Genomic DNA, 54,033 nt, shown 5'->3' on the forward strand with positions numbered 1-54,033 from the left:
TACGCCACCGATACCGCCGGTTGCAAATACTTTAATTCCGGCCAGTGCGGCAATAATCATGGTGGATGCGACCGTCGTTGCGCCATTTTTTCCAGCGGCAACCACAAACGGTAAGTCACGACGACTGACTTTTGTAACGTTATGTCCTTCACGACCTAATAATTCAATTTCTTCTTTATTCAGGCCCACTTTCATTACACCGCCAATAATGGCAATGGTTGCGGGCACGGCGCCATGTTTACGAATAGTTTCTTCAACTTCAATTGCCGTTTGCGCATTTTGCGGAAAAGGCATACCGTGGGAAATAATGGTTGATTCCAGCGCAACAATGGGTTTATTACTCTTTAATGCGTCCTGTACTTCTGGCGAAATTTGTAATAATTCAGAGGAAAGAGTTAATTCAGACATTCTGTGTTCTCCACTAACGATGTAACATTCGCGACAGATAAATCAGGGTTATTGGTATATTCACAGGCAAGCGCCATTGATGAACAACCCTGTGCAAATCGAACCGAATCTATAAAGGGCAAGCCGTCCATCCAGCAGGCGGCGAGTCCCGCCATCATGGCGTCGCCAGCGCCGGTCACATTGACGACGTTGGTTTTAATGGGGAGCGACCAGCCGTTTTCGCCGTTGATATCGCTGTAATAAACGCCGTCGCCACCCATACTGAGCACCAGACGGTTCAGGCCATGTTCATGAAACCATGCCGCAACGCTCCCGACATCTTCCCGCCCGGAGAGGGGAATGCCGCTGAGGGTTTCAGCTTCAAGCCGGTTGGGTTTCAGCGTGTGAATTTTGCCAAGTCGCTCGCGAATTTTGACACACTTCCAGGCAGAAACCGGATCAACAAATACCGGCACATCGCCTGCATTTTCCAGCACCCAGTTCAGTGCCTCTTCGCTGATATTACAATCGGCGACAATCACTTTTGCCCCACGAATAAAATCAGCATGCTGTGATAAAAATTCAGCCGAAATAAAGTCGGTAATGCTCATGTCATTTATGGCGACCAGCATTTCTCCGGTATTGTCGAGCAGGGATAAGTAACTTGACGTATTTTCTCCCGGCACAATCAGACATTTATCAACGTGCACACCGGATTGATTCGTTTGCGCCATTAATGACTGCCCATAGAAATCACTCCCGACTGCCGTCAGTAGCCATGAGTTTTTTCCCAGCAGCGCCAGATTATGCGCAATATTGCGCCCCACGCCGCCGGGGGTAAATTTTATTTTCCCCGGATTGGAGTCCGCATAATTTAAAGAAGCATGCGAATACCCGGCAACATCCATATTGGCTGAGCCAATCGTCACTATGTATTCCGTTTCACGCATAGAACGTCCTCTGGCATTAAGCTGCCATAACAATGAGTTCGTTAAGAATAACCACCGCCACAATCGAGATTATTAGAGCACATGTTCATATTAAAACATGTGTTCATGATATGCGTGTTTTTGATAAAGTAAATCCATCCGCAAGCCCTAAAGCGAATAGATATGAACAGAGTCACAATTTTTTATAGATACAGTTTGCAAGGGAGGAAAAAGTTGCGAGCCAGGACACAAAATGGGAGGGATAAAAAAGGCAGAAAAATACCGGATGGCGACGCTAATGCGTTTTATCCGGCCTACAGGATCGGTATCCGTAGGCCGGATAAGGCGCTCACGCCGCCATCCGGCACAAGGTTTTACATTATGCCGCTTTCGCGATAACTTCAGCTTCCGGGCGTTTCAGGAACGCATAGGCCAGACCAGCAACCAGCGTACCCGCAACAATCGCCAGCAGATAGCCCAGCACCGGTGTAATCGCGCCAGGAATCAGCAGCACAAACAGACCGCCGTGCGGCGCCATCAGTTTCGCGCCAACCCACATTGAGATTGCGCCTGTCAGCGCGCCGCCGACGATACAGCATGGCAGGACACGCATCGGGTCACGCGCCGCAAACGGGATCGCGCCTTCGGTAATGAAGCACAGCCCCAGCACCAGCGCGGCTTTGCCCCCTTCCTGCTGCGCCTTGTCGAACTTACGACGCGCAACCAGAGTTGCCAGCCCAAGAGCCAGCGGAGGAACCATGCCTGCCGCCATAATCGCCGCCATCGGCGCATAGGTTTGCGTACTCAGCAGACCAACACCGAACGCATACGCCGCTTTGTTAACCGGGCCGCCCATATCAGTACACATCATACCGCCGAGGATCGCGCCCAGCAGTACCGCATTCGCCGTCCCCATCGTTTGCAGCCAGTGAGTCAGCCCTTCCAGAATGCCGGCAACCGGTTTACCGATAAGGTAAATCATCGCCAGACCGACAATCAGACTGGAAATCAGTGGAATGATCAGGATCGGTTTCAGCGCTTCCATACTCTGCGGAAGTTTCAGTTTAGTGCTGATAAGTTTCGCGACATAACCGGCCAGGAAGCCCGCGATAATACCGCCGATAAAGCCAGATCCGGTGCTCACCGCCAGCATACCGCCGATAAGACCTGGCGTCAGGCCTGGACGATCCGCAATGGAAAACGCGATATATCCCGCCAGCACTGGCACCATTAACGCGAAGGCGGAACCGCCGCCAATCTGCATCAGCGCCGCAGCCAGCGTACCTTCTTCTTTAAACGCCTCAATACCAAACGCAAAGGAGAGCGCGATACACAACCCACCCGCAACCACCATTGGCAGCATGTAGGAAACGCCCGTCAGCAGATGGCGATATGCGCCAGCGCTCTCTTTTTTCCCTTCTGTCGCGGCGGCCTGCGCTTTGCCCGTAGGCGCATACGGCGTTGCTTCCGCTACGGCTTTGTCCAGTTCCTGCGCGGTTTTCTTCAGCGCCAGGCCGGTTGACGTACGGTACATCGGTTTTCCGGCAAACTTCGCCAGATCCACTTCGATATCAGCCGCCACGATCACCAGATCCGCTTCCGCAACCTCTTCCGGCGTGATGGCATTGCCTGCGCCCACGGAGCCGCGGGTTTCGACCTTCACCCACCAGCCACGTTTTTTCGCTTCGGTTTCAATCGCTTCAGCCGCCATAAAGGTATGCGCGACGCCTGTCGGACACGCCGTCACCGCCACGACGCGTTTCGGGCCGCTGGCCGCTGCCGGGGCGGCAACCGCTATCGGCGCGCTGTATGGCGTCGCGTGTCCTTTCGCTTCATTGAGGAACAGTTCCGGGTGCGCCACGGCACGGGCAATATCGCCCAGCCAGACTTTTTTACCGTTCAGCGCGCTGTCGTTCGGCACAGCGTCAGCCAACACAATGGCCAACTCTGCGTCATTCGGATTGTCGATAATTTCCAGATTTGCTTTATGTGCCGCCGCGCCGAGCAGGGTCTTCGCCATGTAAGCGCGAGCCTGGCCGAGATTGGCGTCAATAATCAGCAGCGTTTTCATTATGCCTCTCCTGCTGTCAGTTAAACGGTTTTAAGTCGACGCGCGCCATCATTGCGGCCAACTGAGGACGATCGGTAATGCCCACATTGCTCTGGCTTACCGCAAGCGCGGCAACGGCTGTCGCCAGACGCAACGTATGTTCACTGGATTCACGCATCAGCAGGCCGTAAATCAGACCGCCAACCATAGAATCCCCTGCACCTACGGTACTCACCACATCAACGGACGGTGGCTTCGCAATCCATTCGCCGGATGCGTTCACCCACAGCGCCCCTTCCGCACCGAGAGAGATCACCACATGCGCAATACCTTGCTCACGCAGGGCGTGCGCCGCGTCGATCACATCTTTCATTTCCGGCAGCTTACGGCCTGCCCAGATTTCTAATTCACGACGGTTCGGTTTCACCAGCCACGGCGCCGCTTTCAGACCCGCCACCAACGCTTCACGACTACTATCAAAGATAATGCATGGGCACTGGCTACGCAGACGCGTCATCCAGTCGGTAAACGCTTCCGGGCTGACGCCTGTCGGCAAGCTGCCGCTGACGCAGACCATATCGAACTGACCCAGCCAGCTCAGCGAATCGTTCACAAAACGTTCCCAGTCAGCCGGAGTCACGTCAAAACCGGAGAAGTTAAAGTCGGTCACTTCACCGTCTTTTTCCGTCAGCTTAACGTTGATGCGGGTGCGCCCCTGCACCACCTGAAAACGGTTGGCAATGCCCAGCTCGCTGAACAACTGCTGGAAACCGTCCTGGTTGTCTTTACCCAGGAAACCGCCAACCGTGACATCAATACCTAAATCTTTCAGAACCCTGGCAACGTTGATGCCTTTACCCGCCGCATGCAGACCCGTGGTTTTCACCAGGTTCACTTCGCCGCGTTCAATCTCCGGGCAGAAACCGACCAGGTCGTATGCCGGATTAAGGGTGATAGTAGCAACACGTCTGCTCATTACGCGCCCTCCCCAAGACCAGCGGCAATGGCGTCGCCAATCGCTTTCAGCGCCTGTTCAGCATCTTCGCCCTGCGCCGTAAAGCGCAGGCGATGGCCTTTCTTCACGCCCAACGCCACCACTTTCATCAAACTGCGTCCATTTGCCGGTTTTCCGGTTCCATCAAGGTTTGCCACGGTAATTTCGCTATTAAATTGTTTAATGGTATTCACCAGCATGGTGCCCGGACGGGCGTGTAAGCCATGCTCATTGCGCACGACAAATTCGGCGCTCAGCACGTCGTCAGTCAATGCTTCATCACTGGTCAGCAGCGCCAGCACGGTGGCGGCATCCGCTTTCAGCAAACGGTCAGCTTTATTGTTCAGCAGCAGATCGCCAAGGCGCTTCAGCACGGCGACGGGCTGATCGTCATTCATCGCGACGGTCACCAGCAGCGCAGCCGCTTCGCCCTCTACGTCAAACGCCGTAGCCGCACGGCTCACAGCGATAGCGCTGCGCAGGTTGCCGTCCGCGCTGTCGTTCAGCCAGATGCCCTGGCCGAGATTCATCGGCTGTTCATTGATGGTTCTGGCGACAAACGCGGCATCCACAGCGCCTGCTTCTTTCAGGCGCGCGGCGTTCAGCGCCTGTAGCGTCACCAGGTCGCTGGCCGTCACATCCAGCGTCAGGGTGTCGTTATCCAGCTTCAGCTGTTCGCTCTGCTTTTCACCCATCAGCAACGCGCGCAGTTCTTCTGCCGTCGTGGCGGATTTCAGCTGTTCAGCCACAGCGTCATCGCTTAATACGTGCGTCAGCTGACGCAGCAACCCGAGATGCTCATCGGAGCTGGCGGCAATACCAATCACCACATAGGCCACTTGCCCTTCGCCCCAGGTTACGCCCTGCGGAAACTGGAACACCTGCACGCCGGTTTTCAACACCTGATCGCGCGTGTCGGTCGTTCCGTGCGGAATGGCGATACCGTTGCCAAGGAAAGTGGATGTCTGTTGCTCACGCGCCAGCATGCCGTCGACGTAGCCGTCTGCGACGTTGCCCGCCTGCACTAACGCAGCGGCAACCTGGCGAATGGCCTCTTCTTTGTTTCCGGCCTGTTCGCCCGGATGAATGTCCTGAACCGATAACTGGAACATAGTTCTCCTCTCCTGCTGAACTTGAAACGATTCAGCTAACATGAGAAAAAAGGCGCTAATCTGACTTGTAATCAAAAACAAAATAGCGCTGAAACGTTTCAAGAAGTCTTGCGCTTTCTGCTTCAGCACGCAAGTAAAGTCGTAAAATTGATGACAGAATTTAGAGATAAAGCACACTTTTCATTCAGGAAGGTAATAAATGCTGAAATGAATTGCCCGTAAAACGATCTGTTTCAGCACCGTCAGCATCTTCCCTTCATAGACTGAAATGCTATTTTGATTTTTTGTGGCGATTTTGATTTGGGCACCTGTTTATTTCCTGACGAGCGGCGTAAACTCCGCGTCTCTTCACACCACTGATACAGAAACATGCATAACACCCCCGTTGCCGCCACACCAAAAACGTTTGATTTGACGTCTTCGGCATTCCTGCTCGTCGCATTTCTGACGGGTATCGCCGGTGCGTTACAGACGCCGACGCTCAGTCTTTTTCTGACGGATGAAGTACACGCCCGTCCGGGCATGGTTGGCTTCTTTTTTACCGGCAGCGCCGTTATCGGCATTCTGGTGAGCCAGTTTCTGGCCGGGCGCTCCGACAAAAAAGGCGATCGCAAAAGCCTGATCGTTTTTTGCTGTGTGCTGGGCATGTTGGCCTGCGTGCTGTTTGCCTGGAACCGCAACTATTTTATTTTGCTGTTCGTCGGCGTTTTCCTGAGTAGTTTTGGTTCGACCGCGAACCCGCAAATGTTCGCCCTTGCCCGCGAACATGCCGATCGCACCGGTCGCGAAGCCGTGATGTTCAGCTCGATATTGCGCGCCCAGGTTTCGCTGGCGTGGGTGATCGGGCCGCCGCTGGCCTATGCGCTGGCGATGGGGTTCAGCTTTACCGTGATGTACCTGAGCGCGGCGGCGGCGTTTGTCGTCTGTGGCGTAATGGTCTGGCTGTTTTTACCGTCAATGCGTAAAGATGCGCCGCTTGCTGCCGGAACCCTTGAAGCGCCGCGCCGTAATCGCCGCGATACGCTGCTGCTCTTTGTTATCTGCACATTAATGTGGGGAACCAACAGCCTCTATATCATTAATATGCCGCTGTTTATCATTAACGAACTGCATCTGCCGGAAAAACTTGCCGGCGTCATGATGGGGACTGCCGCCGGGCTGGAAATTCCCACCATGTTGATTGCAGGCTATTTTGCTAAACGTCTGGGGAAACGCCTGCTGATGCGGATCGCCATCGTGGCGGGGTTCTGCTTTTACGCGGGTATGCTGCTGGCGCACTCGCCTGTCGTTCTGCTCGGCTTGCAGTTGCTGAACGCAATTTACATCGGCATTCTCGGCGGCATCGGGATGCTCTATTTTCAGGATCTGATGCCCGGCCAGGCGGGTTCAGCAACCACGCTGTATACCAATACCATCCGCGTAGGCTGGATTATCGCCGGATCGCTGGCGGGGATTGCGGCGGAAATCTGGAATTACCACGCCGTATTCTGGTTTGCGCTGGTGATGGCCCTCGCGACGATGGTTTGTCTGGCACGCATTAAAGACGTTTAAGGCGCAGTAAGCGTTTCCAGTTCAATGAGGTAGATCATTGCCTGCGCCCTTGTCTGACCGCACATATCGGCGCTGGGTTGCAGGCCTGCGCAGACCTTTGGACGCAGCGGCGAACCGAAGATCTTACAGCGTTGATGTTCATCAAGCTGGACACACGGCGTGTTTGCGGGTTTACCGTCAGGCATACCCGGAATGGGGCTGGAGATTGAAGGCGCGGTGCAACATGCTCCGCAATCCGGGCGGCATTCCATACAGTATTCTCTATTCGTAAGCCACCGGACTGAAAGTGGGCGAACAGTATACACAAAATCATCCGGGATATGTGAATTCCACTTGCCTGAATCGCCCGGCGCGAGTAGTTTGACGCGATATTTTAGACATTCTCTACAACAGGATTTTTTCGATGCCAAGAGCGAACGAAATTAAAAAAGGTATGGTACTGAACTACAACGGCAAGCTGCTGATTGTAAAAGATATTGATATTCAGTCACCGACCGCCCGCGGTGCCGCGACGCTGTACAAAATGCGTTTTTCCGACGTCCGTACGGGTCTGAAAGTCGAAGAGCGTTTCAAAGGCGACGACATCGTTGATACCGTCACCCTGAGCCGCCGTGGCGTCGATTTCTCTTATATCGACGGCAACGAATATGTGTTCATGGATAAAGAAGACTATACCCCGTATACCTTCACCAAAGATCAGATTGAAGAAGAGCTGCTGTTTATTCCTGAAGGCGGAATGCCGGATATGCAGGTGCTGACCTGGGACGGTCAGTTGCTGGCGCTCGAACTGCCGCAGACGGTTGATCTGGAAATCGTGGAAACCGCACCGGGCATTAAAGGCGCGTCAGCCAGCGCCCGCAACAAACCCGCAACGCTGAGCACCGGTCTGGTGATTCAGGTGCCGGAATACCTGAGCGCCGGTGAAAAAATCCGTATTCACATTGAAGAACGTCGCTACATGGGCCGCGCGGACTAAGCGCCCGTTGCCGACGCACCAACAAAAAAGGACAGCCCTGGCTGTCCTTTTTTATGACCAACAGGTGTTACAGCAAATCGCGGAACTGGGTCTTTTTCAGCGCCAGTTCAACGCCACGAATTTCCGCCAGCCCTTTCAGACGACCAATAGCGGAGTAGCCGGGGTTGGTTTTCTTATGCAGATCGTCAAGCATCTGATGACCGTGATCCGGGCGCATTGGGATCGGACGCAGATCGCCTGCCAGCTTACGACGCTGTTCTTCCGTAAGAATTGCGGTAATCACCGCGACCATATCGACATCCCCTTGCAAATGCGCGCCTTCGTGGAAGGTTTTCGGGTTATCTTCACGGCAGGTTGAGCGTAAATGGGTAAAGTGAATGCGGTCGCCAAACGTCTCGATCATTTTCACCAGGTCGTTATCCGCGCGTACGCCGTACGAACCGGTACACATGGTGAACCCGTTGTTAATGCTGTCTACGGTTTCTTTCAGCCACTGCATATCTTCAATGGTGGAGACGATGCGCGGCAGGCCGAGGATGGGACGCGGCGGATCGTCAGGATGCACCGCCAGGCGCACGCCGACTTCTTCTGCCACCGGCACAATCGCACGCAGGAATACCGCCATATTTTCGCGTAAATCCTCTTTGCTGATACCGTTATATTCCGCCAGACGCGCACGGAACTGATCCAGCGTATAACCCTCTTCAGCGCCAGGCAGCCCGGCGATAATATTCCGGGTCAGTTTTTCGATATCCGCAGCGCTCATGGCGTTGAAGTAGTCCAGCGCCTGGCGCTGCTCTTCTTCGCTGTAGTCCGCTTGCGCGCCGTCACGCTTCAGGATGTGCAGTTCGAAAGCCGCAAAGGCAATCTGATCGAAACGCAGCGCTCTGGAACCATCGGGCAACGGATATTCAAGGTCGGTACGCGTCCAGTCGAGAATCGGCATAAAGTTGTAGCACACGGTATCAATACCGCAGGCGGCCAGATTACGGATGCTTTGCTGATAGTTTGCAATCCAGGTCTGGTACTGCCCGGAGCGGGTTTTAATCTCTTCATGCACCGGAATACTTTCGACAACAGACCAGGTCAGCCCTTTCTCAGCCAGAATGGCCTGGCGCTTTTTAATCTCTTCAACCGGCCACACATCACCGTTCGGAATGTGGTGCAATGCCGTCACAACCCCCGTTGCGCCAGCCTGACGCACATCATCAAGCGATACCGGATCGTTAGGCCCGTACCAACGCCAGGTTTGTTCCATTGCTTCACCTCACAAGTTGTTATACCAAATTAGTTTACCTGAGTGATGACTACCATACAGGTATCGCGTAAATGGTCAACGCAGGGCGCATGATTGATTGATCCAGCTCACAATCCCCGGATAAATGCGGCATACCAATTCAATTTGGTGTCATATAACTTTACACTGCTATTGTTAATTAATGGTTAATCAGGTGTGTTCTTAATGAAGACTATTGCCTCTGCCCCACTCCCGGAAGGCGTACAGACGCCCCGCTACGATCGACAACAACTACAAACCCGGATTGTGCACTTCGGTTTTGGCGCGTTTCACCGCGCCCATCAGGCATTATTGACCGACAGAGTGCTGAATGCGCAAGGCGGAGACTGGGGGCTCTGCGAGATCAGCCTGTTCAGCGGCGATCGCCTGATGAGCCAGCTTCGCGAGCAGAATCACTTGTACACCGTGCTGGAAAAAGGCGCGAACGGCAATCAGGCGATTATCGTCGGCGCGGTCAAGGAGTGTCTGAACGCAAAGCTGGATTCGCTTGCCGCTATTATCGAAAAGTTTTGCGAGCCGCAGGTGGCGATAGTGTCACTCACTATCACCGAAAAAGGATATTGCATCGATCCGGCAACCGGTTCGCTCGACGTGTCAAACCCGCGCATTATTCACGATATGCAACACCCCACGGAGCCGCACTCGGCGCCGGGGATTCTTGTGGAGGCCCTGCATCGTCGGCGTGAGCGCGGGTTGTCGCCTTTCACGGTTCTCTCCTGCGATAACATCCCGGATAACGGCCATGTGGTTAAAAACGCCGTTCTGGGCATGGCGGAAAAACGCGCGGCGGAGCTGGCGGCGTGGATTCAGCAGCACGTCAGCTTCCCGGGAACGATGGTAGACAGAATCGTGCCTGCCGCCACAGAGGAGTCGCTGGACGAAATTACCCGCGAGCTGGGCGTCGCCGATCCCTGCGCCATCAGTTGTGAACCGTTTATACAGTGGGTCATTGAAGATAACTTTGTGGCAGGCCGCCCGCAGTGGGAAGTCGCTGGCGTGCAGATGGTTGATGACGTGCTGCCCTGGGAGCAAATGAAACTACGCATGCTCAACGGCAGCCATTCGTTCCTTGCGTATCTCGGCTATCTGGCCGGGTTCCAGCACATCAGCGATTGTATGCAGGACAGCGCGTTTCGCGAGGCCGCTTACCGCCTGATGATGAATGAACAGGCACCGACATTGCGCATCACCAACGTCGATTTATCCCGCTATGCCGCCAGCCTGATTGAACGCTTCGCCAATCCGGCGCTGAAGCACCGGACCTGGCAAATCGCGATGGACGGCAGCCAGAAATTACCGCAGCGGATGCTGGAAGGCATTCGCGAACATCTGACGCGTGGGAGTGACTGGCCGCTGCTGGCGCTGGGCGTCGCAGGCTGGATGCGCTACGTCAGCGGCGTGGACGACGCTGGTGCAACGATTGATATTCGGGACCCGCTCAGCGAAAAAATTCGCCTGCTTGTTGAAAGCAGCAGTGACGCGGAGCGGGTTAGCGCGCTGCTGTCGTTGCAGGAGGTTTTCGGCACGGATCTCGTGAAAAATCCCCTGTTTGTGCAGGCCATTGAGCAAGCCTGGCGGCGCATTGCGCAACATGGCGCGCATCAGGCGGTCATTGATACGTTAAAAAGTTAACAATTTCTGTCTTTCCAGCGGACGAAAAAATTCTTCGTCCGCTCTGCCCTTCTCTTTTTCGTTTTTTTTCGCCAGGATTAGCACGAGCCGTTACGGCATATCATTATTCTGGAGCAGACGTGACCAAAACCAACCTCATTACCGGCTTTCTCGGCAGTGGAAAAACAACCTCTATTCTTCATCTGTTAGCCAACAAAGATCCTGCGGAAAAATGGGCCGTGCTGGTCAACGAATTTGGCGAAGTGGGCATTGACGGCGCACTGCTTGCGGACAGCGGCGCATTGCTGAAAGAGATCCCCGGTGGTTGCATGTGTTGCGTGAACGGATTACCAATGCAGGTGGGGCTAAATACCCTGCTGCGCCAGGGCAAGCCGGATCGCTTGCTGATCGAACCGACAGGACTTGGCCATCCGAAACAGATCCTCGATTTGTTAACCGCGCCGGTTTACGAGCCGTGGATCGACCTGCGCGCCACGCTGTGCATCCTTGATCCGCGTTTACTGCTGGATGAAAAGAGCGTCGCCAACGAAAACTTCCGCGACCAGCTGGCTGCCGCCGATGTCATCGTCGCGAATAAAACCGATCGCGCTACGCCGGAAAGCGAAAGCGCCCTGCAAACCTGGTGGCAACAGTACGGCGACAATCGTCAACTGGTTCATGCCGACCACGGGCAAATCAACGGACAGCTGCTGGATTTACCGCGCCAGAATCTGGCGGAACTGCCCGCCAGCGCCGCCCACACGCACCAGCATGCCGAAAGAAAAGGGCTCGCCGCGCTTAGCCTGCCGGCGCAACAGCGCTGGCGTCGCAGCCTGAACAGCGGCCAGGGGCATCAGGCCTGCGGCTGGATTTTTGATGCGGATACCGTGTTCGACACCATCGGCCTGCTCGAATGGGCGCGCCTCGCGCCGGTTGGACGAGTGAAAGGCGTTATGCGCATTAAGGAAGGTCTGGTGCGTATTAATCGTCAGGGTGACGATCTTCATATTGAGACCCAAAACGTCGCGCCGCCGGACAGCCGCATCGAACTCATCTCAGACCGTGAAACAGACTGGAACACATTACAGACCGCATTGTTGAAGCTTCGTTTAGCCGAGGACGCGTAAGGTTGCCTCCGTTTTACTGAATGGCGAGATGATAATGAAAACCCGGTATCCCCTCATACTGCTGATTAACGCTGCGGGTCTGGCGTTGTTTTTGTCGTGGTATATTCCAGTCAATCACGGATTCTGGTCTCCTCTCGACGCGAACATTTTCCACTTCTTTAACCAGAAGCTGGTTGAAAGCCGCGCATTTCTCTGGCTGGTGGCGATCACCAATAACCGGGCGTTTGATGGTTGCGCGCTGCTGGCGATGGGCTGCCTGATGCTGAGTTTCTGGTTAAAAGAGACCCCGGCGGGCCGTCGGCGTATTATCATCATCGGCCTGGTGATGCTTTTATCTGCGGTTGTGGTGAATCAGTTAGGCCAGGCGTTTATTCCGGTCAAACGCGCCAGTCCTACGCTGACGCTTGAAAATATTCACCGCGTCAGCGATCTCCTGCATATTCCAACCAAAGATGCGTCAAAAGACAGTTTCCCTGGCGATCACGGAATGATGCTGCTTATTTTTTCCGCATTTATGCTGCGTTATTTCGGAAAAGTCGCAGGTTTCATCGCCCTTATTATATTTGTGGTTTTTGCCTTTCCGCGCGTAATGATCGGCGCCCACTGGTTCACGGATATTGCGGTCGGTTCGCTGACAACGGTGCTGATTGGATTGCCCTGGCTGTTAATGACGTCGTTCAGCGATCGCGTGATACGGTTTTTCGATAATTATCTGCCCGGTAAAAACAAACAAAATTTAAACAAATAAATCACATCAATTAACATCGTCATCAGAGAGCGTTCTCACTCCTGATGGCGATCGTCGATTATTTCCCGCCCCGCCGTCATCTTCCTGTCATCTTCTTCCCGTTGAAAATGAACGTATTGCCTGTTATTCGCCTCATTTGCGTTTAATTTAGCCAATGCCACTAATTCACTTTCAGTATCATAATTTCTTATAAAAAATCCCGCCAAACTGCTCGCAATGGCAGCAACGATCGGGTAATCTTGAACTCGTTTTGCCTCGCTGGATAATTATTCTCTTTGCGAATAAATTTGTGCGTTCCGCCACAGATTTGACCTTAAAGAATTGTCTCATTGTGCGCAGGTAATTAGTCTCGTCACGTTTGGCATTTTTATAACGATATTTGTCGTTAAGGACTTCAAGGGAAAACAAACAACATGGTCAGGTCTCAACCGATTTTGAGATATATCCTGCGGGGAATTCCCGCGATTGCAGTGGCGGTTCTGCTTTCTGCATGTAGCACTACAAATACCGCAAAGAACGTGCATTCTGAGACGCATGCTGTGGGCAATGGAGATAACTCTTCACTGCAAGCCTCTCAGGATGAATTTGAAAATATGGTGCGTAACCTCGATGTTAAATCGCGGATTATGGATCAGTATGCTGACTGGAAAGGCGTGCGTTACCGCCTTGGCGGCAGCACCAAAAAAGGTGTCGATTGTTCCAGCTTTGTACAGCGTACATTCCGTGAACAATTTGGTTTAGAACTGCCTCGCTCAACCTATGAGCAGCAGGAAATGGGCAAATCCGTTTCGCGCAATAACCTGCGCACGGGCGATCTGGTTCTGTTCCGCGCCGGTTCGACGGGCCGTCATGTAGGCATCTACATCGGCAACAACCAGTTTGTTCATGCGTCTACCAGTAGCGGCGTTATTATTTCCAGCATGAACGAGCCTTACTGGAAAAAACGTTACAACGAAGGGCGCCGGGTTCTGAGCCGCAGTTAATTTTTCGTCTGACCGCTATCCCTTGGCAATCCTGACGAGACACATAAAAAGCACTGCTTCGGCGGTGCTTTTTTTGCGTTCTATCGCATCCCTGTAGAAAAGTATGACGATGCGGTTTAATCCAGGTTATAGTCTTTTAAATCAAGCATTTTAATCGCATTCGGTTACCTCAGGTAGAACCAGTAACTATGTTCACACGCGCCTCCTCGTCCTCGCGAAAAATCCTGCTCACCTGCATTCTCACAGGGGTCATCGTCGCGTTACTTATCAGTAGCCTGCAATTTTTAATGTCATGGCATAAACGTGAAGTCAAATACGACACGCTGATATCCGACGTACAACATTATCTGGTGAGCTACTTCGCCGACCTTAAAGCCACGACGGATGTGTTACAGCCCCTGACGCTTAATGACTGCCAGCAAGTCTCTTCCGAGCTGACCTCCCGCGCCGCTTTTAGCCTGAATGTGCGCGCCTTTTTGCTCGTCAAAGACAAAATCGCCTTCTGCTCGTCGGCAACCGGATCGATGGACACGCCGCTTACCGACCTGGTATCCAATATCGACATCCGCAAAGAGATTGATATGGCGATACTTCCCGGCACGCCGATGATGCCGGATAAACCGGCGATGGCGATTTGGTATCGCAACCCGTTATTAAAAGAGAGCGGCGTATTTACCTCACTGAATATCAACCTGACGCCCTACCTTATTTACACCGCCCGACAGGAAGATTTTGATGGCATCGCATTAATTATTGGCGATACCGTGCTCTCGACGTTTTCTTCGCATTTAATGACCGTGAAAGAGCTGTCGGGCACGCCTTCGCGCCAGGCGACAATAAAAGGGCTGCCGCTGAAGATACAGCTATACGCCGACAGCTGGACCTATAACGACGTGGGCTATGCCCTGCTGCTGGGCAGTATGAGCGGTATCATCGCCGCCCTGCTCTGCTACTACATCAGCTCTATCCGCCTGAAGCCGGGACGAGAGATCCTGGTGGCTATCAAGCGCGAACAATTTTATGTGGTCTATCAACCGGTCGTTGATACCCAAACGCTCAGGGTCACGGGTCTGGAAGTGCTGTTACGCTGGCGTCACCCTACGGCAGGCGAAATCCCGCCTGACGCGTTTATTCATTACGCAGAAGCCCAGCAGCTTATTGTGCCGCTCACCCAGCATCTGTTTAAACTCGTGGCGCGCGACGCCCCCGCGTTGCAGAAGGTACTGCCTGTCGGGGCAAAGTTTGGCATCAATATCGCGCCTGACCACCTGCACAGCAACAGCTTTAAAGAGGACATCCGTCTCCTGGCGGAATCCTTACCGCCGCATCATTTTCAGATCGTACTGGAAATTACCGAACGCGATATGCTCAATCAACATGAAGCGGCTAAATTATTTGAGTGGCTGCACTGCGCTGGATTCGAAATCGCAATTGATGATTTTGGCACCGGCCATAGCGCCCTCATCTATCTGGAACGCTTTACGCTGGACTACCTGAAAATCGACCGTGGCTTTATTAATGCGATTGGTACGGAAACCGTGACCTCTCCAGTTCTGGATGCGGTTTTGATGCTCTCTAAGCGCCTGCATATGCTGACCGTTGCGGAAGGAGTGGAAACCCCGGAGCAGGCCCGATGGCTACGCGATCATGGCGTCAATTTCCTCCAGGGGTACTGGATTAGCCGCCCTTTAGCGCTTGAGGACTTCGTTCACTGGATGAATACCCGGCCCGCGCCGAAATGGTGACGGCACTCTTCTGCCCGAATGGATTCACAACAGAGGCTGCGTCACTTATTATTCAGGATTGACGCTTGCCTGACGGTGGCAGGTGATAAGAAAAGGAAACCATTTTCCGATGATTGCTCGCGTAATGCTTCTGTTTGTCGCCCTGGCCAGCTTTGGCGTACAGGCTCAGGCCATCAAAGAAAGTTACGCCTTTTCCGTGCTTGGCGAACCCAAATACGCCTTCAATTTTAATCATTTCGATTATGTCAATCCGGCGGCGCCAAAAGGGGGGCGGATAACGCTTTCCGCGACCGGGACATTCGATAATTTCAACCGCTATTCCATGCGCGGTAATCCTGGCGCACGTACCGAGCAGCTTTACGACACGCTTTTTACCACCTCTGACGACGAACCCGGCAGCTACTACCCGCTCATTGCCGACAACGCGCGATATGCGGAGGATTACTCCTGGGTGGAAGTGACCATCAACCCACGCGCCCGTTTTCATGATGGTTCGCCCATCACTGCCCGCGACGTCGCCTTCACCTTCCATAAATTTATGACTGAGGGCGTGCCGCAATTTCGTCTGGTGTACAAAGGCACGACCGTCAAAGCCATCGCTCCGCTTACCGTCCGCATTGAATTAGCCAAACCCGGTAAAGAGGATATGCTCAGCCTGTTTTCTTTACCGGTCATGCCGGAAAAATTCTGGAAGGATCATAAGCTCAGCGACCCGCTCTCTAAGCCTCCTCTTGCCAGCGGCCCGTACCGCATAACCCAGTGGAAAATGGGCCAGTACATTGTCTATTCCCGGGTAAAAAACTATTGGGCTGCTAATCTGCCGGTAAACCGGGGGCGCTGGAACTTTGATACCATCCGCTACGACTACTACCTTGATGACAACGTCGCGTTTGAAGCCTTTAAGGCCGGGGCGTTTGATCTGCGTCTGGAGAATGACGCGAAAAACTGGGCGACGCGCTACACCGGTAAAAACTTTGATAACCATTACATCGTTAAAGACGAACAGAAAAATGAATCCGCACAGGATACGCGCTGGCTGGCCTTTAATATTCAGCGTCCGGTATTTAACGATCGTCGCGTGCGTGAAGCGATAACCCTGGCATTTGATTTCGAATGGATGAACAAGGCATTGTTTTATAATGCCTGGAGCCGGGCAAATAGCTATTTCCAGAATACCGAGTATGCCGCCAGAAACTACCCCAGTGCAGACGAACTGGTCTTACTCGCGCCCATGAAAAAGGATCTGCCGCCGGAGGTCTTTACCCGGATTTATCAGCCGCCAGTCTCAAACGGCGATGGCTACGATCGGGAAAACCTGCTGAAGGCCGATAAATTACTCACAGAGGCGGGATGGGTACTGAAAGGCCAGCGACGCGTTAACAGCGCGACCGGCAAAACGCTGAGCTTTGAACTGCTGCTTCCGGCAGGCGGCAACAGCCAGTGGGTTCTTCCCTTCCAGCATAATTTGCAGCGTCTTGGCATCACGATGAACATCCGCCAGGTTGATAACTCGCAAATCACCAACCGTATGCGCAGTCGCGACTACGACATGATGCCGCGGCTGTGGCGCGCCATGCCGTGGCCCAGCTCCGATCTACAAATATCCTGGGCGTCTGAATACATTGACTCCAGCTATAACGCGCCAGGCGTGCAAAGCCCGGTCATTGATAAACTGATTACCCAAATCATTGCCGCCCAGGGCGATAAAACGAAGCTGATTCCCCTCGGGCGGGCGCTGGATCGGGTATTGACCTGGAATTACTACATGCTGCCAATGTGGTATATGGCGGAAGACAGGCTCGCCTGGTGGGATAAATTTTCCCATCCGGCCATTCGGCCGATCTACACCATTGGACTGGATACCTGGTGGTATGACGTCAACAAAGCGGCAAAACTTCCCGCCGCCAGACGACAGGGAGAATAAATGGGCGCCTACCTGATTCGACGTCTGTTACTGGTGATCCCGACGCTGTGGGCCATCATTACAATCAACTTTTTTATTGTCCAGATCGCACCGGGCGGCCCGGTTGACCAGGCGATCGCGGCCATTGAATTCGGCCAGTCTGGCGCCCTGCCCGGCGCCGGTAGCGAAGGCGTTCGCGCCAGCCACGCCCAGACCGGCGTAGGGAATATTAGCGACAGCCACTATCGCGGCGGACGTGGGTTAGATCCCGAGGTGATCGCGGAGATCACGCATCGCTACGGCTTTGATAAGCCTGTTCATGAGCGCTACTTTAAAATGCTCTGGGACTATGTTCGTTTCGATTTCGGCGACAGCCTGTTTCGCAGCGCATCCGTACTGACGTTAATCAAAGACAGTCTGCCCGTGTCCATTACGCTCGGATTGTGGAGTACGCTCATCATTTATCTGGTGTCGATCCCGCTGGGCATCCGCAAAGCGGTATATAACGGCAGCCGTTTCGACATCTGGAGCAGCGCTTTTATCATCGTTGGCTACGCTATCCCCGCCTTCCTGTTCGCCATCTTATTGATCGTTTTCTTTGCTGGCGGTAGCTATTACGACCTCTTCCCGCTGCGCGGCCTGGTATCCGCCAATTTTGATTCCCTGCCCTGGTATCAGAAAATTACCGACTACCTCTGGCATATCACGTTACCGGTACTGGCGACGGTGATCGGCGGGTTCGCCGCGCTGACCATGTTGACCAAAAACTCTTTTCTGGATGAAGTCCGCAAACAGTACGTTGTCACCGCGCGCGCAAAAGGGGTGAGCGAAAAAAACATTCTGTGGAAGCACGTTTTCCGCAACGCCATGCTGCTGGTGATCGCCGGTTTTCCGGCCACCTTTATCAGCATGTTTTTCACCGGTTCGCTGCTCATTGAAGTGATGTTTTCCTTAAACGGGCTGGGGTTGCTGGGCTACGAAGCGACCGTGTCACGCGACTACCCGGTAATGTTTGGCACGTTATACATTTTCACCCTGATCGGCTTGCTGCTGAATATCCTGAGCGATATCAGCTATACGCTGGTTGATCCACGCATTGATTTTGAGGGACGCTGATGCCGCGATTAAGCCCTGCAAACCAGGCCCGCTGGGCGCGTTTTCGTCATAATCGCCGGGGGTACTGGTCACTGTGGATTTTCCTGGTGCTGTTTGGCCTGAGTCTGTGCGCCGAACTGGTCGCCAACGATAAACCGCTGCTGGTACGCTATGAGGGAAGCTGGTACTTTCCGCTGGTCAAAAACTACAGCGAAAGCGATTTCGGCGGGCCGTTCGCAACGCAGGCGGATTATCAGGACCCCTGGCTGCAAAAGCAGCTTGAAAACCACGGATGGGTGCTGTGGGCGCCCGTGCGTTTTGGCGCCACCAGCATCAACTTTGCCACTGATAACCCCTTCCCCTCTCCGCCATCCACACAACACTGGCTGGGAACCGACGCGAATGGCGGCGACGTGCTGGCGCGCATCCTCTACGGCACGCGAATCTCTATCCTGTTTGGTTTGATGCTTACCCTCTGTTCCAGCGTAATGGGCGTGCTGGCAGGCGCGTTGCAGGGGTATTACGGCGGAAAAATCGACCTGTGGGGGCAACGGTTCATCGAAGTGTGGTCAGGAATGCCGACGCTGTTTCTGATTATTCTGCTCTCAAGCGTAGTGCAACCCAATTTCTGGTGGCTGCTGGCTATTACCGTCCTGTTTGGCTGGATGAGCCTGGTCGGGGTGGTTCGCGCGGAATTCCTGCGCACGCGCAATTTCGACTACATCCGCGCCGCACAGGCGCTGGGCGTCAGCGATCGCAGCATTATCCTGCGTCACATGCTGCCCAACGCGATGGTCGCCACGCTGACCTTTTTACCGTTCATTTTGTGCAGCTCGATTACCACATTGACGTCGCTGGATTTTCTCGGATTTGGCCTGCCGCTCGGCTCCCCTTCCCTCGGCGAATTACTCCTGCAAGGTAAAAATAATTTGCAGGCGCCGTGGCTTGGGATCACCGCGTTCCTGTCCGTCGCGGTGTTATTGTCGCTGCTGATTTTTATTGGCGAAGCAGTACGCGACGCGTTTGATCCCAACAAGGCGGTATAAGATGACGCATCCTCTGTTAACTATTGAGAATTTATCGGTAGGTTTTCGCCATCAGGAGAACGTGCGCACGGTTGTTAACGACATCTCTCTACAGGTTGACGCAGGCGAAACGCTGGCGCTGGTGGGCGAATCCGGCTCCGGTAAAAGCGTCACCGCGCTGTCGATTCTGCGGTTGCTGCCCTCTCCACCTGCGGTGTATCTCGCGGGCGATATCCGTTTTCATGGCGAGTCATTGCTCCACGCCAGCGAGCAGACGCTGCGCGGCGTGCGGGGCAATAAAATCGCCATGATTTTTCAGGAACCGATGGTATCGCTAAACCCGTTGCATACGCTGGAAAAACAGCTCTACGAAGTGCTGTCCCTGCACCGGGGAATGCGCCGTGAGGCCGCCAGGGCCGAAATCCTGAGCTGCCTGGATCGCGTAGGGATTCGTCAGGCCGCGAAACGGCTGAGCGATTATCCCCATCAGCTCTCAGGCGGCGAACGCCAGCGCGTGATGATCGCAATGGCGTTGCTCACGCATCCTGAACTGTTAATCGCCGATGAACCCACGACCGCTCTGGATGTCTCCGTACAGGCGCAAATCCTGCAACTGCTGCGTGAACTGCAACGCGAACTGAATATGGGTATGCTGTTTATCACCCATAATCTCAGCATTGTGAAAAAACTGGCGGACGCCGTGGCGGTGATGCAAAACGGACGATGCGTGGAGCAAAACCGTGCGTTGCCGTTGCTTAGCGCGCCTGAGCATCCCTATACGCAGAAGTTGCTGAACAGCGAACCCACCGGCTCCCCGGTTCCATTGCCCGGTGAGTCGTCGCCGCTGCTGGAAGTGAACCAGCTTCGCGTCGCATTCCCGATTCGAAAAGGGGTTCTGAAACGCGTGGTGGATCATAACGTCGTGGTTAACGAGGTGAGTTTCGCGCTTCGACCCGGTGAAACGCTGGGGCTGGTCGGTGAATCCGGGTCAGGGAAAAGCACCACCGGCCTGGCCTTGCTGCGGTTGATTCGTTCGCAGGGCAGCATCACTTTTGACGGCCAGCCGTTGCAAAATTTAACCCGCCGTCAGTTGCTGCCGGTTCGTCACCGTATTCAGGTGGTATTTCAGGACCCGAACTCATCGCTGAACCCCCGCCTCAACGTACTGCAAATTATTGAAGAAGGCTTACGCGTCCATCAACCGGCCCTTTCTGCCGGGCAGCGCGAAGAACAGGTTATCGCCGTCATGAAGGAAGTGGGTCTGGATGCTGAGACGCGCCATCGTTACCCGGCGGAATTTTCCGGCGGCCAGCGCCAGCGTATCGCTATCGCCAGGGCGCTAATACTGAAACCGTCGCTGATTATTCTGGATGAACCGACATCATCGCTGGACAGAACGGTTCAGGCACAAATCCTGGCGCTGTTGAAATCTTTACAACAAAAGCATCGCCTGGCTTACATTTTCATCAGCCACGATCTGCATGTTGTGCGCGCATTATGCCATCAGGTCATTGTACTGCGACAAGGAGAAGTGGTGGAACAGGGGCAATGTGAGCGTGTCTTTACCGCACCACAACAGGAGTATACGCGTCAGTTGCTCGCGCTAAGCTGACGCTCAAAAAGGATTGTTGTTCGAAAAGGGTTCCGCTATCGCTACGCCGAAATTTTTCAGGCGGCAGGTCGCGGCAAATTCGTCCTGACGATTAACAAACAGGCACGGCTCGCCTTCGCACTCCAGAACAGAGCAAGGCACTTCGATGTCGCTAAGCGCCTGGCTAAGTGTATGCATCACCGGCCATGCGCTGTCGCCATCGGGACTCAGGAGTTTGAGCGCCACCAGACTGTTTTCTGTGTTCTGCCCGTTTTGCGGAATCGGTTCAACTTTTGAACCTGCAAAACCCGTTAACCACCGATAGTTCTGCGGTAAACGATGAATGATTGAGAGTTGTAATGTAGTCACTTTCTTTCCCCGGAAGCACATTCACTTCACAATTTATTTACATCCATATTAACACATCATTGACAACCCGTCCTTAAACAGATCGAAAACGCTTACATCCCTGGTCTGAGCGGCCTGTACAGCCCGTTATTAAAATATTTTTTGCCAGTGCCGGACGTATTTGCGGGCTATATGTACCCGTTTCTGCGATCTAACTCAACCTTTTTAACTACAATGATGTGACTTTTTACATAAATTGATTTTACATAAAATAAACATAAATGGAAAAAATGATGGATTTGACGTTGATGTACGTCAACAAAGGAAGCCTTCCGGCTTCCATGTTGTGTATTAGATCACCGTTTTTTCGGGCGGCTGGCGTAGAGATAGAAGAGAATGGAGCAGGTTGCGCAGAAAGCAATCGACCAAATCATCGGCCAGGCGGAGGTAAAGGTTGCCAGCGACAGCAGCGCCCCAACAATCGCGCCAATGCCAAACCGGAACGTACCGGCCAGCGACGAGGCGGTGCCCGCCATATGCGGAAATTCATCCAGAATAACGGCCATCGCGTTTGAAGAGACCATAGAAACGCATCCGACAAACGCCGCGACGCCAACCACCAGCGCCCAAAAGCCCACGCCAAACAGCGCGCTGAATACCATCCAGGCCGCCATCACAAACTGAATCCATAACCCGGTACGGAACATATTCAACGCCCCAACCCGGCGCACGAAGCGGCTGTTGATAATGGTCATCACAAACAAGAACACAATGTTCAGCGCAAAGTAATAGCCAAAATGCTGCGGCGACACATGGTTAATCTCGATGTACACAAACGGGCCGGCGCTGAGGAACGAGAACATTCCCGCAAAGCTAAATCCGCTGGCCAGCATATAGCTCAGTACGCGTTTGTGTCGGAACAGCGAGGCAAAGTTCCCTATCGTGGTACGAATATGGAACGGCTGACGGCGTTCAACGGGAAGCGTCTCGTTAATCAACAAGAAGATCATCACCGATGCCAGAATCGCCGCCACCGCCAGAATCCAGAAGATGTAATGCCAGCTCAACCACACCAGAACCCACCCACCAATAATCGGCGCCATCAGCGGCGCGATTGTCGTCACCAGCATGACGAATGACATCATGCGGGAGAACTCTTCTTTCGGGTAGATATCGCGCATCAGAGCATTGATCACCACGCTCGCCGCAGCGGCGGCAAGACCGTGGAAGAAACGCATGATGATCAACTGGTCGATAGTCTGCGCCAGCGCGCATGCCACCGCCGCCGCCGCAAACACCAGCGTCCCGCCGAGGATAACCGGCTTGCGCCCGAGACTGTCCGCCATCGGGCCGTAAATAAGCTGCCCCACGGCGAACCCCAGAATATAGGTACTGAGGGTCATCTGCGCGCTGCCCGCCGGTACGCCAAACTGGGCAGAAATCACCGGCAGCGCCGGAAGATACATATCAATCGACAGCGGCATCAGCATGGCTAACAGGCCAAGGATAAAAACAATGGCAAAGGATGAGTGCTGCCGGGTGGTCACAAATGAACTCCTGAATTTAGCGGGACGTAAAGCGCCTGGCTCACCGGGTCTATAAACCGACGCTGGCGATTTCTTCTTCGGTCAACGGGCGATACTCGCCAGGTTCGAGGTCGTCATCCAGCACAATTGCGCCGATGCGTTCGCGGTGCAGTTCGACAACATGGTTCCCCACGGCGGCGAACATCCGCTTCACCTGGTGGTAGCGCCCTTCGCTAATGGTCAGACGCACCTGCGTCGGGGTGATCACCTCCAGCACGGCCGGTTTGGTGAGGTCTTTCTCATTATGCAGTTGCACGCCTTTGGCAAACTGTTCGGCGGTATCCGCAGCTACCGGCGATTCCAGCGTGACCAGATAGGTTTTCTCACAATGATGGCGCGGAGAGGTGATCCGGTGCGACCACTGGCCATCATCCGTCATCAACACCAGTCCCGTGGTGTCGATATCCAGCCGCCCGGCGGCATGCAGCTTGTACGCGACAGGTTCATCAAGGAAATAGAGTACCGTGGGATGATCCGGGTCGTCCGTTGAACAGACATAGCCCTGAGGCTTATTAAGCATAAAGTAGCGCGGACCATTTTTCTGAACCAGCGTGTTGCCATCGTACTCGACATTATGTTCTGGCAGGAGTTTAAACGCCGCGTTTCGGATGATTTCGCCATCGACGATAACACGGTTACTACGAATCTCACGCCCGGCAATAGCACGGCTGACGCCGAGTTGCTGAGCGATAAATTTATCAAGTCGCATGAGTTTGATTTTGCCTGTAATAATACGGAAATCGGGCATAACGCCCGAAAAATGAAGCCGTTGTCCATCCAGTATAACGGGCTCTAACCATCGCTCAAGGGAAATGATTCATGGCATACTATTCCCTGTACCGTTCATCGTAGTGAGACCATGATTTTTACACTTCGTCCTTACCAGCAAGAAGCCGTGGATGCCACGCTCAACCATTTTCGCCGCCACCGCACGCCTGCTGTGATTGTCCTGCCGACCGGCGCAGGCAAAAGTCTGGTGATTGCCGAGCTGGCGCGAGTGGCGCGTGGGCGCGTGCTGGTGCTGGCGCATGTAAAAGAGCTGGTCGCGCAAAACCATGCCAAATATTGCGCGCTGGGGCTGGAGGCCGACATTTTCGCCGCCGGTCTGAAGCGTAAAGAGAGCCACGGCAAGGTGGTGTTTGGCAGCGTGCAGTCGGTCGCCCGTAACCTTGACGCCTTCCAGGGCGAGTTTTCGCTGTTGATTGTCGATGAATGCCACCGCATCGGCGACGATGAAGAGAGTCAGTATCAGCAAATCCTGGCGCACCTGAGTAAAGTGAATCCCCACTTACGTCTGCTCGGCCTGACGGCCACCCCTTTCCGGTTAGGCAAAGGCTGGATTTATCATTTCCATTACCACGGCATGGTGCGCGGCGACGAAAAAGCGCTCTTTCGCGACTGCATTTATGAGTTACCGCTGCGCTACATGATTAAGCATGGTTATCTGACGCCGCCGGAGCGTCTGGATATGCCCGTGGTGCAGTATGATTTTAGCCGCCTGCAGGCACAGAGTAACGGCCTGTTCAGCGAAGCTGACCTCAATCGCGAGCTGAAAAAGCAGCAGCGCGTGACCCCGCACATCATCAGCCAGATTGTTGAATTTGCCCAAACCCGCAAAGGGGTGATGATTTTCGCCGCCACCGTCGAACATGCCAAAGAGATTGTGGGTTTGCTGCCCACCGATGATGCGGCGCTGATTACCGGGGACACGCCGGGCGCAGAGCGCGACGTGATGATTAACGATTTCAAAGCCCAGCGCTTTCGTTATCTGGTGAACGTCGCCGTGCTGACGACCGGGTTTGACGCGCCGCATGTCGATCTTATCGCTATCCTGCGCCCGACAGAGTCAGTCAGTCTTTACCAACAAATCGTGGGGCGTGGTCTGCGGCTTGCGCCTGGAAAAACCGACTGTCTGATCCTCGACTATGCCGGAAACCCGCACGATCTGTATGCGCCGGAAGTGGGCACGCCAAAAGGCAAAAGTGACAACGTTCCCGTGCAGGTGTTCTGCCCAGCCTGCGGGTTCGCCAATACCTTCTGGGGGAAAACCACCGCTGACGGCACGCTGATTGAGCATTTCGGTCGCCGCTGCCAGGGCTGGTTTGAAGATGATGACGGGCATCGCGAACAGTGCGATTTTCGCTTCCGCTTTAAAAACTGCCCGCAATGCAACGCGGAAAACGATATCGCCGCCCGGCGCTGCCGGGAGTGCGACACGATTCTGGTTGACCCGGACGATATGCTGAAAGCGGCGCTAAAACTCAAAGATGCGCTGGTATTGCGCTGTAGCGGGATGGCGTTACAACACGGGCATGATGAGAAAGGCGAATGGCTGAAAATCACCTACTACGATGAGGACGGCGCCGATGTGAGTGAGCGCTTCCGATTGCAGACGCCCGCTCAACGCACCGCCTTTGAACAGTTGTTTATTCGCCCGCATACCCGCACGCCGGGTATTCCGTTACGCTGGATCGCTGCGGCGGATATCCTGGCGCAACAGGCGCTGCTTCGCCACCCTGATTTTGTCGTCGCCCGCATGAAAGGTCAGTACTGGCAGGTGCGCGAAAAAGTCTTCGATTATGAAGGCCGCTTCCGGCGGGCACATGAATTGCGCGGTTAATCGTACTTTTGATTGATGTGATAGCCATTTGAGTATAGAATCTCGCCCGCTTTTGCATACGCAAAGCAGATCACTTACCTGTTGCTGGGTCGCCTGTAACAGGAATTATTTAAGAGAGATTTAAATGTTTACTATCAACGCAGAAGTACGTAAAGAGCAGGGTAAGGGTGCGAGCCGCCGCCTGCGCGCCGCTAACAAGTTCCCGGCAATCATCTACGGTGGCGCTGAAGCCCCGATTGCTATCGAACTGGACCACGACCAGGTTATGAACATGCAAGCTAAAGCTGAGTTCTACAGCGAAGTTCTGACCATCGTTGTTGACGGTAAAGAAGTAAAAGTTAAAGCTCAGGCTGTACAGCGTCACGCGTTCAAGCCGAAGCTGACTCACATCGACTTCGTTCGCGCGTAATCGCCAACAAGTTGAAGAAAAACCCCGCCACGGCGGGGTTTTTTTATGGTGCGCGACAAGGCGATAAACCGTAAGCCGGATAAGGTGCCTGCACCGCTATCCGGCGTTACAACACATAACGTCAAAACCGTTAATTACCGCCGGACGTCCGACGCTGGAGCTGATCGCGCAAGTTTGGCGGCGTTCCCTTGATCGTCAGCGTATCGGTCGCCGGGTCCCAGAAAATCCGCTCACCTAACAGCATGGCGTCGAAGTTGATGGTTAACCCACCGCCGCTCCCGGCATATTTCGTCAGTTGACGCAGCGTGCTGCGGTCCGCCGGGAAACTCTCTTCCAGCTCATAGCCTTTGTCAGCGGTAAATTCTCTGAAGCTGACTTCGCTGACGCCGGATAACTCTTTCGACAGCGATTCAAGCTCAATCTCTTCACCAGACTGCAATTGCTCATTGCAGTAGCTGTACACCTGCTGACGGACATTCTGACGTTCAGCTTTGTCCAGCTGCGCTTCTGCGGTGAAATCGTCCACCGCCTGCAACAGCCCCCGGTTTTGCGCTTTCGCGTTCAGCCCTTCGCTGGCGCCCAGGAAATCCATAAAGAAATCGGCCACTTTGCGCCCTACCCGGCCTTTCAGGAAGGTCAGATAACGGGTGGATTCCGGGTTCGTTTCCCATTCGGTCAAATCGATACGCGCCACAATATCCGCATGGTTAATATCCAGATAGTGCGTCGGGTTGATATCCAGGTTCTCATTCACGCGCATGCTGCTTAAGTTGTTCAGCACCGCCACCAGCAGATACTCCACCGCCAGATAACGGTAATGGCAGAACAGGACAATACCGCCGTCCGCAAACGGGTATTTCGCCAGTTCGTCGCGTAAACGGCCGGTCGCCGCACGGCTAAAGGCAAGAAAATCCTCCTCGCCCTGACGCTGCAACCGCAGCGTTTGCGCCAGTTCACTCTCTTCGCTGAACAGGCCGTACGCTTTGTTCTTGGCGCTATAGACCCGGTGCAGTTCAGCCACCATATCGACAACGGTGGTTGTCGGCTCCAGTAATGAATCGCGCAAGACCAGCTCAAGATTTTGCTCATCACGTTTGATAAGCTGGTGCAGGGCAATCTGGTTGATATCCAGACTCATGATAAACTCTCCTTTATGACCGGGCGGTATTCAATCACCTGACGGGCGGTGACGCAACAGGAGATAAAAAAGCAGAAAAAAAACTGTTGCTACGGTAATATGTTGCCCTTTCATGAACAAACTGATTGCGATTTATGCCACAACACTCCCGCTATAGTGACGAACACGTTGAACAATTACTGAGTGACCTGCTCAACGTACTGGAAAAACATAAGGCACCGACCGACCTTTCCCTGATGGTGCTGGGAAACATGGTCACCAACCTTATCAACACCAGCATCGCACCGGCTCAACGCCAGGCGATTGCGAACTCTTTTGCCCGCGCATTACAGTCTTCAATTAACGACGACAAAGCGCATTAAGGGAAACGAACGGCTATTTATGGTAACTCATCGTCAGCGCTACCGTGAAAAAGTCTCCCAGATGGTTAGCTGGGGGCACTGGTTTGCACTGTTCAACATTCTGCTGGCCATGGTGCTCGGTAGCCGTTACCTGTTTGTCGCAGACTGGCCGACAACGCTTGCAGGGCGTATTTACTCGTACCTGAGCATTGTCGGGCATTTCAGCTTTCTGGTGTTCGCCGCCTATCTGCTGATCCTGTTTCCTCTGACATTTATTGTCATGTCCCAGCGGCTGATGCGTTTTTTGTCAGCTATCCTGGCGACGGCGGGCATGACGCTGTTGCTGATCGACAGCGAAGTTTTTACCCGCTTCCACCTGCACCTGAATCCCATTGTCTGGGAACTGGTCATTAACCCCGATCAGAACGAGATGGCGCGCGACTGGCAGCTGATGTTTATTAGCGTGCCGGTCATCCTGTTAATCGAAATGCTGTTTGCGACCTGGAGCTGGCAAAAGCTGCGCAGCCTGACGCGACGCCGCCATTTCGCCAAACCGCTTGCCGCATTCTTTTTCGTCTCATTTATCGCTTCGCATGTGGTGTATATCTGGGCAGACGCCAACTTCTATCGCCCGATCACCATGCAGCGCGCGAATTTACCGCTGTCATACCCGATGACGGCGCGCCGTTTTCTGGAAAAACACGGTCTGCTGGATGCGCAGGAGTATCAGCGCCGTCTGGTGGAACAAGGCAACCCGGAAGCCGTTTCCGTTCAGTATCCGCTGAGCGATTTGCAATATCGCGACATGGGCACCGGCCAGAACGTACTGTTAATTACGGTCGATGCGCTGAACTATTCACGCTATGAAAAACAGATGCCCGCGTTGGCCGCATTCGCTGAACAGAATACGTCGTTCACGCGCCACATGAGTTCAGGCAACACGTCTGACAATGGAATATTTGGTCTGTTCTATGGCGTATCGCCCAGCTATATGGACGGTATTCTGTCGACCAGAACGCCTGCCGCGCTGATCTCGGCGCTGAACCAGCAAGGCTATCAGTTAGGGCTATTCTCTTCTGACGGCTTCACCAGCCCGCTCTACCGCCAGGCGCTGCTGTCAGACTTCTCCATGCCAACTGTGCAAACGCAGTCCGACGAGCAGACAGCGAGTCAGTGGATTAACTGGTTAGGACGTTACGCCCAGGAAGATAACCGCTGGTTCTCATGGGTTTCCTTCAACGGCACAAACGTTGACGACAGCAACCAGAAAGACTTTGCGAAACGGTATGCCCGCGCCGCAGAGAACGTGGATGCCCAGATTAACCGGGTGCTCAGCGCACTGCGTGACGCAGGGAAACTCAACAACACCGTGGTGATCATTACGGGCGGTCGCGGCGTACCGTTAGCGCAGGAAGAAAGCCATTTCGCCTGGTCTCGCGGCCATCTGCAAGTACCGTTGATCATTCACTGGCCGGGCACGCCAGCGCAGCGAATCAACACTCTGACCGACCATACGGATTTGATGACGACGCTGATGCAGCGACTGTTGCACGTCAGTACGCCAGCCAATGAGTACTCGCAGGGACAGGATCTGTTCAACGCCACGCGCCGCCATTACTGGGTGACCGCGGCGGACGGCAGTACGCTGGCGATTACCACGCCGGAAATGACGCTGGTACTGAACAATAACGGCACCTATCAGACATACGATCTACACGGCGAGAAGATCAAAGACCAGAAGCCGCAGCTGAGCCTGTTGTTGCAGGTACTGACCGACGAGAAACGATTCATTGCTAACTGATTAATTATAAATCAGTTAGCAAGACATCCCCTTGCATTCGTGGTGGAAAGCGGTAGTATTGGCATCCACAAGTCGGCACGTAGCGCAGCCTGGTAGCGCACCGTCATGGGGTGTCGGGGGTCGGAGGTTCAAATCCTCTCGTGCCGACCAAAATCCCTTAGAAAAACCAACCTCTTACGGTTGGTTTTTTTATGCCTGCCGTTCTCTTCCAGTACTGTGCTAACACCGCATAATCAAAAGGTTTTACTACTTACCCATGCCCAAAATAGGGTAAAATTTATTCTCTCATCAACGCGATGAATCTGGACGATTTTCGCGCTAAAAACAATAATGATACGAGTATGTACTCAGGAGAATAGTATGCCTGAAGCAACGCCTTTTCAGGTGCTTATTGTGGACGATCATCCACTTATGCGACGAGGTATTCGTCAATTACTGGAACTGGATACCGCATTTAATGTCGTTGCCGAAGCTGGCGATGGGGCGAGTGCTATCGATCTGGCAAGCCGTCTCGATCTTGATCTGATCCTGCTTGACCTGAATATGAAAGGCCTGAGCGGGCTTGATACGCTGAATGCGCTGCGTCGGGATGGCGTCACCGCACAGATCATTATCCTGACGGTTTCCGACTCTGCCAGTGACGTGTACGCGCTGATTGATGCCGGAGCGGACGGCTATTTACTGAAAGACAGCGACCCGGAAGTGCTGCTGGAAGCGATTCGTGCTGGCGCCAACGGCGGCAAGGTATTCAGCGATCGCGTCAGCGAATACCTGCGCGAACGGGAACTGTTTGGCGCAGAGGAAGATCCCTTTAGCGTGCTCACTGAACGCGAACTGGACGTGCTGCACGAACTGGCTCAGGGGCTGTCGAACAAACAGATTGCCTCCGTGCTGAATATTTCTGAGCAGACGGTTAAGGTGCATATTCGTAATTTACTGCGAAAGCTGAACGTGCGCTCGCGCGTCGCGGCGACCATTCTCTTTTTACAAACACGCGGAATGCAGTAACAAGATATGCCCGATGGCGCTACGCTTATCGGGCCTACAAGTCGCGTGGCAAGTACCGTCCGGCCTTGCCACACTCATTTATTCCGCCTGCGGCGAAAGCTGCGCTAATGCCTGCTTAATACTGCGTTCAATCACTGCCCGGCGGGAATCATTGGCGGGCAGCAATTTCAGCATCATCTCCCAGGCTGCGACCGCCTCGCCGAAACGCTGCTGCTCGAAGGCATTAAACGCATACATACTCAACGTCCGAATATTGGCATGATCGCTTCTCACCAGCTGGCGCAACAGCTCCCCTCCCCGACGATTATCATCAGGATCGGAAGAACGGGTCAGCGCTTCCGCATACCCTAATGCGGCATCGCTATTTTTGGGGTCCAGTCTGTACGCATTGGCATACGCTTCCGTCGCCGTGCTGGCATTCCCCAGCACCATGCCGATACGCCCAAGCATAATCCAGCCTTCCACATTGCCAGCATCGCTTTGCAGTCGGGTACGCAAACCAAGCGCCAGGCGTGTCATCTCTTCTTCATTCAGCGGCTGCGCGTCAGGGTCCAGCGCGCGCTCCAGCAGCGCTGGCGTCTGCGCCGTAGCCTGTTGCCAGATTTTTACCTGCTGATAGTTACCGGTCTGGTAGTAACTTACCGCCCCGACAATCAGCGCGATCACAACCCCGGGAGCAAACAGCCATAATCCGGCCTGGCGTCCCTTCGGCGTCACCTCATCAGAAAAGGTTTCCTGTTTAACACGTACGCGCCGCCGCGAACGGGCGAAGATAATCCAGCCGCCAGCGCCAATAGCGGTGATCGGCAAGATCCACAACAGCACGGTAAGCGGCGTCAGCGGCGGATCGTAGGTGACGAAGTTACCGTAGCGCGCCACCATGTAATCAACGATCTCCTGCTTGCTTTTACCTTCCTGCATCAGTTCATAAACCTTCTGACGCAGGTCGGTGGCAATCATCGAGTTAGAGTCCGCGATGCTGTTGTTCTGGCATTTCGGGCAGCGCAGCTGCTCGGTGAGCTGGCGGAACTGCTGCTCCTGCGCTTCATCTTTGAACTGCATAACATCAATAGCAGCCAACGACGAGCCGGAGATCACCAGCATCAGCACGCCCAGTAAGAATCTCATTGCGCGGCCTCCTTGCTGTACTGCTCCCAGAGCGGTTTTATTTCACTTTCCCATACCCTGGCGTTCAGATCGCCTGCATGACGATAACGAATGATCCCTTTGCCGTCGATCAGGAAAGTTTCCGGCGCGCCGTAAACGCCCAGATCCAGCCCAAGCATACCGTCGCCATCAAACAGGCTTAGCGCATAAGGATTCCCTAACTCTTTCAGCCAGGTAATCGCTTTCTGGCGATCGTCTTTATAATTCAGGCCAACCACGCGAATTCCCTGCGCAGACAGCTGATTCAGATACTGATGTTCAGCGCGGCAGGTCGGGCACCAGGTCGCCCACACGTTGAGCAGCACCGGTTTCCCCTGAGTCAGCACGTCTGCCTGATAGTGCTGACCAGGATTTTCCAGCGATTCGAGACGGAAGGTCGGCACCGGTTTGCCAATCAGCGCCGATTCCAGATTCGTCGGATCGTCCCCTTCCGCATTACGCGCCAACTGCCACAGCAACGCCGCCGCAATAACCAGAAAAATGACGAAAGGTATTAACAGTACGTTGCGCTTCATACAGCCTCCGGCGCGGTTTTTTGCGGGCATGAACGCTGGCGATAGCGCGGATCAAACAGGCAGAACAACCCGCCAAGCGCCATCAACAGCCCTCCCGCCCAGATCCAGCGGATAAACGGTTTGTAATACAGGCGCACCGCCCATGCGCCATTGTCCAGCTCTTCGCCGAGAGCGGCATACAGATCGCGGGTGATCCCGCCATCGATCGCCGCTTCCGTCATCATTGAGCTGGTGCTGTTATAAAAACGTTTTTCCGCATGCAGCGTCGCTTCTGCTTTACCTTCCCGCGTCACGCCGATAATCGCCACCCCGCCGCGATAGTTCGGGCCGGTAATCTCCTTCACTTCACGGAAGGTGAATTGATAGTCGTGGATGCTGACGCTGTCGCCCGCTTTCATGCGGACATCACGTTCCACGCTGTAGTTTTGGCTAAACGCGATGCCGACAATCGTCACCGCCAGCCCAACGTGCCCGGCGACCATTCCCCAGTAGCTGAGCGTCATTTTCGTACCGCGCGAAACGCGCTGCGCGACTTCCGCTACCGCCAGCACAAATACCCAGCACGCCATCGCCAGCCCGACCACCGTCATGGCGACAATCTTGTCTTCAAACAGCCACGGCAGCAGCATCGACAACACTAACGTGCTCACCAGCGCGATAACCAACAACCGCTGCAACTTGCGCGGTCTGTCACGTCCCCAGCGAACCAGCGGCCCGATGCCCAGCAGCAGCGCGAACGGCGCCATCAGCCAAGTGAACATGGTATTAAAGAACGGTTCGCCGATTGAAATACTGCCCAGACCGAGCTGTTTATGCACCAGCGGCAGCAATGTTCCCAGCAACACCACCAGCATGGCGGCGATAAGCAGGACGTTATTGGCTAACAGCAGTGACTCACGCGACCAGAGCGCGTTATTCACCCGCGAGCGAACCTTGTGTCCGCGCGTCGCGAACAGCAGCAGCGAACCGCCGATCACCAGTACCATAAAGGCGAGAATAAACATCCCGCGCGATGGATCGGAGGCAAAAGCATGCACCGACACCAGCACGCCAGAACGCACCAGGAAAGTACCGAGCAGGCAGAGTGAGAAGGCGCATATTGAAAGCAGGAGCGTCCAGGCTTTGAAGCTGGCGCGCTGTTCAGTCACCGCCAGGGAGTGCATCAACGCGGTGCCCACCAGCCACGGCATAAATGAGGCGTTTTCCACCGGGTCCCAGAACCACCAGCCGCCCCAGCCCAGCTCGTAATAGGCCCAGGCAGAGCCAAGCACGATACCCAGCGTTAAGAATACCCATGCAGCCAGCGTCCAGGGACGGGAAAAGCGGGCAAAGGTGCTGTCCAGACGCCCACTCATCAGCGCGGCGATCGCGAACGCGAACGCCACCGAGAAACCGACATAGCCCATATAGAGCAGCGGCGGGTGGAAGATCAGCCCCGGGTCCTGCAACAGCGGATTCAGGTCGCGCCCTTCAATCGGAAAGTTGGGCAACGTACGGGAAAACGGGTTGGAGGTGAACAGAATAAACAGCAGAAAACCGACGCTGACCATCCCCATCACCGCCAGTACGCGGGCGACGATATCCAGCGGCATCCGCTGACTGAACACGGCCACGGCAAACGTCCAGCCACTCATCAGCAATACCCATAGCAGAAGCGACCCTTCGTGCGCTCCCCAAGTCGCGGCGACGCGATACCAGACCGGCAGTTGCGTGTTGGAGTTGCTGGCGACATAGGTAACGGTAAAATCATTCACCACGAAGGCATTGATCAGCACCAGAAACGCGCCCATCACCAGGATAAACAGCAGCCAGGAGAATGGCCTCGCCGAGGCCATCATGCGCACATCGCCGCGCCCCACGCCCCACAGCGGATAAACGGATAGCAACAGCGCCACGCCGAGTGCGAGACACAGCAGCGCGTTGCCAATTTCAGGCATCATGATGCTTTATCCTTATAAACGCTTTCCGGGCGACGATGGTTTTCCTGCATCGCTTTTTCAACTTCCGGCGGGGTATAGTTTTCATCATGTTTGGCGAGCACCTCTTTCGCCTGCACATGGTTTTTCTCGCCCAGCTCCCCCTGCACCACCACGCCCTGCCCTTCGCGGAACAGATCCGGCAGAATGCCTTCGTACGTCACATCCACCACGCCTTCGGCGTCGTAGATGCTGAAATTCACTTTCAGCGAATCCGGGTCGCGCTTCACGCTTCCGGGCATGACCATGCCGCCGACGCGCAGGCGTTGCCCCACTTCAGGCAGTTGGTGCGTTTCGCGTTTACCGTAGAGAATTTCGCCTGGCGTATAGAACAGGTCGATATTGGAACGCAGCGCATAAAGTACCAGCGTGATAGTCAGAGCCAAACCGGCCAGCACCGCGCAGGCTATCCACAAACGATTTTTACGACGGAGATTCATGCGGCCTCCCGCTGCGCCTGCGCCGCACGCATCCGCGCTTCACGCGCTCGCTGCTGCGCCACGCCGCGCAAAATCACGCGGTGCTGCATGGCGGTATGCACCACCAGCGCCGCCAGCGGGATCACTGTCATCACAACCGCCAGCCAGACATAAAAGGCGTAACCGCCCATAGCAAAGAAATCACTCCAGGATGCAAATGCGCTGGTCATTGGCGGCCTCTTTTTAAAATCAGTTCACTCACCCACGGGCGACGTTTTTCCATTAACAAAATCAGGTTACGCATCCGCATCAGCGCCAGCGTGATAAACAGCAGCAGATAACCGATAATCGCCAGGCGCAGCGGCGCGCGCATCGCCGGGTCAATGCTCTGCTGCATACGAGTTGATCCCTGATGTAGCGTATTCCACCACTCCACCGAGTAGTGGATGATCGGCAAATTAACGACGCCAATCAGCACCAGAATGCCCGCCGCGCGCCCCGCCAGGCGGCGATCGTCAAAGGCGTGCCACAACGCTATCGCCCCGACGTACAGGAACAGCAGCACCAGTTCAGAGGTCAATCGCGCGTCCCATACCCACCAGGTTCCCCACATCGGTTTGCCCCAGGCGGAACCGGTAACCAGCGCGATAAAGGTAAACACCGCGCCAACAGGCGCCATCGCCGCCACCGCCAGGTTAGCCATTTTCATTTGCCAGACCAGACCGATGAATGCGGCGACCGCCATCGAGGCGTAAATCCCCATCGACCAGATCGCCGCCGGGACATGCAGGTAGATGATGCGGTAGCTTTGCCCCTGCTGATAATCCGCAGGCGCGAAGCCAAACCCCCAGACCCAGCCCGCCGCCAGCACCACCACGCTGGCTATCGCCAGCCACGGGATGAACCAGCCACAGATCTGATAAAGCCGTGGGGGAATCGCCAGTTGATGAAGTGTTTTCCACATAGTTCAGTCACCAGATTCAATCAAAACGAATGAAACTTCAGTTATGCCGGATGACGGCAAAGACGCCTTATCAGACCTACAGACTTTCCTGATAAGCGTAACGTCATCCGGCATCCTACAGTTTGTCGCCAGTCAAAGACCGCGCTACTGCATGCTGATACGTAACGCTGCCGCCGTAGCAAAAGGACTTAACGTTGCGCTGCCCGCCAGCAACGCGCCCAAAATCGCCATATATCCCTCAACGGGCAAATGCATGGAGGCCGCATCCATCGCCGCAGTGGCGAAAATCAGTAACGGAATGGTCAGCGGCAGCACCAGCACGCTCAGCAATACGCCGCCGCGCTTCAGGCCCACCGTTAACCCCACGCCCGGCGCGCCAAGAAAACTCAGGGTCGGCGTGCCAAGCAGCAGAGTCAGCGCCATGATTTGCCAGCCGTACATATCCATTCCCAGCAATAACGCCACCAGCGGGGAGAGGATCAGCAGCGGCAGGCCGGTCACCACCCAGTGCGCCATCACTTTCGCCAGCACTACCGCCGGTAACGGCAGCGGCAGGAGCATCAGTTGCTCCAGGCTGCCGTCCTGTAAGTCATCGCGAAACAGACGCTCCAGCGCCAGCAGCGAGGAGAGCAACGCCGCCACCCAGATAATGCCGGGAACAATGCGCGCCAGCAGCTGCGGCTCCGGGCCAATGCTCAGCGGGAAAAGCGTGATAACAATCAGAAAGAACCACAGCGGGTTAGCGATTTCCGCGCTATGACGAAACGCCACGCGCAGCTCAAGACGAAAGATTTGCCACATCATTGCGCTACCCTCTCGCCGGTCAGCGCGATACGCCGTATTTTGTCAGTCGCGACATTCAGCGGCTGGTGCGTGGTGAGGATGACGATCCCGCCCTGCTGTGTATGTTCAGCCATGCGCTGCGTCAGGCGCTCAACGCCATTGACATCAATGGCGGTAAACGGCTCGTCGAGGATCCAGAGCGTCGCGCGGGTCAGCCACAGACGCGCCAGTGCCACGCGCCGTTGCTGTCCAGCGGAAAGCTGGTTGACGGGGATGTCTTCGTATCCGGCCAGCCCCGCCTGCGCCAGCGCGGCCAGACACTGCGCCGTATCGCCGTCATGGTGGAAAAAGCGCAGGTTCTCCAACGCCGAAAGCCGGGTTTTAATCCCCGGCTGATGTCCAATCCACAACAGATTTTGATGGTAGCTGTCGCGCACGCGGTGCAACGCCTGCTCTTGCCAGCACACTTCCCCTGCGTCGGGGCGCGCCAGCCCGGTGAGCAACCGCAAAAGGGTGGTTTTCCCCGCGCCGTTGCCCCCGGTAATTTGTACCCATTCCCCTGCGTTCACGCGAAACGACAGCCCACTGAACAGTATTCTGTCATCCCGCTCGCAGAGCAGTTCTCTGGCTTCAAGCATACCCACTCATTATTAAAAGCCCGGTTTCACTTCGCGCATATCCGGGAGTTTATGCGCAATCCCTTTGTGGCAGTCGATACAGGTTTGCCCCTCTTTCACTGCCTGGTCGTGCATTTTGGCGGCAACGCCTTTCTGAGCGGTGAGATCCATAAATTCGAAGTTGTGGCAGTTACGGCACTCCCGCGAATTGGTGTCTTTCATCCGTCGCCACTCGCTCTGCGCCATTGTCAGACGGTGATCTTCAAACTTCTGCGGAGTATCTATAATGCCGAACACCTTCCCGTACAGCTCTTTACTGGCCTTGATCTTACGGATCATTTTCGGGCCCCACTCGTGCGGAACGTGACAGTCAGGACAGGTGGCGCGAACGCCGCTGCGGTTGTTGTAGTGCACGGTTTCCATGTATTCCTGATAGACGGTGTTGCGCATTTCGTGGCAGCTGATACAGAACTCTTCGGTGTTGGCCTTTTCCATCCCGGTGTTGAAACCGCCCCAGAAAATAATGCCGCCGACAAAACCGATTAACAGCAACGTGCCAATCGCCAGGCGGCTGGGGCGACGCCACCATTGCCAGACCCGCTTAATCACGCCAGGTTTACGGTTAGAATTTTCCATAATGACCTCTTATTTCCCGTAACCTTTCGACGGGGTAAAGGTATTACCCACGATCGGCGCGGCATCCGCCTGCGGCACATGGCACTGCAAACAGAAGTAACGACGCGGCGCGACTTCGCCTAAAACTTTGCCGTCGCTGTCCATAAAGTGCGTTGGGCTAATACGCGGCGCGCCGGTAGTACGGTAGCTTTCCACACCATGACATTGCAGGCAGCGGTTGGTATTGGTCGTTACCTGATAACCTTCAACGCTATGCGGGATCATCGGCGGCTGATTAACATAGTTCAGCGGCATACGTTCCTGCTCTTTCGGCATGCGAATCGCCCCTTCCTGCGTCCCCGAAACTTCCGGCGACTGGCTCAGATCCACTCCGTTTGCTGCCCAAACCGCACCACTCACCGCCAGGGCAAGCAGGGCCGTCCATTGACACAGCGCTTTCTTCAGGTCATGGCTTTTCATGATTTCGCTCCCGAACTCCATCGTGTTGTTATTGTAAATACGTCCTCAGAACAGACATCCACGCAGCGACCGCACGTCATGCAATCGCGGCTGGTGACCTGCACCGGGCTTTGCTCATCCAGCACCGGCGCACGCAGGACGTGCGGTTCCGGGCAAACATGAAAACAATCCATACAGCGGTTACATTTCTCGCGATCTTTCGCCGCCACCGTTAGCGCGCCTTTACTTCCCAGCACGCCATACAACGCGCCCAAAGGGCAGATATGTCCGCACCAGCCGTGTTCAACGACCAGTAAATCAAATAAAAACAGAGCGATAATCAGCAGTGCGCCGCTACCGAATCCCATCACCAGGCTACGCCCCAGCAGGGAAACCGGGTTTATCCATTCCCACAGTAGCGTTCCGGTTAGCGCCGATCCCACCAGCACGACAACCAGAAGGACGTACCGTATATGACGCGGAATCGTTGCGGACTGATTCAGGTCAAACCTTCTGCGTAGCCAGTTCGCAAAATCGGTAATTGGGTTCAGCGGACAGACCCAACTGCAAAATAATCGCTTTCCTGCCAGGGCATACAGCACCGTAATAATGGCGGCGCCGGTCAGCGCAACGGCGGCAGGTAAATGCCCGCTGGCAAGGCTTTGCAACGTTATCAGCGGGTCGGTTAAAGGAATGGTATCCAGCAACAAGCTACTGCTGTAGTTACCGTGCAGAATCCAGACGCCCGCCCACGGGCCACTGAGAAACATTCCCAGCACCAGAAACTGACTTATCCGCCGCAAAACCAGCCAGCGATGGCTGCGCCACCAGCCTTTTTTCGCTCGCGCTTCGCGCCCGGCATCGCGTTTACGATTTGCCATCTTTCCCCTCCAGCCAGCCGAAGCGGTAGTGGTGCCCCAACTCCCCTTTCGCCAGCGACAGCGGCAACACTTTTATCGCCGGTTGTTCCAGCACACAGACTTTTTCGCACTTACCGCAGCCGGTGCAGGCGTCGCTGTGAACGGTGGGAAGAAAGCGCGCATGTTTGCCGGTGCGCATATTGCGATCCAGCTCCAGCGTGATCGCCTCATCGATTTTTGGGCACTCGCGATAACAAACGTCGCAGCGCAGTCCCTGAAAGTTAAGGCAGTTCTCCTGATCCAGCAGTACCGCCAGCCCCATGCGCGCATCGTCAATAGATTCGATCTCTCGATCCAACGCCCCACTGGGGCAAACTTTGGCGCATGGAATGTCTTCACACATTTCGCAGGGAATATCGCGGGCGACAAAGTAAGGCGTACCGGCAGATAAACCCGAAGCCAGCGTCGCCAGCTTCAGGGTGTCATACGGACATGCCTGAACGCACTGCCCGCAGCGCACGCAAGCGCTGGCGAACGCGTCTTCACCCAATGCCCCCGGCGGGCGCAACCGCACGCCCGTTGCGCGAGCGGTTTGCTGCTGTAACCCCAGCGCTACGCCAACGGCAGCCAGCCCGCCTGCCGTGCGAACCATATCGCGCAAAAAGCGGCGGCGGCCATTTTGGGGTTTCGCTGACCGGGACATGGTGTGTTACACCTTCGCCAGTTTGACGGCGCACTTCTTGAAATCCGTCTCTTTAGAGAGCGGGTCCGTCGCATCCAGCGTCAGGTTGTTCACCAGCTGTGCGGCGTCGAAGAACGGCATGTACACCAGTCCCTGCGGCGGACGGTTACGCCCGCGCGTTTCAACAACCGAAATCACTTCCCCACGGCGGGAGATGACTTTGACCTTATCACCACGGCGCAGGTCGCGCGTTTTCGCGTCCAGCGGATGAATAAAGAGCACCGCTTCCGGGAAGGCGCGATGCAGCTCAGGCACGCGGCGCGTCATGCTGCCGGTGTGCCAGTGCTCCAGTACGCGACCGGTAGAGAGCCACAGGTCATACTCTTTATCCGGCGCTTCCGCGGCGGGTTCAAACGGCAGGGCGAAAATCACCGCTTTGCCGTCCGGCTTACCGTAAAACTTGTAGCCTTCTCCCGCTTTGACATACGGGTCATGGCCTTCGCTGTAACGCCACTGGGTCTCTTTACCGTCAACCACCGGCCAGCGCAGACCGCGCGCTTTGTGATAATCATCGAACGGCGCGAGATCGTGGCCGTGTCCGCGACCAAACCAGGCGTACTCTTCAAACAGCCCTTTTTGCAGGTAGAAACCCAGCTCACGGGATTCATCGTTCAACTGGTCTTCCGCCAGATCGGTCAGCGGGAATTTGCTGACCGCAGGCGTGGCAAACAGAACGTCGTAGAGGGTTTTGCCGCGCAGTTCTGGTTTTTGCGCCAGCAGATCTTCCGGCCAGACCTCTTCCGTTTTGAAACGACGAGCGAACTGCACCAGCTGCCACAGGTCTGATTTCGCTTCACCCGGCGCTTTAATTTGTTGACGCCAGAACTGGGTACGACGCTCAGCGTTACCGTAGGCCCCTTCTTTCTCCACCCACATCGCCGTTGGCAGAATCAGGTCAGCGGCCAGCGCGCTGACGGTCGGGTACGGATCGGAGACGATGACGAAGTTACGCGGATCGCGCCAGCCCGGCATACGCTCTTCGTTGATGTTCGGCCCGGCCTGCATGTTGTTGTTGCACATCACCCAGTAGACGTTCAGCTTGCCGTCTTTCAGCGCACGATCCTGCGCTACGGCGTGCAGACCGATTTTCGCCGGGATGGTGCCCGTTGGGATCTGCCAGTGTTTTTCGCAGATATCACGGTGTTTTTCATTAGTGACCACCATGTCCGCAGGCAGACGATGGGAGAATGTCCCAACTTCACGCGCCGTACCGCAGGCGGAAGGCTGACCGGTCAGGGAGAACGGACCACAGCCTGGCTGGGAGATCTTGCCGGTCAACAGGTGCAGGTTATACACCAGGTTGTTGGCCCATACGCCACGCGTATGCTGGTTAAAGCCCATCGTCCAGTAGGAGATCACTTTTTTCTTCGGATCGGCATACAGCTGCGCCAGTTGCTCCAGCTGATCTTTCGGCACGCCGGTCATTTCTGCGGTTTTCTCCAGCGTGTACTCCGCGACAAACGCTTTGTACTCGTCGAAGCTCATCGGCTCAGAGGCGTCGGAGCCCGGATTCTTCGCCGCTTTTTCCAGCGGATGCGTTGGACGCAGACCATAACCAATGTCGGTCGTCCCTTTACGCAGGTTGACGTATTTGCTGAAGAAATCCTGATTTATCGCATTGTTTTGAATGATGTAATTGGCGATATAGTTGAGGATCACCAGATCGCTTTGCGGCGTAAAGACGATGCCGTTATCCGCCAGCTCAAAGCTACGATGCTGGAAGGTTGAGAGAACCGCGACATTAACGTTCGGATCGGACAGACGGCGGTTGGTGATGCGCGACCACAGGATCGGGTGCATCTCCGCCATGTTAGAGCCCCATAGCACAAAGGCGTCGGCTTGTTCGATATCGTCGTAGCACCCCATCGGCTCATCCATACCAAAAGTACGCATGAAGCCCACCACCGCCGACGCCATGCAGTGGCGCGCGTTCGGGTCGATATTGTTGGAACGGAAACCGGCTTTGAACAGCTTCGCGGCGGCATAACCTTCCCAGACCGTCCACTGCCCGGAACCAAACATACCAATCGCTTCCGGCCCTTTTTCTTTCAGGGAGGCCTTAAATTTCTCTTCCATCACATCGAAGGCCTGATCCCAACTGATTGGGGTAAATTCGCCTTCTTTGTTGTACTGGCCGTCTTTCATGCGCAGCATCGGCTGCGTTAAACGGTCTTTGCCATACATGATCTTGGGCAGGAAGTAGCCCTTAATGCAGTTAAGGCCACGGTTGACCGGCGCATCAGGATCGCCCTGACAGGCCACAATACGGCCCTGCTGAGTACCGACCAGCACGCCGCAACCCGTTCCGCAAAAACGGCACGGGGCTTTGTCCCATTTGATGGCTTCCTGCTGACCAACCACTGCGCGGGCGACGCCCGGCACGCTTAGCCCGGCAGCCGCCGCAGCGGCCGCAACGGCGTTAGCTTTCATAAAGCTACGACGACTGAGTTTCATGGTGTTTCCTCACCTTGCTCATCCTGCTGGTGATAAACCAGCGACACCGCCAGCACGCCCGCAACGTTGCGTACCGACTCAATTGTTTGCATCAGCGTTCCGCTGTGTTCTGCTTCCACCACCACGATCAACTGACCGCTGTCGACATCGCTCAGCGCGACTTCACAGCCCGGAAACTGGTGCAATTGCGTGCTGATGTCGGTGATGTGCTGACTTTTGGCCTGGACGACCAGGCTACAGACCTGCCAGTTACTGTGCTGCATGGTTGTACTCCGCATTGATCGCTGATGTCGGGCAAATGGCGACACACGCCCCGCATCCGCTGCATGCCTGATTGTCGAGTTGCGGCTGATAAATGCCTGACAGCGTGGGGCGAAACGTTATCGCCAGTGGTTCGCAGCTATCCTGGCAGCGATGACACTCAACGGACTGATACGCCAGACAATTCTGCCCAATCGTAAAGTTCAGATCCCAGGCCCTGGTGTGGCGCGGAAGGAAGAGTGATTCAGGACAGGCTTGCGCGCAGGCATAACAAAAGCTGCATTCACCCTGCTTAAAATTAACGCCCGGATAGCCGCCCTGCCCCCGCTGTAAAATGTCGGTTTCACATGCCTGAATGCAGGCGTCGCAACGGATGCAGTGCGTCAGGAAGTGTGATTCGTCCCCAGACCAGGGCGGACGGAGCCCGCTGTTGGCTTTGCGCCAACTGCCTGTCAGTATTCCTCGACGGGATAGATCAACCATGACATCGCCCTTCCATCACGACGCTCACACCGGAAGGTGAACGACTAAATAAACCGCACTACCACTAAGTCATTATTATGATCGGTAAGATATTTCAGGATGTGTTAGAGGTGCATACCCCGATTGGGGTAAATGCTGTCGCCGGATCAAAAGAGTGTGGGGTTAGCGTATCTGAATGTGCTTTTGTTCACATTTCAAAGGGTTATATCAATAAGTATATAACGAAAGGCTTAATTGGAGAATAATCCTATTTAACGTGTAAGAAATGGAATATATCACTATCAAATAAGTAAACACTCAATTAACCATCTTAAAATATAAGTAAATTTAGATTAATAGCCAATATGAATGTGTTAACCTGCCGGGAATCGTTCAGAAGACAGAAGAAAGGAAACGCGGTGAACTCGAAAATGAAGACAATTGTACCTGCCGTACTGTTAGCGGCTTTCGCCAGTACCTCCGCATGGGCGGCGACCAGCGATGCCAATACGCAACCTCTGGAAAAAATCGCGCCGTATCCGAAAGCGGAAAAAGGGATGAAGCGCCAGGTTATCCAGCTTACTCCCCAGGAAGATGAGTCTACCCTGAAAGTGGAACTGCTGATCGGCCAGACGCTGGAAGTGGATTGCAACCGTCACCGTCCTGGCGGCGAACTGGCGAGCAAAACGCTGGAAGGCTGGGGTTACGACTACTACGTTTTTGATAAAGTGACTTCCCCGGTTTCTACCATGATGGCCTGCCCGGATGGCAAGAAAGAGCAGAAGTTTGTGACGGCCTATCTGGGCGATGCCGGAATGGTGCGTTATAACAGCAAGCTGCCGATCGTGGTGTACACCCCGGCTAACGTGGAGGTGAAATACCGTATCTGGAAAGCGGAAGATAAAGTACAGGACGCAGTGACGCGTTAAGGAACGTTTTGCCGGATGGCGGCGTACCGCCTATCTGGCCTACATATTGCTCGTTGTAGGCCGGATAAGTGCAGCGCCATCCGGCATGCCGCAATACGTTTTTACAGCGCGATATCCGCGACAGCTTTATGCGCCGGCTGCGGTTGAACCTGCGGCTTAAGCTGCGGTTTTGGCGCTTCGTCCACCACCTGCGGCTTGTCATATTTCAGCCCCAGAACGTCGCTGGTGTATTGCAGCTCTTGTTCCGTGGCCTCAATATTGCCGTTCAGCTTAGTCCCGTAAGACGGAACAATCGTTTTCAGCTTCGCCTGCCATTCCGGGCTGGCCACTTTCTCTTTAAACACTTTTTCCATCAGATGCAGCATGATCGGCGCAGCAGTGGATGCCCCCGGAGACGCGCCCAGCAGCGCGGCAATCGTACCGTCTTTGTCGCTGACCACTTCAGTGCCCAGACGCAGTACGCCGCCCTTGTCTTCATCACTCTTGATGATCTGCACGCGCTGGCCCGCCTGCCACAAACGCCAGTCTTCTTTCTTCGCCTGCGGATAGTACTCTTTCAGCGCTTCAAAGCGTTCATCATCGCTCAGCATCACCTGGCTAATCAGGTATTTCACCAGATCGAAGTTATCCATCCCTACGTTAACCATCGGCATAAAGTTAGAGGTCGTGGTCGAACTCAGCAGATCCCACAGCGAACCGTTTTTCAGGAACTTCGTGGAGAACGTCGCGAACGGCCCAAACAGCACGACGCGTTTGCCATCCAGAATACGGGTATCGATGTGCGGTACGGACATCGGCGGTGCGCCGACCGACGCCTGGCCGTATACCTTCGCCAGGTGGTTGTTAACCACATCCGGGTTCTCTGAAACCAGGAACTGGCCGCCAACCGGGAATCCCGCGTAATCTTTCGCTTCAGGAATGCCCGTCTCCTGCAACAACTTCAGCGCCGCGCCGCCCGCGCCGATAAAGACAAATTTCGCCTTAATCGCATGTTCTGCTTCACCGTTTTTCAGATCGGCGACGGTCACGGTCCAGGAGTTATCCGCGTTACGTTTAAATCCACGGACTTCGGTATTCAGTTGCAGCGCAAAGTTCGGTTTTTTCTGCAACGATGCCACCAGCTGACGCGTGATTTCCCCGTAGTTCACGTCAGTACCGATTTCAGTGCGGGTCGCGGCAACCTTCTGTTTCGGGTCGCGACCTTCCATGACCAGCGGCGCCCACTCTTTAATTTGCGCATGATCTTCGGAGTAACGCATACCGCGGAACAGCGTGCTCTGCTGCAACGCGGTATAGCGGGCGCGCAGGAAATTGACGTTATCATCGCCCCAGACAAAGCTCATGTGCGGAACGGTATTGATAAACGAGTGTGGTTCGTGCAGAACGCCGCTCTGTACCTGATGCGCCCAGAACTGGCGGGAAACCTGGAAGGCTTCGTTAATGTCGACTGCCTTTTCGATGCTGACGGAACCGTCGGCTTTTTTCGGCGTGTAGTTCAGTTCCATCAGCGCGGAGTGGCCTGTTCCGGCGTTGTTCCAGCCGTTAGAACTCTCCTGTGCAACCCCATCCAGTCGCTCAACCATGGTCATTGACCACTCCGGTTCCAGCTCCTGCAAATAGGTTCCCAACGTAGCGCTCATGATGCCGCCGCCAATCAACAGTACATCCGTTTCCTGCTCTTCGGTCGCTTTCGCTTTTGCCGCCATCGAGACAGCATTCAGCCCCACAGCCATGGTGAAGAGCATGGCAGTCACTTTTTTCATAATGTTAATGCCTTACTTTTAGTATCGTTTTTTTTGCTTTTTGCAGGTGAAAATCGAGCGGCATCAACGTTAACACTTCAGGTAAAAGATTTAAATATTGTTTATAAATTATATTAAGATTTTAAAAACGTTAGTAATACGTTGAATATTTATAAGGTTATTGACGATTAATGGGCAACAGCATTTCCGCATCGCTAATCGCCATGCTTTTGCTGTTACGGATGATCAGGCGTAATCAGGCGGTTAAAGCAGAAATACCGTCGCCAGCCCCAGAAAAATAAAGAAACCGCCGGTATCGGTAATGGCGGTAATCATCACGCTTGAGCCGACCGCTGGGTCGCGCCCGAGCTTTACCATCGTCATCGGGATGATCACGCCCATCAGCGCCGCCACCAGTAAATTCAGCACCATCGCCAGCGTCATAACGCCGCCAAGGGCGATATCGTCGTAGAGCCACCAGGTCACGCCGCCCATGATGCCGCCCCAGACAAGGCCGTTGACCAGCGCCACGCCCATTTCACGCAAAATGAGAAAGGTCAGGTTGCCGGGCTGAATATTTTGTAGCGCCAGCGCGCGAACAATCATGGTAATGGTTTGATTCCCGGTATTGCCGCCAATCCCGGCGACAATCGGCATGAGAGAAGCCAGCGCCACCAGTTGCGAGATCGTGTGTTCAAAGCCGTCGATCACCCGGGAGGCGATAAACGCCGTGCACAGGTTTATCGCCAGCCATGCCCAACGGGTTTTTACCGCTTTGACGACGGGCGCAAAGACATCTTCTTCGGCGCTCAGGCCCCCCATGCGACGCAGATCGGTGTCGGTTTCTTCGTAGACCACATCAACGATCTCATCGATGGTCAGGCGTCCCATCAGTTTGCCGGAAGGATCGATCACGGCGGCGCTGACCAGGTTGTCACGTTCAAAGGTGCGCGCCGCATTCTCAGAGATATCTTCCGGGGCAAAGGTCAGCGGATCGTCATCCATCACGTCGCTGACTTTACGCTGCGCGTCACTGAGCAGAATACGCGTCAGAGACAGCTCGCCGACCAGTATTTTATTCCGGTTCGTTACAAAGAGTTTGTCGGTGTTTTCCGGCATTTTTCCCAGACGGCGTAAATAGCGCTGCACCACCTCCAGCGTCACGTCCGGGCGCACGGTGATGACCTCGAATTCCATGATCGCCCCGACGCGATTCTTCTCGTAGTGCATAACCTGACGGACGCGGGCGCGCTCCTCCGGCGGCAGCGTCGCCAGCAGTCGCCCGGTGAGGTTACGCGGCAGGTGCTGAACGAGATAAATCTGTTCGTCAATGTCGAGGTATTGCAGCGCGTCCAACAGCGCGCGGTCGGTCATTTCATCAATCAGGTCATCCCAGACGTTTTCGGACGCTTCCAGCAGCACTTTGCCGCGTTTTTCATTCTCGACCAGCCGCCATAAGGCATGACGTTCTTCGGAAGGCAGAGCTTCAAGGGTATCCGCCAGGTCCGGCGGCGGCAGGTGAGCCACCAGCGCCCCTACCTCAGCAATATCGTCGGCCAGCGTACCGACATCATATTGCTCAGCCAGGGTGAGCTTACCTGACAGGGCGGAAATAATCGCTTTATCGGTGGTGAGCAGCCAGATAAGACGCGCACGCTCTTCATCGCGCAGTCTGGCGCTGTTTTTGGTCATTGCGGACATTAATTATAAATCCATGAAATGAGATGCCATTAAGCATGGCGTGAGGTTATATAAATAACAATAAACGGCACCGAGAATGGACAAAAAATCAGCATCATGCAGGGAATGGCAGGCCCGATAAGCGTCGCGCCATCGGGCAACCAGGCCGGATGCGGCTACGCCTTATCCGGCCTACAGGATCAGGCGGTACGCGCAACCGCATCGCGGGAGGCGGCGTCGCGTTCATCGCCGACCAACTCACTCAACTGCCCGTTACGCATCTCCAGCAGGCGATCGGCGTGAATAAAGTAATGATCGTCATGACTGATCGCAAAGATGGTTTTGCCCATCTCCTGCATCAGCGGCAGCAGCACCTGATAAAATTCACGGCGGAAATGCGGGTCCTGATCGGCGGCCCATTCATCCAGCAGAATGATGTCACGCTCCTCCGCCAGCGCCAGCAGCAACGCCACGCGCTTTTTCTGCCCTTTCGACAGCTTCAGGTTCAGAATCCGGCCATCGCGTAGCTCCAGCTTGTGCGCCATTTTCAGTTGCTCAAGCCACTTTTCCACCAGTTCCGCTTTGGCCGGTTTGCCTTCCGGCCCCAGCAGTTGATCAAACAGCCAGACATCGGTAAACACAGCGGAAAAGAGTTTCCGGTAGTCCTCAGGACGCTCTGCGGAAAGCGTTTTGCCATCCAGTAAAATTTCGCCTGACTGAGGCTGGTACAGCCCCGTCAGCAGCATCGCCAGCGTCGATTTCCCGCTACCATTGCCGCCAATCAGAAACAGCAGTTCCCCGCGCTGGATGGTCAGGTTGATCGGCCCGACTGAAAACGCATTATCCTGATAATGGAAAACGACATTGCGTAACTCCAGCGTTTTCCAGTCAGGAAAGGCGTCAGGACGAGGAAATTCCGCTTTAAACGGCGCCAGCGAAAATTTATTCAGCTTGTTGAAAGCCACCTGCGCGGTGAGCAGCGTCGGCAACGCGCCAACCGCAGAGAGCAGCGGCGTGCGCAGGAACAGCAGCGTCAGCGAATAGGTCGCCGCCACGTTGGTATCCGCCCAGCCCAGGCTGTTCGCCATCCAGAACACCAGACCAATCGCGCCCAGCATCATAATGTTTGACCAGTTAACGGCGCTCAGGTGGAACGTATCGGCGCGAATAATATGGTGGCGATACTCTTTCGCATCCGGGATATACGAATGGTTAAAGATATGTTCCGCGCGCTCACGGTTCAGGGTCAGCTCTTTGCGCCCTTCCAGCACCGTCTGAAAATCCTGATACAGCTTATCTTCCGTTTCGCGCAGCGTCGCCATGTGCTTATACACGCGCGCCACCAGCACAAACCCGCCCCAGATTGTAATTGCCATCCAGATTGCCGTCACCAGCAGCATTTTGGTGGATAACATCGCCAGATACGCGGCGGAACCCACCGTCAGGATGATCCCCTGAACCAGCTCCGGCAGGCGCACGAACGCGATCGTGATGTTGCGGATATCACTGGTTAACCCTGCCAGCAGCGAGGCGCTGCCCAGTTGTTCGATGCGCTCAACCTGCGTGTCCAGAATACGTTTGATAAATTCGCTGCGCAGGCGATAGACAAAATGGTGTCCTAACGCGGTTAAGGCCAGTTGGGAGCCCAGCGTCACCGCCATCAGTAAAAGCAGCAGCGCGAGAAATTCCGGCAGCACCATCAGCGTGGTATCCACCGTTTCGATGAGGCGCTGATTGATAAAGGCAATCAGGCCAATCCCCAGCGCAGCGCTGGCGAGGCTGAGCGCCATCACGCTGATAAATGGCCAGCGATACTGCCGCCAGACAAGAAGAAGTAGTTCCATTCATACAACCCGGGCAAGGAATAACAGCCCGCAGTTTAAACATCTCAACGCCGACAGCAATAATAATTCTTATTTTTATTCTTTTTTACCCGCCTGGCGAAACGTCAGGTTGTAACGACAGTCCGCCGTCAGCGGATGAAAGCCCGCTTTAAGCGGTTGTATGCCGTGGTAAAACAGCCGCGATTCACCGCCCCAGACCACCACATCGCCGTGCTCCAGCAAAAGGCGTTTTAACGGATCGTTACGACGCAGGCCGCCAAACTGAAAAATGGCCGGAAGGCCCAAAGAAACCGACACAATCGGCGCGCGCAGATCCGGTTCGTCTTTATCCTGATGCAACGACAACTTTGAGCCGGGCGTATAGCGATTGATAAGACAGGCATCCGGCTGAAAATCAGCATAGCCCGCCGCGATCGCCGCGCGATGACACAGGCTGGTAAAGACCTCAGGCAGCGGCGGCCAGCGCCGCCCGGTTAACGGATCGACGGGAGAATAGAGATATCCGTGTTGATCCGTCGTCCAGCCGAGCTGACCGCAATTTGTCATCGCCACCGACATGGTATAGCCGCCGGGCGTCACCATCTGGCGAAATGGCGACTGCGCGGCGACCGCCGCGATGGCCTCAATCAGCGATGGCGCCTCGCGAAAGGCGAAACGGCGCAAGATAACCGCGCCGGACGCCAGCGGCTCTTGCCAGGGTTCAGCATCCGCAAATAAGTCCAGCATCATTTATCCTCATGTCGCGCCTCTCGTTGCAGAAGCTGCGCCTTGCGCGCCACGCCCCAACGATAACCCGATAGCGCGCCGTCGCCGCGCACCACCCGATGGCACGGGATCACAATCGCCAGTTTATTTGCCCCGCAGGCGCTGGCAACGGCACGAACCGCCTTCGGCTTGCCGATTGCGCTGGCTATCTGCTGATAGCTGACGGTTTCCCCACAGGGAATCGTGCGCAGCGCCTGCCAGACCTGCTGCTGGAACGCGGTGCCCTGAATATCTAACGGCAGTGACAGCGGCATATCGCGTGCATTAATACTGGCGATAACCTGGCGCACGCGCTGCTGGAAAGGGCGATCAGCGGGTTCATCCTGCGCGGCGGGAAACAGTTCATGCAGGCTGGCAATAAGCCCGGCATCATCATCGCCCAGCAAAATCGCGCAGATTCCCCGCTCGCTCTCCGCAACCAGGCAGCGTCCCAGCGCACAATCCGCGAGGGCATAGCGAACGGGGAGATTATCGCCGCCCTTACGAAACTGCTTCGCCGTCATGCCGAGCGTCTCATCCGCTTTGCGATAGTAACTGCCGCTGTCGGGAAAACCGGCGTTCAGGATCGCCTGCGTTACCGTCTCTCCTTTCGTCAGCGCATCGCGCAGACGGCGGGCGCGCCAGGATTGCTGCCAGGCTTTTGGCGTCATTCCCGTCGTGGCTTTGAACAACCGGTGCAGATGAAATGGGCTCATTGCCACCTGCTGCGCCAGGGCGTCCAGCGTGATGGGGGCATCCTGTTCCAGTAAACGGCAGGCGTGCGTGATTTTATCCAGCTGATGCTGTCGGGCGTTGTCTTTGTCTGGCTGGCAGCGTTTGCAGGGGCGGAATCCTGCGGCCAGCGCCTGCTCCGCACTGGCAAAGAAACGAACGTTTTGCCGCAACGCGTGTTTTGCCCGACAGGACGGTCGGCAAAAGATGCCGGTGGTCTGTACCGCAAAAACAAACTGACCATCGGCGTCAGGATCGCGATCCAGCACCGACTGCCAGCGTGCATCGTCGTTTATGCGTGAGAGATTTTTCATCATGGACTCCTTCATTAAGCATAGTGCTTAGTCTCAGTGTGTCCGTAAGTCAGCGCACGAAAACCCGAAATCTTGCTTTTTAATTTTTATCACTCACGAGGAAGCTTTTGAACTGCGGCGACATCCAGGTTTTAAACCCCTCGCCCTCTTTCATGATCATGTACACCGCCAGCCCTTCCCGGCGCACCACCTCTTTGGCCTTTTCCGTGCCGAGCACCATCAACCCGGTATCCCAGCCGTCCGCTTCCAGCGCCGTCGGGGCGATAACCGTCACGGAGACCAGATTGTGTTCTATGGGACGCCCGGTCTGCGGATCAATGACGTGAGACAGGCGCTTCCCGTCCAGTTCGTAATAGTTACGGTAGCTGCCGGAGGTACTGATGCCATGCCCGTTAATATCGACAATCGCCTGTACCGCGTTTTCTTGATCGGTCGGTTTTTGGATCGCCACACGCCAGGGTTGCCCCTGCGCATTCATGCCGCGACTGTTCAGGGCGCCGCCGACGGAGACCAGATAGCGGGCAATGCCTTCCTGTTCCATCAAGCGCGCCAGATGATCGGCCGCATACCCTTCTCCCACGGTTGAGAGATCGACGAACAGATCCGGCAGATCTTTTTGCAGATATTGCTGTCGCGCCTGATTGATAACCCGCAGATATTGCAGCCCGGTCTTTGCTTTTGCGCTGTCAATCTGCGGCTGTGTGGGAACATGTAGCGGCTGTTGCTCCGGGCCGAACCCCCACAGATTCACCAGCGGCCCCACGGTGATATCCATCGCGCCGTCGGTTTTCGCGCCAATGCGCAGCGCCGAGGTAATGATATCGGCCATTGCTTCGCTAACCGGCCAGGGAGAAAGACTTTGCGAATGGTTGAAGCGCATCAGCGCCGAGTCATTTTTGTACGTGGACAACAGCTGATCGTCGGCATCAAGCTGCGTCTGAATTCTGTTACGTAATTCCTCAGCACGGCTGGCGTCCACATCCACCACGTTGACCCGCCAGAAGGTGCCCATCGTTTTCCCTTCCAGTGCGGTTGCAGCAGGTGACGCTGTATCAGCCGGTTTTGGGGCATCATCGCACCCCACAAAAAAGATCGTCGTGGCCAGCAGCGCTGCCCGACAAAAGGTCATTTCCATACGTGATTATCCTCATGCGAACGCGCGCAAGAGTACACCAAAAATCGCTATTTGTACGCCGTAAAAAACGCATTAAAAAAGGGCCCGCAGGCCCTTTAGTTGACATTGTCCGCAATCAGAACTGGTAAACCAGGCCCAGAGCAACGATGTCATCAGTGCTGATACCCGCGTTACGGGTAAAGGTGTTGTCATCCAGCAGGTTGATTTTGTAATCAACGTAGGTAGACATGTTTTTGTTGAAGTAGTAGGTCGCGCCAACATCAACATATTTCAGGATATCCTGATCGCCGTAGTTGGTGGTGCCGTTGGAGATATCCTTACCTTTAGATTGCAGGTAAGCCACGGACGGACGCAGACCGAAGTCGAACTGGTACTGTGCAACCACTTCGAAGTTTTGTGCTTTATCAGCAAAGCCATAAGAGTCGCTACGGCTGTTCTGGGAAGAACCAAAGCGGGTTGCGTTGTAAGTCTGAGAGTACTGCGCTGCCAGGTAAACGTTGTTAGCGTCGTATTTCAGACCACCGGTATAAACGGTCGCACGATCGCCGCTGCCGTATACGCCAGCCGAATTCTGGTCAGCAGTACGTTTGGAAGAGGTGATTGCACCACCAACGCTGAAGCCTTCGCCGATATCATAGGTCAGAGATCCGCCGAAGCCGTCGCCGTTCTGTTTCAGCAGGCTACGACCATCCGCAACGTCGTTTTCACCGCTGGCGCTGCCGTTTTTACCCTGATACTGCAACGCAAAATTCAGACCTTCAACCAGACCGAAGAAGTCAGTATTACGGTAGGTTGCCAGGCCGTTAGCACGCTGCTGCATGAAGTTATCCGCGCCGTAGGTGTCGCCGCCGAATTCCGGCAGAACGTCGGTCCAGGCCGTTACATCGTAGATTACGCCGTAGTTACGACCGTAGTCGAAGGAACCTGCATCGCCAAATTTCACACCAGCAAACGCCACACGGGTCCAGGAGTTGTTAGTGGTTTCAGCGTCGTTACCCTGAATCTGATATTCCCACTGACCGTAGCCGGTGATCTGATCGTTAACCTGGGTTTCGCCTTTGAAGCCGAGACGCATATAGGTCTGATCGCCGTCGTTGCCATCGTCATCAGAGAAATAGTGCAGACCGTCGACTTTACCGAACAGGTCCAATTTGTTGCCGTCTTTGTTATAAACTTCAGCCGCATTTGCTGCGCCTGCTACCAGCAGAGCCGGTACCAGGAGGGACAGTACTTTAACTTTCATGTTATTAACCCTCTGTTATATGCCTTTATTTGCTTTTTTATTGCCACTGCATACTGATTAACCCTCTTAACCAGTCGGCAATTTCATTCTCCGCAAAAATGCAGAATAATCCAACACGGATATGATACTAAAATCTTTAAAATGTTTCATTTATCGCCATAGGTGTTTCAAATTATTAATGGCATGGAACTTTTTTAAAAGCAAAAAATGGGACAAATAAGCACGAATCATCAAAACATATTTATTTTTCATTATAATTCAACGTATTATATTCATGAAAATCATAGCACTGAATGATAAAACAAAATCTTCACTCGCAACTAAAATAGTCAGCGCTATCATCATTAACTTTATTTATTACCGTCATTCATTTCTGAATGTCTGTTTACCCCTATTTCAACCGGATGCCTCGCATTCGGTTTTTTTTTACCCTTCTTTACACAAATTTTATCTTCTTGTGCTACCGGATTTAAATAATCACAACGGTTTACTACCCCCCTCGTGATAATCACCAGTCATGCCAACAAATAATTTCTTGTTATTTAGTGCTAAATTTTATTTCATTGTGTTTATATTTATACATCTGCGCCAACGCTGTACACGTTTTGCTTAGGGAAGGTGCGAATAAGCAGGTCATTTCTTCCCAAGCTGACTCGCTGATTAAAATTTCGCGGATCTGGGCCGATTTTTTTCCCGCAAACACATCGAATCAGCCTATTTAGGCTATTTTTTCCACCATTTCTGGCGTTATTTCCGGTTTTTACTGAGATCTCTCCCACTGACGTATCATTTGGTCCACCCGAAACAGGTTGGCCAGGGTGAATAACATCGCCAGTTGGTTATCGTTTTTCAGCAGCCCTTTGTATCTGGCTTTCACGAAGCCGAACTGCCGCTTGATGATGCGAAACGGGTGCTCCACCCTGGCACGGATGCTGGCTTTCATGTATTCGATGTTGATGGCCGTTTTGTTCTTGCGCGGATGCTGCTTCAAGGTTTTTACC

52 protein-coding genes and 1 tRNA gene (1 of these 53 cut by a window edge) are annotated in these 54,033 nt (G+C 54.6%); 19 read left to right on the top strand and 34 right to left on the bottom strand.

Going from position 1 to position 54,033, the window contains the following annotated elements; all coding sequences use genetic code 11:
- From OGV50_RS02350 to fruB, 5 genes are all read right to left on the bottom strand, one after another.
- On the bottom strand, nt 1-408 hold the 5' portion of the coding sequence (locus tag OGV50_RS02350) for a pseudouridine-5'-phosphate glycosidase (protein ID WP_286488272.1). It extends 528 nt beyond the left edge of the window; only the first 408 of its 936 coding nucleotides appear in the window; its start codon is at nt 406-408; its stop codon lies beyond the left edge, outside the window.
- Complete coding sequence (locus OGV50_RS02355; protein ID WP_012131594.1) at nt 396-1,337, bottom strand: pseudouridine kinase; 942 nt, start codon at nt 1,335-1,337, stop codon at nt 396-398. The genes OGV50_RS02350 and OGV50_RS02355 overlap by 13 nt, the downstream gene beginning before the upstream one ends.
- Nucleotides 1,338-1,695: 358 nt before the next feature.
- A complete protein-coding gene (fruA, locus tag OGV50_RS02360; RefSeq protein WP_199971621.1) occupies nt 1,696-3,387 on the bottom strand; it encodes a PTS fructose transporter subunit IIBC in 1,692 nt (563 codons plus the stop codon).
- A gap of 16 nt (nt 3,388-3,403) precedes the next feature.
- On the bottom strand, nt 3,404-4,342 hold the full coding sequence (fruK, locus tag OGV50_RS02365; protein ID WP_012131592.1) for a 1-phosphofructokinase: 939 nt from the start codon (nt 4,340-4,342) through the stop codon (nt 3,404-3,406).
- Nucleotides 4,342-5,472, bottom strand: a complete 1,131-nt coding sequence (gene fruB / locus OGV50_RS02370) for a fused PTS fructose transporter subunit IIA/HPr protein (RefSeq protein ID WP_200090835.1) — start codon at nt 5,470-5,472, stop codon at nt 4,342-4,344. The genes fruK and fruB overlap by 1 nt, the downstream gene beginning before the upstream one ends.
- 369 nt (nt 5,473-5,841) lie before the next feature.
- Here fruB and setB point away from each other — a divergent pair, with 369 nt between their 5' ends.
- The gene (gene setB / locus OGV50_RS02375) at nt 5,842-7,023 is read left to right on the top strand and encodes a sugar efflux transporter SetB (RefSeq protein ID WP_047462472.1); all 1,182 of its coding nucleotides are present in this window, start codon (nt 5,842-5,844) and stop codon (nt 7,021-7,023) included.
- Here the strand turns inward: setB and OGV50_RS02380 are convergent.
- The gene (locus OGV50_RS02380) at nt 7,020-7,274 is read right to left on the bottom strand and encodes a YkgJ family cysteine cluster protein (protein WP_024130170.1); all 255 of its coding nucleotides are present in this window, start codon (nt 7,272-7,274) and stop codon (nt 7,020-7,022) included. The genes setB and OGV50_RS02380 overlap by 4 nt on opposite strands.
- Nucleotides 7,275-7,426: 152 nt before the next feature.
- Between OGV50_RS02380 and yeiP the strand changes: the two genes are divergently transcribed.
- Nucleotides 7,427-7,999 (top strand): elongation factor P-like protein YeiP, encoded by a 573-nt coding sequence (gene yeiP / locus OGV50_RS02385; protein WP_012131588.1) that lies wholly within the window; start codon nt 7,427-7,429, stop codon nt 7,997-7,999.
- 67 nt (nt 8,000-8,066) lie between these two features.
- Here the strand turns inward: yeiP and uxuA are convergent, their stop codons facing one another.
- On the bottom strand, nt 8,067-9,257 hold the full coding sequence (uxuA, locus tag OGV50_RS02390) for a mannonate dehydratase (protein WP_012131587.1): 1,191 nt from the start codon (nt 9,255-9,257) through the stop codon (nt 8,067-8,069).
- 204 nt (nt 9,258-9,461) lie between these two features.
- Between uxuA and OGV50_RS02395 the strand changes: the two genes are divergently transcribed.
- The 9 genes from OGV50_RS02395 to yejF all read left to right on the top strand — a co-directional run bounded on the left by OGV50_RS02395 (nt 9,462) and on the right by yejF (nt 21,145).
- Nucleotides 9,462-10,928, top strand: coding sequence for a mannitol dehydrogenase family protein (locus OGV50_RS02395; RefSeq protein ID WP_200090836.1), 1,467 nt, complete (start codon nt 9,462-9,464; stop codon nt 10,926-10,928).
- Between the two features lie 119 nt (nt 10,929-11,047).
- Entirely contained in the window at nt 11,048-12,034 is a 987-nt protein-coding gene (locus OGV50_RS02400; protein WP_012131585.1) for a CobW family GTP-binding protein, read from the top strand.
- Between the two features lie 28 nt (nt 12,035-12,062).
- Nucleotides 12,063-12,782, top strand: coding sequence for a phosphatase PAP2 family protein (locus OGV50_RS02405; protein WP_047462461.1), 720 nt, complete (start codon nt 12,063-12,065; stop codon nt 12,780-12,782).
- Between the two features lie 413 nt (nt 12,783-13,195).
- Nucleotides 13,196-13,765, top strand: coding sequence for a bifunctional murein DD-endopeptidase/murein LD-carboxypeptidase (gene mepS, locus OGV50_RS02410; RefSeq protein WP_012131581.1), 570 nt, complete (start codon nt 13,196-13,198; stop codon nt 13,763-13,765).
- 188 nt (nt 13,766-13,953) lie between these two features.
- Nucleotides 13,954-15,510, top strand: a complete 1,557-nt coding sequence (locus OGV50_RS02415; RefSeq protein ID WP_049009458.1) for a cyclic di-GMP phosphodiesterase — start codon at nt 13,954-13,956, stop codon at nt 15,508-15,510.
- A 109-nt stretch (nt 15,511-15,619) separates the two neighbouring features.
- On the top strand, nt 15,620-17,434 hold the full coding sequence (locus OGV50_RS02420) for an extracellular solute-binding protein (protein ID WP_200090837.1): 1,815 nt from the start codon (nt 15,620-15,622) through the stop codon (nt 17,432-17,434).
- Nucleotides 17,435-18,529, top strand: a complete 1,095-nt coding sequence (locus tag OGV50_RS02425) for a microcin C ABC transporter permease YejB (RefSeq protein WP_012131578.1) — start codon at nt 17,435-17,437, stop codon at nt 18,527-18,529. It begins immediately after the preceding gene.
- Nucleotides 18,529-19,554, top strand: a complete 1,026-nt coding sequence (locus OGV50_RS02430; protein WP_286488273.1) for an ABC transporter permease — start codon at nt 18,529-18,531, stop codon at nt 19,552-19,554. Before OGV50_RS02425 ends, OGV50_RS02430 begins: the two co-directional genes overlap by 1 nt.
- Nucleotide 19,555: 1 nt before the next feature.
- The gene (gene yejF, locus OGV50_RS02435; protein WP_049008253.1) at nt 19,556-21,145 is read left to right on the top strand and encodes a microcin C ABC transporter ATP-binding protein YejF; all 1,590 of its coding nucleotides are present in this window, start codon (nt 19,556-19,558) and stop codon (nt 21,143-21,145) included.
- Between the two features lie 3 nt (nt 21,146-21,148).
- On the opposite strand, the gene OGV50_RS02440 is transcribed toward yejF, so the two are convergent.
- The 3 genes from OGV50_RS02440 to rsuA all read right to left on the bottom strand — a co-directional run bounded on the left by OGV50_RS02440 (nt 21,149) and on the right by rsuA (nt 23,767).
- Nucleotides 21,149-21,493, bottom strand: a complete 345-nt coding sequence (locus tag OGV50_RS02440; protein ID WP_047462451.1) for a YejG family protein — start codon at nt 21,491-21,493, stop codon at nt 21,149-21,151.
- 335 nt (nt 21,494-21,828) lie between these two features.
- A complete protein-coding gene (locus tag OGV50_RS02445) occupies nt 21,829-23,019 on the bottom strand; it encodes a Bcr/CflA family multidrug efflux MFS transporter (protein WP_024130168.1) in 1,191 nt (396 codons plus the stop codon).
- Between the two features lie 49 nt (nt 23,020-23,068).
- On the bottom strand, nt 23,069-23,767 hold the full coding sequence (rsuA, locus tag OGV50_RS02450; protein ID WP_286488274.1) for a 16S rRNA pseudouridine(516) synthase RsuA: 699 nt from the start codon (nt 23,765-23,767) through the stop codon (nt 23,069-23,071).
- 150 nt (nt 23,768-23,917) lie between these two features.
- On the opposite strand from rsuA, the gene radD reads away from it, so the two are divergent.
- Nucleotides 23,918-25,678, top strand: a complete 1,761-nt coding sequence (radD, locus tag OGV50_RS02455; protein WP_115614675.1) for a DNA repair helicase RadD — start codon at nt 23,918-23,920, stop codon at nt 25,676-25,678.
- A gap of 124 nt (nt 25,679-25,802) precedes the next feature.
- Entirely contained in the window at nt 25,803-26,087 is a 285-nt protein-coding gene (gene rplY, locus OGV50_RS02460) for a 50S ribosomal protein L25 (protein ID WP_012131568.1), read from the top strand.
- A 130-nt stretch (nt 26,088-26,217) separates the two neighbouring features.
- Here the strand turns inward: rplY and yejK are convergent, their stop codons facing one another.
- Entirely contained in the window at nt 26,218-27,225 is a 1,008-nt protein-coding gene (gene yejK, locus OGV50_RS02465; protein ID WP_012131566.1) for a nucleoid-associated protein YejK, read from the bottom strand.
- Between the two features lie 134 nt (nt 27,226-27,359).
- Here yejK and OGV50_RS02470 point away from each other — a divergent pair, with 134 nt between their 5' ends.
- The 4 genes from OGV50_RS02470 (at nt 27,360) to narP (ending at nt 30,375) form a co-directional block, all read left to right on the top strand.
- On the top strand, nt 27,360-27,587 hold the full coding sequence (locus OGV50_RS02470; protein WP_012131565.1) for a YejL family protein: 228 nt from the start codon (nt 27,360-27,362) through the stop codon (nt 27,585-27,587).
- A 19-nt stretch (nt 27,588-27,606) separates the two neighbouring features.
- A complete protein-coding gene (yejM, locus tag OGV50_RS02475) occupies nt 27,607-29,367 on the top strand; it encodes an LPS biosynthesis-modulating metalloenzyme YejM (protein WP_012131564.1) in 1,761 nt (586 codons plus the stop codon).
- Nucleotides 29,368-29,440: 73 nt separating this feature from the next.
- Nucleotides 29,441-29,517: transfer RNA gene (locus OGV50_RS02480), tRNA-Pro, on the top strand.
- A gap of 210 nt (nt 29,518-29,727) precedes the next feature.
- Nucleotides 29,728-30,375 carry a nitrate/nitrite response regulator protein NarP gene (gene narP / locus OGV50_RS02485; RefSeq protein ID WP_012131563.1) on the top strand — a complete coding sequence of 216 codons (648 nt, stop codon included), beginning with the start codon at nt 29,728-29,730 and terminating at the stop codon, nt 30,373-30,375.
- Between the two features lie 78 nt (nt 30,376-30,453).
- On the opposite strand, the gene OGV50_RS02490 is transcribed toward narP, so the two are convergent.
- The 15 genes from OGV50_RS02490 to napF form a co-directional block, all read right to left on the bottom strand.
- Nucleotides 30,454-31,503 carry a cytochrome c-type biogenesis protein CcmH gene (locus OGV50_RS02490; RefSeq protein ID WP_200090839.1) on the bottom strand — a complete coding sequence of 350 codons (1,050 nt, stop codon included), beginning with the start codon at nt 31,501-31,503 and terminating at the stop codon, nt 30,454-30,456.
- Nucleotides 31,500-32,057: a thiol:disulfide interchange protein DsbE gene (gene dsbE, locus OGV50_RS02495; protein WP_012131561.1), complete on the bottom strand. Its 558-nt coding sequence runs from the start codon at nt 32,055-32,057 to the stop codon at nt 31,500-31,502. The genes OGV50_RS02490 and dsbE overlap by 4 nt, the downstream gene beginning before the upstream one ends.
- Nucleotides 32,054-33,997: a heme lyase CcmF/NrfE family subunit gene (locus tag OGV50_RS02500; protein WP_047462438.1), complete on the bottom strand. Its 1,944-nt coding sequence runs from the start codon at nt 33,995-33,997 to the stop codon at nt 32,054-32,056. Before OGV50_RS02500 ends, dsbE begins: the two co-directional genes overlap by 4 nt.
- On the bottom strand, nt 33,994-34,473 hold the full coding sequence (gene ccmE, locus OGV50_RS02505; protein ID WP_047462435.1) for a cytochrome c maturation protein CcmE: 480 nt from the start codon (nt 34,471-34,473) through the stop codon (nt 33,994-33,996). The genes OGV50_RS02500 and ccmE overlap by 4 nt, the downstream gene beginning before the upstream one ends.
- Entirely contained in the window at nt 34,470-34,682 is a 213-nt protein-coding gene (ccmD, locus tag OGV50_RS02510) for a heme exporter protein CcmD (RefSeq protein ID WP_012131557.1), read from the bottom strand. Before ccmD ends, ccmE begins: the two co-directional genes overlap by 4 nt.
- Nucleotides 34,679-35,416 carry a heme ABC transporter permease gene (locus OGV50_RS02515; RefSeq protein WP_012131556.1) on the bottom strand — a complete coding sequence of 246 codons (738 nt, stop codon included), beginning with the start codon at nt 35,414-35,416 and terminating at the stop codon, nt 34,679-34,681. Before OGV50_RS02515 ends, ccmD begins: the two co-directional genes overlap by 4 nt.
- Nucleotides 35,417-35,560: 144 nt before the next feature.
- Complete coding sequence (gene ccmB / locus OGV50_RS02520) at nt 35,561-36,220, bottom strand: heme exporter protein CcmB (RefSeq protein ID WP_012131555.1); 660 nt, start codon at nt 36,218-36,220, stop codon at nt 35,561-35,563.
- The gene (ccmA, locus tag OGV50_RS02525; RefSeq protein WP_101724221.1) at nt 36,217-36,843 is read right to left on the bottom strand and encodes a cytochrome c biogenesis heme-transporting ATPase CcmA; all 627 of its coding nucleotides are present in this window, start codon (nt 36,841-36,843) and stop codon (nt 36,217-36,219) included. Before ccmA ends, ccmB begins: the two co-directional genes overlap by 4 nt.
- Nucleotides 36,844-36,849: 6 nt before the next feature.
- Nucleotides 36,850-37,452 carry a cytochrome c-type protein NapC gene (gene napC, locus OGV50_RS02530; protein WP_012131552.1) on the bottom strand — a complete coding sequence of 201 codons (603 nt, stop codon included), beginning with the start codon at nt 37,450-37,452 and terminating at the stop codon, nt 36,850-36,852.
- 9 nt (nt 37,453-37,461) lie between these two features.
- Nucleotides 37,462-37,911, bottom strand: coding sequence for a nitrate reductase cytochrome c-type subunit (napB, locus tag OGV50_RS02535; RefSeq protein WP_047462429.1), 450 nt, complete (start codon nt 37,909-37,911; stop codon nt 37,462-37,464).
- Nucleotides 37,908-38,771, bottom strand: a complete 864-nt coding sequence (napH, locus tag OGV50_RS02540; protein WP_047462425.1) for a quinol dehydrogenase ferredoxin subunit NapH — start codon at nt 38,769-38,771, stop codon at nt 37,908-37,910. The genes napB and napH overlap by 4 nt, the downstream gene beginning before the upstream one ends.
- A complete protein-coding gene (gene napG, locus OGV50_RS02545) occupies nt 38,758-39,453 on the bottom strand; it encodes a ferredoxin-type protein NapG (RefSeq protein WP_058667724.1) in 696 nt (231 codons plus the stop codon). The genes napH and napG overlap by 14 nt, the downstream gene beginning before the upstream one ends.
- A gap of 6 nt (nt 39,454-39,459) precedes the next feature.
- Complete coding sequence (gene napA / locus OGV50_RS02550) at nt 39,460-41,946, bottom strand: nitrate reductase catalytic subunit NapA (RefSeq protein ID WP_012131548.1); 2,487 nt, start codon at nt 41,944-41,946, stop codon at nt 39,460-39,462.
- Nucleotides 41,943-42,209, bottom strand: a complete 267-nt coding sequence (gene napD, locus OGV50_RS02555) for a chaperone NapD (protein ID WP_012131547.1) — start codon at nt 42,207-42,209, stop codon at nt 41,943-41,945. Before napD ends, napA begins: the two co-directional genes overlap by 4 nt.
- Nucleotides 42,196-42,690 (bottom strand): ferredoxin-type protein NapF, encoded by a 495-nt coding sequence (gene napF, locus OGV50_RS02560; protein WP_024130164.1) that lies wholly within the window; start codon nt 42,688-42,690, stop codon nt 42,196-42,198. The genes napD and napF overlap by 14 nt, the downstream gene beginning before the upstream one ends.
- Nucleotides 42,691-42,767: 77 nt before the next feature.
- Here napF and yojO point away from each other — a divergent pair, with 77 nt between their 5' ends.
- Nucleotides 42,768-42,935, top strand: coding sequence for a protein YojO (gene yojO / locus OGV50_RS23600; protein ID WP_487490358.1), 168 nt, complete (start codon nt 42,768-42,770; stop codon nt 42,933-42,935).
- Between the two features lie 165 nt (nt 42,936-43,100).
- Complete coding sequence (gene eco / locus OGV50_RS02565) at nt 43,101-43,598, top strand: serine protease inhibitor ecotin (protein WP_200090840.1); 498 nt, start codon at nt 43,101-43,103, stop codon at nt 43,596-43,598.
- Between the two features lie 101 nt (nt 43,599-43,699).
- Here eco and mqo read toward each other — a convergent pair whose 3' ends face one another.
- The 8 genes from mqo to OGV50_RS02605 form a co-directional block, all read right to left on the bottom strand.
- Nucleotides 43,700-45,361 carry a malate dehydrogenase (quinone) gene (mqo, locus tag OGV50_RS02570; protein ID WP_200090841.1) on the bottom strand — a complete coding sequence of 554 codons (1,662 nt, stop codon included), beginning with the start codon at nt 45,359-45,361 and terminating at the stop codon, nt 43,700-43,702.
- Between the two features lie 243 nt (nt 45,362-45,604).
- Nucleotides 45,605-47,041, bottom strand: coding sequence for a magnesium transporter (mgtE, locus tag OGV50_RS02575; protein ID WP_012131543.1), 1,437 nt, complete (start codon nt 47,039-47,041; stop codon nt 45,605-45,607).
- Nucleotides 47,042-47,220: 179 nt separating this feature from the next.
- Nucleotides 47,221-48,864 (bottom strand): multidrug ABC transporter permease/ATP-binding protein, encoded by a 1,644-nt coding sequence (locus OGV50_RS02580; protein ID WP_104868425.1) that lies wholly within the window; start codon nt 48,862-48,864, stop codon nt 47,221-47,223.
- A 75-nt stretch (nt 48,865-48,939) separates the two neighbouring features.
- The gene (gene alkB / locus OGV50_RS02585) at nt 48,940-49,590 is read right to left on the bottom strand and encodes a DNA oxidative demethylase AlkB (protein ID WP_115614670.1); all 651 of its coding nucleotides are present in this window, start codon (nt 49,588-49,590) and stop codon (nt 48,940-48,942) included.
- Nucleotides 49,590-50,654, bottom strand: a complete 1,065-nt coding sequence (ada, locus tag OGV50_RS02590) for a bifunctional DNA-binding transcriptional regulator/O6-methylguanine-DNA methyltransferase Ada (RefSeq protein WP_024130161.1) — start codon at nt 50,652-50,654, stop codon at nt 49,590-49,592. The genes alkB and ada overlap by 1 nt, the downstream gene beginning before the upstream one ends.
- 79 nt (nt 50,655-50,733) lie before the next feature.
- The gene (gene apbE, locus OGV50_RS02595; protein ID WP_275374835.1) at nt 50,734-51,789 is read right to left on the bottom strand and encodes an FAD:protein FMN transferase ApbE; all 1,056 of its coding nucleotides are present in this window, start codon (nt 51,787-51,789) and stop codon (nt 50,734-50,736) included.
- Between the two features lie 115 nt (nt 51,790-51,904).
- Entirely contained in the window at nt 51,905-53,032 is a 1,128-nt protein-coding gene (locus tag OGV50_RS02600; protein ID WP_012131537.1) for a porin OmpC, read from the bottom strand.
- Between the two features lie 760 nt (nt 53,033-53,792).
- Nucleotides 53,793-54,033, bottom strand: a 241-nt coding sequence (locus OGV50_RS02605; RefSeq protein WP_031493805.1) for an IS5/IS1182 family transposase, incomplete at its 5' end; no start/stop codon positions are given.

The organism is Citrobacter sp. CK180 (assembly GCF_030333655.1).
Classification (GTDB): Bacteria; Pseudomonadota; Gammaproteobacteria; order Enterobacterales; family Enterobacteriaceae; genus Citrobacter_B; species Citrobacter_B koseri.

Coding starts and splice junctions, on each gene's coding strand:
- OGV50_RS02355 (WP_012131594.1), bottom strand. CDS start 1,337: ATGCGTGAAACGGAATACATAGTGACGATTGGCTCAGCCAATATGGAT.
- fruA (WP_199971621.1), bottom strand. CDS start 3,387: ATGAAAACGCTGCTGATTATTGACGCCAATCTCGGCCAGGCTCGCGCT.
- fruK (WP_012131592.1), bottom strand. CDS start 4,342: ATGAGCAGACGTGTTGCTACTATCACCCTTAATCCGGCATACGACCTG.
- fruB (WP_200090835.1), bottom strand. CDS start 5,472: ATGTTCCAGTTATCGGTTCAGGACATTCATCCGGGCGAACAGGCCGGA.
- setB (WP_047462472.1), top strand. CDS start 5,842: ATGCATAACACCCCCGTTGCCGCCACACCAAAAACGTTTGATTTGACG.
- OGV50_RS02380 (WP_024130170.1), bottom strand. CDS start 7,274: ATGGAATGCCGCCCGGATTGCGGAGCATGTTGCACCGCGCCTTCAATC.
- yeiP (WP_012131588.1), top strand. CDS start 7,427: ATGCCAAGAGCGAACGAAATTAAAAAAGGTATGGTACTGAACTACAAC.
- uxuA (WP_012131587.1), bottom strand. CDS start 9,257: ATGGAACAAACCTGGCGTTGGTACGGGCCTAACGATCCGGTATCGCTT.
- OGV50_RS02395 (WP_200090836.1), top strand. CDS start 9,462: ATGAAGACTATTGCCTCTGCCCCACTCCCGGAAGGCGTACAGACGCCC.
- OGV50_RS02405 (WP_047462461.1), top strand. CDS start 12,063: ATGATAATGAAAACCCGGTATCCCCTCATACTGCTGATTAACGCTGCG.
- mepS (WP_012131581.1), top strand. CDS start 13,196: ATGGTCAGGTCTCAACCGATTTTGAGATATATCCTGCGGGGAATTCCC.
- OGV50_RS02415 (WP_049009458.1), top strand. CDS start 13,954: ATGTTCACACGCGCCTCCTCGTCCTCGCGAAAAATCCTGCTCACCTGC.
- OGV50_RS02420 (WP_200090837.1), top strand. CDS start 15,620: ATGATTGCTCGCGTAATGCTTCTGTTTGTCGCCCTGGCCAGCTTTGGC.
- OGV50_RS02425 (WP_012131578.1), top strand. CDS start 17,435: ATGGGCGCCTACCTGATTCGACGTCTGTTACTGGTGATCCCGACGCTG.
- OGV50_RS02430 (WP_286488273.1), top strand. CDS start 18,529: ATGCCGCGATTAAGCCCTGCAAACCAGGCCCGCTGGGCGCGTTTTCGT.
- yejF (WP_049008253.1), top strand. CDS start 19,556: ATGACGCATCCTCTGTTAACTATTGAGAATTTATCGGTAGGTTTTCGC.
- rsuA (WP_286488274.1), bottom strand. CDS start 23,767: ATGCGACTTGATAAATTTATCGCTCAGCAACTCGGCGTCAGCCGTGCT.
- radD (WP_115614675.1), top strand. CDS start 23,918: ATGATTTTTACACTTCGTCCTTACCAGCAAGAAGCCGTGGATGCCACG.
- rplY (WP_012131568.1), top strand. CDS start 25,803: ATGTTTACTATCAACGCAGAAGTACGTAAAGAGCAGGGTAAGGGTGCG.
- yejK (WP_012131566.1), bottom strand. CDS start 27,225: ATGAGTCTGGATATCAACCAGATTGCCCTGCACCAGCTTATCAAACGT.
- OGV50_RS02470 (WP_012131565.1), top strand. CDS start 27,360: ATGCCACAACACTCCCGCTATAGTGACGAACACGTTGAACAATTACTG.
- yejM (WP_012131564.1), top strand. CDS start 27,607: ATGGTAACTCATCGTCAGCGCTACCGTGAAAAAGTCTCCCAGATGGTT.
- narP (WP_012131563.1), top strand. CDS start 29,728: ATGCCTGAAGCAACGCCTTTTCAGGTGCTTATTGTGGACGATCATCCA.
- OGV50_RS02490 (WP_200090839.1), bottom strand. CDS start 31,503: ATGAGATTCTTACTGGGCGTGCTGATGCTGGTGATCTCCGGCTCGTCG.
- dsbE (WP_012131561.1), bottom strand. CDS start 32,057: ATGAAGCGCAACGTACTGTTAATACCTTTCGTCATTTTTCTGGTTATT.
- OGV50_RS02500 (WP_047462438.1), bottom strand. CDS start 33,997: ATGATGCCTGAAATTGGCAACGCGCTGCTGTGTCTCGCACTCGGCGTG.
- ccmE (WP_047462435.1), bottom strand. CDS start 34,473: ATGAATCTCCGTCGTAAAAATCGTTTGTGGATAGCCTGCGCGGTGCTG.
- ccmD (WP_012131557.1), bottom strand. CDS start 34,682: ATGACCAGCGCATTTGCATCCTGGAGTGATTTCTTTGCTATGGGCGGT.
- OGV50_RS02515 (WP_012131556.1), bottom strand. CDS start 35,416: ATGTGGAAAACACTTCATCAACTGGCGATTCCCCCACGGCTTTATCAG.
- ccmB (WP_012131555.1), bottom strand. CDS start 36,220: ATGATGTGGCAAATCTTTCGTCTTGAGCTGCGCGTGGCGTTTCGTCAT.
- napC (WP_012131552.1), bottom strand. CDS start 37,452: ATGGAAAATTCTAACCGTAAACCTGGCGTGATTAAGCGGGTCTGGCAA.
- napB (WP_047462429.1), bottom strand. CDS start 37,911: ATGAAAAGCCATGACCTGAAGAAAGCGCTGTGTCAATGGACGGCCCTG.
- napH (WP_047462425.1), bottom strand. CDS start 38,771: ATGGCAAATCGTAAACGCGATGCCGGGCGCGAAGCGCGAGCGAAAAAA.
- napG (WP_058667724.1), bottom strand. CDS start 39,453: ATGTCCCGGTCAGCGAAACCCCAAAATGGCCGCCGCCGCTTTTTGCGC.
- napA (WP_012131548.1), bottom strand. CDS start 41,946: ATGAAACTCAGTCGTCGTAGCTTTATGAAAGCTAACGCCGTTGCGGCC.
- napD (WP_012131547.1), bottom strand. CDS start 42,209: ATGCAGCACAGTAACTGGCAGGTCTGTAGCCTGGTCGTCCAGGCCAAA.
- napF (WP_024130164.1), bottom strand. CDS start 42,690: ATGGTTGATCTATCCCGTCGAGGAATACTGACAGGCAGTTGGCGCAAA.
- yojO (WP_487490358.1), top strand. CDS start 42,768: ATGATCGGTAAGATATTTCAGGATGTGTTAGAGGTGCATACCCCGATT.
- eco (WP_200090840.1), top strand. CDS start 43,101: ATGAAGACAATTGTACCTGCCGTACTGTTAGCGGCTTTCGCCAGTACC.
- mqo (WP_200090841.1), bottom strand. CDS start 45,361: ATGAAAAAAGTGACTGCCATGCTCTTCACCATGGCTGTGGGGCTGAAT.
- mgtE (WP_012131543.1), bottom strand. CDS start 47,041: ATGTCCGCAATGACCAAAAACAGCGCCAGACTGCGCGATGAAGAGCGT.
- OGV50_RS02580 (WP_104868425.1), bottom strand. CDS start 48,864: ATGGAACTACTTCTTCTTGTCTGGCGGCAGTATCGCTGGCCATTTATC.
- alkB (WP_115614670.1), bottom strand. CDS start 49,590: ATGCTGGACTTATTTGCGGATGCTGAACCCTGGCAAGAGCCGCTGGCG.
- ada (WP_024130161.1), bottom strand. CDS start 50,654: ATGAAAAATCTCTCACGCATAAACGACGATGCACGCTGGCAGTCGGTG.
- apbE (WP_275374835.1), bottom strand. CDS start 51,789: ATGGAAATGACCTTTTGTCGGGCAGCGCTGCTGGCCACGACGATCTTT.
- OGV50_RS02600 (WP_012131537.1), bottom strand. CDS start 53,032: ATGAAAGTTAAAGTACTGTCCCTCCTGGTACCGGCTCTGCTGGTAGCA.